The sequence below is a fragment of the Microcoleus sp. B4-D4 genome (genome assembly GCF_036705185.1).
In the GTDB taxonomy this organism is placed as follows: domain Bacteria; phylum Cyanobacteriota; class Cyanobacteriia; order Cyanobacteriales; family Microcoleaceae; genus Microcoleus.
In genome coordinates this window covers 115344-159257 of the sequence record NZ_JAUBTX010000009.1, presented here as the reverse complement: position 1 = coordinate 159257, position 43914 = coordinate 115344, and the positions used below count along the sequence as shown (strand labels likewise).

The following is a 43914-nucleotide window of genomic DNA, read 5'->3' as shown; positions in this document are numbered from 1 at the left end:
CAATAACCAATAACCAATAACCAATAACCAATAACCAATAACCAATAACCAATAACCAATAACCAATAACTAATGACCAATAAGCAATAACCAATAACCAATAACTAATAACTAATTTGTTCCATCGGCATTTCTATGATAAATTCGGCTCCTTGACCGAGTGCAGACACGCAACTCAGCGTGCCTCCGTGTTCTCGGACAACTTTATAGGAAATTGACAGGCCCAAACCAGTGCCTTTATCGGCGGGTTTGGTGGTAAAAAAGGCCTCGAATAACTGCTGGCAAACTTCTTCCGGCATCCCTGGGCCGTTGTCAGAAATCCGAATTACAGCGTTGGAGTTTTGGACTTCTGTCCTAATTTTAATTTTGCTGCGGGTAGCTTGGGCTTCCTCTACCGATCGCCCTGCGTTGTATTCCTCGATCGCGTCGATCGCATTTCCGATCAAATTCATAAACACTTGATTTATTTTACCCGAATAGCACTCAACTAAAGGCAAATTTCCATAGTCCTTAATTACCGTAATTTCGGGATAGTTGCCGTGCGCCCTCAACCGGCTTTGTAGGATTAGTAGCGTCCCTTCAATGCCTTCGTGCAGGTTGACTTTGCTCATTTGAGAATCGTCTTTGCGAGAAAAATTTCTAAGCGATCGCACGATTTCCCGAATGCGATCGGCCCCAATCTGCATCGAGGACATCGCTTTTGGCAAATCTTCTAACAGAAACTCTAACTCGACTTCCTCAATTTTATTTTGAATTAATGCGGGGGGCTGCGGGCAGTGCCGCTGGTACATATCGATCAAATTCAACAAATCTTCGGTGTAGTGACCGACGTGGACGAGATTGCCGCAGACGCTGTTAACGGGATTGTTAATTTCGTGAGCGACACCTGCTACCATTTGACCGAGTGTAGACATTTTTTCGGTGTGAATCAATACCGCTTGAGTTTGCTGTAATTCGTGCAAAGTATCTTCTAACTGAAGTTTTTGTTGAGTTAATTCTGTTTGCGACTGCCGCAAAGCTTCTTCACTGCGTTTCTGTTCGGAAATATCAGTAATCAACCCTTCTAAAGCTATCAATTCTCCAGAGTCGGAATACACTCCCAAACCTTGCTCCCAAACCCATTTTAATTCGCCGTTTTTAGAAGTTATGCGATAATTTAGCTGATAGGGGCGATTTTCTTGCAAGGCAACTTCTACGGCATTACAGAAGATTTCGCGATCGTCCGGGTGTGTCAATTCCGAGAGAGAAATTTGCCTGGTGCCGATAAATTCTTCAGGAGAATAGCCGGATAATTGATAGCAACCTTCGCTGACAAACTCCATACTGCGATCGGCATCATTGCGAAAACGATAGGCCATCCCCGGCAAATTGCTCATCAGCGTCGCCAAAGCCCGCTGGCTTTCCCGCAGGGCTTCTTCTGCACGTTTGCGATCGGTAATATCCGTCATCACCCCCAGCATACAAAGTTCGCCCTCCAAATTAATCAACTCTGCTGAGAGCAAACACACCACCACCGATCCCGACTTCACCCGAAATTCGCATTCCTGGTTACGAACAACATATTTTTCTTGCACTATTCTCCTAAAATTAACTCGGTCTTCTGGCTTCACCCAAATATTTAAGTCATCTACTGTATGGGAAATAGTTTCTGCTAAACTGTAGCCAGTCATCGATAAAAAACTATCATTAACTTCAATAAAATTGCCTGTCAAAGTAGTAATAGTCATCGGATCGGGACTCGATCGAAAAGCCTTAGAAAACTTTTCCTCCGACAAACTTAATTTTTTAATAGCTGCTTCCAACTGACTTGTCCGCTCTTTAACCCTGCCTTCCAACACCTCGTTAGCCTGCTTCAAAGTTTCCTGAGCCTGTACCCGATAAGTGATATCCCGCACCACAGCTTGCAGCCCCATTTTGCCGCCGATATCCATAGAAGTTAGCAGCACTTCCGCCGGAAACTCGGAACCGTCCAAACGGCGGTGCAGCCAATCAAAACGGCAATTTCCTGTTGCCATAGCCGTATTGATTTGCTCTTGAAACAGACTCATAGAATCTTCCAATTCCGGTTGTAGCGGTGGGCTAAATTCTAAAGGATGCTTGCCGCAAAACTCCGATTCAGTGCTGCAGCCAAACAACTTTAAAGTAGCCGGATTGCAATCCAAAAACCCCTGTTCGTCTAGCAACATTACCGCATCGGTTGTCGATTCGTAGAGAGTGCGAAACTTCTTTTCCGATTCTTGCAAAGAAGCAATCAACTGCATTTTTTCTTCTGCAGCCCGCTTTTGTTCGGTAATGTCCTGCATGATTTGAGAAAAGCCCTGCAACTCTCCGCTTTCATCCCGCAAAGGAGTCACAATAATCTTCGCCCAAAATCGAGAGCCATCTTTGCGGAACCGCCAGCTTTCACTTTCATATCTACCTGCTGCGGTAGCTGTGGCTAATTTTTCTTGCTGTTTGCCAATTTTAATATCTTCAGGCGTATAAAAGCACTCCGAGTTTTTGCCTACTATTTCGCTGGCTTCATACCCAAAAATCCGTTTAGCGCCGGAATTCCAGCTAGCTACATATCCCTTAGTATCTAACATGAATATAGCATAATCTTTAACACCTTCTATTACCATTCGCAGGCGTTCTTCACTCTCTCGCAGTGCAGCTTCTGCATTTTTGCGCTGAGTAACATCTTCGACAAACCCTTCGTAATAAAGCAATTTGCCGTCGGAATCGCGGACTGCTCGCGCATTTTCCGAAATCCAAATTACTGCGCCATCTCGGCGATAAATCTGCGATTCAAAATCCGATACGATGCCGCGCGCTTGTAAAGCCGAAACAAACTCGCTGCGGCGATCGGGATTGACGTAAAGCTGATCGCTGATATCGGTCAGGTTCCCCATCAATTCTGCTGGCGAATTGTACCCGTAAATCCGAGCCAAAGCGGGATTAGCGCTGAGGTAACGCCCTTCGGGTGTGGTCTGGAAAATGCCGGAAACAGCATTTTCAAACATACTGTAATATTTTGCTTCCATTTGCTGCAGCGCCTCCTGGACATTCAGGCATTCTATTGCTTTATTTTGTAATTGTTGATTTGCCACTTTTGAATACCCTGCTCTTGTATTGGAGTTGAATATTTTTAGTATGTTCCTGTTAAGTATGAACTGTTAACTAGGCAGGAAAATACTGTGCCGCCCGATCGCGAAAAACAAGCGATCGCCCACAAATCTTGGCGATTGGTTTGTGTCCGGGGCGGCAATTATACAAGTATGTTGATTCATTTTTCCTGCTGGGCTGTTAGATGTTAGATGTTAGATGTTATTGAGGCAAGTTTAGTTGATTGGGTTTGTCTTTTTTTAAGATTTGGCTGGTTTTCAGACGGGCGAGTTGCTCGATTCCCAACCTGCTCCTTAAAATCTGTGTAAATATATTAGCAGTTAAGTACCCTGAAATAAGTTAGTGGCGATGCTGTTTTACTATAATCAGAGGCAGCTACTTCTACAACCGCAAGAGTTTATTTTTAAGGTTTGGGTCAAAGTTCGATCGACTCTCTGTCTCCTGTGACTAACCTGCGGATATCAACTGAACGGCTGTGGGTGCTGTGCTGTCGATTGGGAGATTGAAGATTTTGGATCGAATCATGGACTTGCGGCGCAGTGAATCTGTGACTGTCGCTCTGGCCTAAAATTTTGGGGTATCCACAACTTTTGTCGGAAACTTGTATCCGTTGGTGCTCTCGGTTACTGTTAATTATTTTTAGTCAAATATAATACAGCGGACTGCTGGTAGTTGCACGATCGCGCGTTTCCCTTTAAAGTTGCCATAACAAGAGGGCAATTGTTGTATCAAAAACTTCATATTCGGCTGCTGCGGGCGGACAAATGATGTAACGCTGCTAATATCAGGGGCCAAAATCTGATCCCTGGGCTCAAAATAGGGTGAGATTTGGGCAGTTTCCCAAACAAGATGCAATTTTAAGGACGCTCTAAACCATTGTGCAGTAAGTCATTGCCAATTCTAAAATCTCCCACGCAAAAATTGAACATGGTGTAAGTCTGGTAAAATGCCGATCGATTCTCGGTTTGGCCGCTAAGCTCGATCGGGCTAAATTTGACTAACACGATAAATGACAGATTCTCCCGTACTCGCAACACTAGATATAGCAGCAGCTTCAACTTTGACAGCGGATTCTCCTCTGTGGCCAGCCCTGCTACAACAACTGTTAGACAGACAATCTCTCTCGCGCGCCCAAGCCACCGACTTAATGCAGGGATGGCTAGCAGAAGCTATACCCCCGGCACTTTCCGGCGCAATTTTAGCTGCTCTCCAAGCTAAAGGCATTTCTGCTCAAGAATTGGCGGGAATGGCTCAGGTATTGCAGTTTGAGTCCCTCGCAGGCGAGTCAGAAAGTGTTTTCGATCGCCAATCTCGGAGTTCAAATCTTAAATTAATTGATACTTGCGGCACCGGCGGTGACGGTGCTTCCACATTTAACATTTCCACGGCTGTAGCTTTTGTTGCCGCCGCAGGCGGAGTGCGAGTCGCCAAACACGGAAATCGATCGGCATCGAGCAAAGTCGGTTCTGCTGACGTGCTAGAAGCACTCGGAGTCAACCTCAACGCCGATATGGAGAAGGTAAAAGCTGCTTTAGACTCGGTAGGGATCACTTTTTTATTTGCGCCGGGGTGGCATCCAGCACTCAAGGCTGTAGCATCGCTCCGGCGCACTTTGAAGGTGCGGACTGTTTTTAACCTTTTAGGGCCTCTCGTCAATCCTCTGCGCCCGGATGGGCAGGTAATCGGGGTGTTCGATCCCAGGATGGTATCAACTGTGGCGCAAGCTTTGGGCGAGTTGGGGACTGAGTTGGCGATAGTGGTGCACGGCCGAGAAAAGTTGGATGAGGCGGGTTTGGGTGATGTGACTGATTTGGCGATTTTGTCGGGCGGCAAGGTGGAACTTACTACTTTAAACCCGGAACAGGTAGGATTGACACCAAGTGCGATCGGCTCGTTGAAAGGCGGAAATGTTGAGGAAAACGCCGAGATTTTGCGGAATGTTTTGCAAGGCAAAGGTACAGCAGCGCAAATGGATGTTGTAGCTTTGAATGCGTCTTTAGCTTTTCAAGTGGGAGGTGCAATTCCTATGGGTTCCCACGCTGCAGGAGTTGATTTGGCTAAGGAGATTTTATCGAGTGGCGAATCTTGGTCGAAGTTGCAGCAGTTAGTTGAGTTTTTGCGGTGAAGCAAGAAGTTCGGCATCTGATGCAATTGGCTGATTTAACAGATGTTAAAAAAAGAGGTTAGAGGCCAGAGGAGGGAAGAATGAGATGCACAATTTGCGATCGTCTCTCGCTTCTGGCGATCGAGCAAACTCGAACCATTACGCAGGGATCAACTGTTTGCAAAACCCAGCGAACTCTTAAGGTATTCGCACGCTCGGACTAATGACTAATGACCAATGACCAATGACCAATGACCAATGACCAATGCCCAATGACCAATGACCAATGACTCCACTTTAAGAGCGCGATCGAAATTCAATCACATCTTGCTTAATAGTCACATCTTTATTACCAAAAAAATCGTGACCCAGCAGCCCGATGTCTAATGCGGGCGAGATCGGTACAACTACATTTGTAATCGCCAAACCGCCAGCTTCGATCGAAGTAAGATTGCCCAGAGGAAAAGTAGCCACTCCGTTGGGAGTTTTGGCTTGCACGCTTCCTTGAGGAACTATCTTCAAAGCAGTAGCCATTGCTGGCGTAATTACTGTGCGGCTTGCTCCAGAATCCACCATCATTTCAAACTTTTGCGTGCCGTTAAACGTGACTTCTATGACTGGGATATTAGCTTCTCGGCGTTTAATTTTGACCAGAAATACTCCCGATTTAGTATTAGCCTTAGTATCAGACGAACCTGCAGGAGCCAATTCTTGGGGCATAAAACCGCAGACAGAGCGGCTCAAGCTAATTGTTTGGCCGCGGTCGTTACGCATGAAGCATCCCTCGCTCTCTTGAGCAGTCGCTGGCGACGAGTTGACTGCAGTGTCAAGTAAAATTGAACTGCTCAGAGAAATAACTGCTGTTAAAAGCAGTAAAGGTTTGCGGAGTTTTTCGCTCAGCAGAGGCTTTTTTGAGTTGGAGAGTAAAGGCAAGGGAGATTTGCTGACCATAGTTTGTTTAAACGCTTGTTTGTCGATCGTAACAACGACAACCACCTTTGAGTATAGATTTAGCGCTGACAGTTTGGGGATTTCAGCTTGTATTTTTGTCTGATGAGGGCGGTATGTCACAAAATGCTTGACAATTGACAAACAATTTGTTTCAGTAATTGAGACTGGAAGGTTCCTAAGTCAAAAGTACCAAAGCACGTAATATAAATTTTTACGAGATTGAGCTATAAACCGTAAAAAAAAATACAGCAGGAAATTACTGTATGAAAATAAAATGAGATTTTTATGAGACATCTGCCAAAAAGACTGTTTTGAACGTGCAGGATGCCTGTTCCACAATCATTGTGGGAGAGGTCTATTTGGTCGATCGGCCAAAAGCCCCCAGTCGGGATAAAAATGAAATGAAACTAAACGTAAAGTAATTAAGGATGCCATGTCACTTTCAACAGCAAAACCCGCTCTCCTAGTCCTGGCTGACGGTACTGCTTACCGCGGCTGGTCGTTTGGCGCTGACACCACCGTCGTCGGCGAGGTAGTTTTCAATACGGGAATGACAGGCTACCAAGAAGTCTTGACCGATCCTAGCTATTGCGGTCAAATTGTCACTTTTACTTATCCAGAATTGGGTAATACCGGGGTAAATCTCGAAGACGAAGAATCCTCGCGGCCGCAAATTCGAGGTGCGATCGCCCGTAACGTATGCAGCCGCCCCAGCAACTGGCGCTGCTCGCAATCCCTGCAAGACTACCTAAAACAGCACAATATCCCCGGCCTTTACGGCATCGACACCCGCGCCCTCACCCGCAAAATTCGCACTGTGGGAGCGATTAACGGCGGCATCTCGACAGTGATTCTCGACCAGGCGGAGCTGTTGGAGCAAGTCCAAAACGCTCCCAGTATGGCCGGGCTGAATCTGGTACGCGAAGTGACCACCCGCAAGGTTTACGAGTGGTCGGAAGCCACGGACTCAGTGTGGGAGTTCAGTCCGACAGTCCAACCGGCCAGCGGCGAAATGTGGACGGTGGTGGCGATCGACTTTGGGATCAAGCGCAATATTCTGCGGCGTTTGGCGAGTTACGGCTGTCGGGTAATTGTTGTACCCGCTGACACGTCGGCGGAGGAAATTCTCAAATACAACCCGGACGGCATTTTTCTGTCCAACGGGCCGGGAGATCCCTCGGCGGTAACTGAAGGAATCGCGACGGCTAGAGCTTTGTTGAAGTCAGACAAACCCGTGTTCGGCATTTGCATGGGACACCAAGTGCTGGGACTTTCCTTGGGTGCGGAAACTTTTAAACTCAAGTTCGGCCACCGGGGCTTGAATCATCCTGCGGGTTTAACGGAGCAAATAGAAATTACTAGCCAAAATCACGGTTTTGCGATCGACCCGGATTCCCTAGTCCCGGAAGTAGAAATTACTCACCTCAACTTGAACGATCGCACCGTAGCCGGATTGAAGCACAAAACCTTGCCGATGTTCTCAGTCCAGTACCACCCGGAAGCCAGTCCGGGCCCGCACGACGCTGACTATTTGTTCGATCGATTCGTGCAGTCCATGCGAGACCATCAGAAAGTAGCTGCTTAGTCATCTTTGGGGAGTCATTAGTCATTAGTCATTGGTCATTAGTCATTAGTCATTGAGCATTGGGCATTAGTGCTGTCCCCCTCGCTTTCGGTTATTGGTCATCAGTCCGCAGTCATCGGGCTGGAATTGCCTCAGTTGTTTTGATCGAATTTTCCAGCAGGCGGGACGGCGCACCCTACTCCCCACAAGAAAAAATCATTTTTGTGGGACGATCCTCCTCGCCCGTCACAGCTATTTTTGCAATTGCTGGTCTCTCAGAGGCTCTTGGTGTAGAGAGCCTCTGACTAATGACTAACGACTCCTGACCGATCGCTGACGACCAAAAAACTGTAGACAAAAAACCAAAAAACTCCTATAATGAAGCCTCGACTTTTAGTCATATTTAGCTAGGAGGGTGTCATTTCTGAGCCATTGACCCTGACCGTTAGCCTCAGAGGCACTCGCGAAGTCAAGAATAACTATCAGTTATTTCGCCTGACTGGCCTGCTCGACGCTTTTTCTGAGGCCACTTTTCGGAAGGTAATAAGCAAATGTATAGACGATGGCCCAAAACACGTAATTTTGGACTTGTCTAAAATAGACTTTGTGGACAGTTCCGGCTTGGGCGCACTTGTACAACTTGTCAAGAAAGCCCAAACCTTGGAAGGAACATTGCAAATTGTCTCAAATCCCCGTGTAACTCAGACTGTTAAACTGGTTCGCTTAGAGAAATTTTTGTCTTTGCAGCCAACGGTTGATGATGCGGTAAAAAACGTCAAGGATACTTGATGCAAAGGTGGATTTAATTAGCTATCCGGTTCTCAACGCTGGATAGCAAATTTTTATAGTTTTGCGGGCAAAAAAATACTAATTTTCCGAGAAGCTGCGACACGCGCAAGCTGCAAATTCCCTTGATACTTTGAGATCCGGTGGAGGAACAGCAAAATATGTGTGGCAAACAGACGGAAAAATGGTATAAGAAGGGGAGCGTTGCGATAAGTGTAAAAAGTGTTTTTGAGTCGGTGCGATCGCGATCGGCAAATTAGAGAGCTTTTTCGCGATCGAGATGCTCGCAATCCTGTGAAAGCTATAATTGCCTAGCGCGATCGAAGACAAAAATGTCAAAGGACTAGAACAACCAAGCTGTGCGGAAGTTTTATTTAAAAAAGTATGTCGCCTACCGCAGATGATGGACTCAAATTGAGCCTGACTGATATCAGTTTAAATCGACAGTATGCGGAGAGGGCGACACCAGCAGAAATAGAAAGGATATCGCCCTCCGCCTGGGCATATTTGGGAGATGCAGTATACGAACTCTACATTAGGAGCTCGTACTTAGTACCGCCGAAAAGATTGCAAGCTTATCACGAATTGGTGGTGGGACAAGTACGAGCCGAAACTCAAGCGCGTCACTTGCGATCGATCTCTCCTTATTTGAACAGTACAGAATTAGCAATTGTCAAGCGCGGGCGCAATGCCGTATCCGGCCGTTCCAAGCGAGCCGATCCAGAGATTTACCAACAAGCCAGCAGCTTAGAAACTTTGGTCGGATATTTGTACCTCACCGATTCCGAAAGATTGACGGAAATTTTGGGACTTTTAGAGCTAGAAACTGAAAGTATCTAGCAGTTAATAGTTGCGAAGGACAGCGGATTAATCAATCATTAATTCCACCGCAAACCTACCTAAAAAAGCCCAAAAATCGATGGCGCAAACAGGATCGACCGGCGATCGATACGTAGCGACAGTTTCAGGGATTACGATCGAGCGGGGGCTAGAAACCCGGTTGTCGAGAAAATTTAGTGGCGCTTGACAATAAATATCGGAAGAAACCGGGTGTCTGAGGTCACGAATCGGCTTAGGACTTGCGTTTTGTGACTACCACCTAAAAACTGTCGCTACCGATGGAGTGATTAGACTTCAGTTGCACTGTGCATCGCAGACTCCAATGAATTATCTGCGTCCCTCTGTGTGTATCCGCTTGCAATCTGCGCTTAACAGATCGATCGAATATATATGCAGATCAAACTTATCAACTAGCAACTTTCACCAGAAAAATCTTTGATCCCAAACCTGCCAATCTCAAATCCCAAATTCCTAAGATTGGTTTCTCAAGCCAAAATCTCAAATCTCAAATCGCTCTAACTGCAATCATAAACCCATGAGAAAATTTACCAAACCAAACTCCTCGCGATCGAATTCCGACAGCAAGCCATTCAGAAGCGAAGGCCGCCGTCAAGACTCGCAATCCTCCTCTCCCCGCTTTGAACGCAAGCCCTCTCCCGACACTCGCGGAGTAGAAGCGCCTCAAAAGCGATCGACTTTCTCTCCCCAATCCCGAGAAATGCCCGTGCGAGCAATTTTCAAACGGAATGTCGATGGCGACGGCCAACCCTCCGCGCGCCGACAGTTCAAAGACAGAGACGCAGACAGCAGCCCGCAGGAATCCCGCGGCAATTTTTACAGAGACAGGGACAGAGACAGAGACGGAGAGAGAGACGGATACAGCAGCCCGCAGCCAGCCCGCAATAATTTCCGAGACAGAGACAGCAGCCCGCAGCCAGCCCGCAATAATTTCCGAGACAGAGACAGCAGCCCGCAGCCAGCCCGCAACAATTTCCGAGACAGAGACAGCAGCCCGCAGCCAGCCCGCAACAATTTCCGAGACAGAGACAGAGACGGATACAGCAGCCCGCAGCCAGCCCGCAACAATTTCCGAGACAGAGACAGAGACAAAAACAGAGACAGCAGCCCGCAGGACTCCCGGGGCAATTTTTACAAAGACAGAGACAAAGACAAAAACAGAGACGGAGATAGCAGCCCGCGGGAATTCCGGGGCTATCATTTCAGAGACAGAGACAAAGAGACAGACACTCGCCCTGTGGACACTGCCTCAAATACTGTCGTGCAACCAGACGCAAACACAGACGACATGATTTACGGCCGCCATGCAGTGCAAGCGGCTTTAGAAAGCAACCAAGTGCTCAACCGGATCTGGGTTGTCCCGCACCTGCGCTACGATCCGCGCTTTCACAGCTTGCTAACCGAAGCCAAGGCCAACGGCAGCATCATTGATGAAGTTGACGATTTGCGCCTCGACTACATCACGCGGAAGGCAAACCATCAAGGTGTAGCCGCGCAAGTGTCAGCTTACGAATACTTGGATTTGAGCGAACTGATCGCCAACGCTAAGGCCGCTTGCCAAGATCCAGTGATTGTGGTAGCAGAAGGACTTAACGATCCCCACAATTTAGGGGCGATCGTTCGCACCGCAGAAGCGTTAGGAACTCAGGGCATTGTGATTCCGCAGCGGCGGGCCGTCGGGATTACCTCGGCAGTGAGAAAAGTCGCAGCAGGGGCATTGGAAAACCTGCCAGTGGCGAGGGTTGTCAATCTTAACCGGGCGCTGGAAGAATTGAAAGAGGCTGGATTCTGGATTTACGGCACTGCAGCAGGGGTAGGTGACTCGGTAGAGACAATCAAGTTCTCCGGGCCGACTGTTTTAGTTGTGGGCGGTGAAGCTGATGGTTTGAGCCTTTTGATACAGCGCGGCTGCGACGGATTAGTTTCAATTCCTTTAAGGGGAAAGACTCCTAGCCTGAATGTGTCGGTAGCAACGGGGATGGCTTTATACGAAATTTACCGCCAGCGGGGGCCCAAAAAGTTTCACGTACACGGATCTTGAAGGTCGTTGAAAAAAAGTGTACAACAGAGTAATTGATGTAAGCAGCTCAATCCGGGCGATCGGTCTCAGCAGCTACTTACAGATTACTAGCATAATGCCGGTAGAATGTCATCTGGGAAAACACCATGTCTGGAATTCAATTAGAATTAAAGCTGAATAAACAACAGATAAATCTGATTGCAACCCACTTTTGTTGTTCCCAGTCGATCGGCAGTTAAGGCGATAAAATAATAGGTGAATGCAGCCTCTCATTTTGGGGCTGCATACCCTGAACAAGTAAGGATAGCAGATCGGCTTTCGTTACTTGTTCCGGCGAAATTAGAAGGGGCCTTTCCCCTAGGTGCAAATCTATTTAGATATCGGCTTTAAATAGGTTTAAATGAGTTGTTGGTAGGAGTGGCACAGCCGAGTAAATAACAAAAGCGCAGGTGTTGCCCGCAGCACCGTGAAAACACCGTCAAATAAATTTAAAAAGCAGATGAAAGAATTCTTGATTAGCTTGCTCAATGTTTTCGGATTGGCTTGGTGGGTTGAAGTTAAAACTTCAACGCCGCGGTGCATTTACTATTTTGGCCCCTTCTTGACCGATGGAGAGGCGGAAGCTGCAAAAGCAGGTTATGTAGAAGACATAGAAAATGAAGGTGCAGAAGGTGTTGGTGTTTCGATTCAACGCTGCAAACCTATTAATTTGACTGTTGCAGATGATTTGGGAAAGTTTGGTGATGGAGGGTTGTTACCTGCTTTGATCAGTCAGTAGAAGCAGGGAAATTTTGAGTGCGCCAGTTGTAAATTAAGTTCCGGTAACATCGGAATTATACCACAGTACGATTCGGCGATCGCACTTTTTAATTCGGATGCAAACGCAAACGATAGACATAATATCGTGTCAGATCAAATCCTCTCTTCATCGGAATAGTAAATTCAGGCGTTGACTGTTGACTGTTGACTGTTGACTGTTGACTGTTGACTGTTGACTGTTAACAGTTAACACTCAACATCATGTATGAGTGCAACCGGAATTGATATCATGTTGATTGACAACGATAAAATTGGTTCGTAGTGTTTTTGTGATGGTAATCGACTGGACATGATATTAAGTTCAGAACTTTAGCTAACTGCTTGGGGGTTACTCTCAATCCAGCGATCGATGTCTGCGATTACCCGATCGGGAATTTCCCAAGGAAACAAATGGGCTGTATTCCGATAACACTCCCACTGACAATCGCGGAGGTGGCGGGCTGTTTCTAAACTGGATGCGGAGGTGATGTGCCGATCGCCCTCAGCAGCCAGCACCAAGCAGGGACATTGAATGTCGCCGAGATGCTGCAGTCGATCGTATCCGGCTCTGAGAGCGGTATTTAAAGCCTTTGTAGCCGCGCCGGAAGTCTGGAGATAGGCGGGAGTACCTGCCCGTGCCAAGTAGCGGTAAGGCGTGGCTGTATGCTGCTGGATCAAGTAGCGAAAGAGCGATCGCCTGCCAAAAGTATCAATATTCCACTGCCAACCGGGAATCACCCAATTGATGATTCCGGCTAAACCAGTGTAAAGGTTATCTTGCCAAGAGATCGGAGGGTGACTCCCTCGCGGTTTGGCTGCGGATGCCAGCACAATCAAACCCGTGACTCGCTGGGGATATTTCATAGCTAATTCCAGGGCTAAAATCCCTCCCAAAGACCATCCGACAACCAAACACCGATCGACTCCCAATCGGTCTAAAAGTGCTTCTAAATCGAGGAGGTGGTCAGTCATTTCAAAGGGATTGGAGGTGCGGCTGTTGCCGTAGCCGCGCAAGTCTGGGGCGATCGTCCGAAAGCGCTTTGAGAGGTGTTCTGTAAACACGGACATACAATCGCCGGAACCGGGATGTCCGTGCAAGCAAAGAATAGGAAATCCTTCGCCTTTGACAGAAACACTGAGTTTTTGATGCGGCATTTTTAAGAGAAGGAAGAGGGAAGAAGGAAGAAGGAAGAGGGAAGAGGGAAGAGGGAAGAAGGAAGAAGGAAGAAGTCATTAGTCATTAGTCATCAGTCATTAGTCATTAGTGCTGTCCCCCCGGAACTTTCCGTCCAACGTCATCAGGAAGAAGTCATTAGTCATTAGTCATTAGTGCTGTCCCCCCGGAGCTTTCCGTCCAACGTCATCAGGAAGAGGGAACTTCTCGATCGTCTTGGCGGTTGCTATAGCAATCAAAAGCAGGATTTGTGGGATGAGGAGCGAAAACTTAATAACTTAAACACCTCCTACAGTCTTCTCTCCTGTAAGTTGCCTTCCTCAAAGGAGGCAGAGCCTCCGCACCTGCATTACCAGGCAGAGCCTGGTAACGATCAAAAATTGCCTTTTCCCTGTTTTAAAAACTGGGATTCTTACTAATATAATCGGCAATTTTAGAAATAGAGTTGCGGATTTGTAAATCGCCGCTGCTGCGACTGTCTATCACAGTCATCACGTAGGCTTCGCCGTCAATGTTCATCGCTAAAGTTGTGCCTAGCACCAGGGAATTTTCGCCAGTTTTTTCGCCCAACCACTGAACTTTAGTTCCTTCCAAGGCGGCAAATCCCAAAGCGCGATCGTACTGGCGGTTGAGAGTTTCTACTAACAGTTTAGCGCCCGGTGTTTCGCCGTTGTAAATTTGCACCATCATTTCGGTTAGTTCGTTAACAGTCAAGCGGTTGGGGCCGGAACCTGGGTTGGAGGGCATAATTTTTTCGCCCATTAATTTGAAGTTGACGCGGGTGACTTGGTAGCCGCGATTTTCCAAGAATTGATTGATATAATCGGAACCTACATAATCGATCAGTTGATTGGTGGCAGTATTGCTGCTGCGATCGATCATTTCTTCTAACAGTGTCTTCAGCGGGTAATTTTTAGCGGACACAATCTTCGTCGCTGAGTCTTCGGTGAAGTTGCCCCGATTGACGAATACTTCCTGGTTTAGACTAATTTTTTCTTGTTCTACTTTTTGCATCAAGGCGACAGCAATCGGCAGTTTAATTAAGCTGGCCGGGCTGGCAGGAGGCACATCGCCCCGCAGGTTCACGCACTCTCTCGACAGGTGGCAAATGCCGATCGAAGCTCGATCGGACAAACCGCTTTCGCGAGCCACCTCAGCCAAAAAATCTGATTTTGCTTGCCGCACTTGAGAGGTGGCTGCTGTAAAGTTTTCCCGGTATTCTTGAGTTTTTGATGTTTTGAAAGGAGCTAAAAAGGAATTTTGGGGAACTTCCTGCAAGTTGTTGAGGGCCTGGTGCCACAAAAATTGAGTTTGTTGCGAAGATTCGATCGACTGATTTTGCTGTTTTCCAGTTTCTACGGCTCGGTTGGCTAAGCGGACTGCTTGCTGCAAATTGTCGTTAGCTCTCTGTTCTACTAATATTTGAACATCTACTGCTTGCAACTGTTGTATCAGTTTTTCTTGGGGATTGCCGCCGAGGGGAATTAAGCCGGAAAGCAGGGTTGGTTCTGGGGAGGGAGAGGCTGGTTGTTCTAATTCGGTGACGAGCCGATCGCGAATTTTGTAGAGTTCGTCTAGGGAACGCGGGTTAGATGATTGAGAGAATGAACTGGCGATGGTTAACACCTGAACCAGTCCGATGCCAGCGACTACTGCCGCCATCTTGTTTGCGATCGACAAAAAACGCCCGATTCCTCGCATATATTCGACATCCTCAACACAACCAAATTCAATCTAAGCAGCTATTGTTACAAGAGTCAAACGATTTTAGATTTTAGATTTGGGATTGGGGATTGGGGATTTTAGCCGTAGGGTGCGGATACATCGACAATCCTCAACAAAGAGCAACAATCGATCGAGCGGCGCACCTGTTCTTTTGACCAATGCCCAATCCCTCCGCTTCGCTCCTCCCAATGACCGATGCCCAATGCCCAATGCCCAACGCCCGATGCCCAATGCCCAATCCCTCCGCTTCGCTCCGCCCAATGCCCAATGCAAAAATAAAGGGAATCGATCGCACTCAATGGCGATCGACTCCCTCTAAAATATTGCGAACAATCTACTTTTTGCGCCGCCGCCAGTCAACACCCAACCGCTTGAGGTAATCCCAGCCGCGTTGGGGCCATACACGATCGATACCGATCTTTTCGGCAATCCAGAGAGCTACTTTAGGCCCTGTCCAGTCTCCGCCGTCGGGGGCAGGGCCTTGCAGCGCTTGTCGCAGTTCTTCTTGCTGTTCTGGACTCAGCAAGGATTTTGCAGGAGGGGGCTTGCGGTCTCCGCTGCGGTTTCTCACAGAGGTAGGCCCTTCTCGGTTGTAGCGCTGGACAATTTCTTTGGCGTAGTCGTAGTTGAGACCTACGACTTGGGCTGCTTCTTTGATAGTCCAATTTCGGGAAACTAAGAGCAGCAAGTGCCAGCGGCGGGACTCTGTGGTGTTTTGTGCCTGCCGGTAGCGAAGTTTGAGTTCCTCTGCCGTCAGGTGGGATTCTAAGTGAGCTTTAGGTGGCATTCCTCCAACGGGGCATCGGGAACTTCTTAGCATATATCTCTGGTTTTGGGGACAATTCCGGATGAATTTTTTTTCCTGGGGATCGTGGTGGCAAATTAGGTGGCTGTTTTTGACTGCAGATGCGCGCAGATAGACGCTGTTGAGGAAGGGCTGTAACCAGGTGCAATTGCCAGCTATATTGACTAAGTGGCCGAAAGTAGAAATGATAAAGGTACGAGCATGGCATCCATCCGCGAGTTGCACCGACAACTGGTCAATAAAGAACGCTCTGCTGTGGAAATTACTCAAGAAACATTAGACCGAATTACCCAGCTAGAGCCGAAGTTGAAAAGCTTTCTGTGCGTGACGGCAGACAGCGCAATGGCCCAGGCCCACAAAGTGGATGCCCAAATCGCCGCCGGTGAGGAAATTGGGCTGTTGGCCGGCATCCCGATCGCCGTTAAAGACAATATGTGTACCGATGGCGTTCCCACAACCTGCGCCTCTCGGATTTTGGAGAATTTTGTGCCTCCCTACGATGCAACCGTCGTCTCCAAACTCAAAGCCGCCGGTGCGGTGATTGTGGGTAAGGCGAATATGGACGAGTTTGCAATGGGGAGCTCGACTGAAACTTCTGCCTATCAAGTTACCGCGAATCCTTGGGACTTGGAGCGCGTACCCGGAGGGTCTTCTGGCGGTTCTGCCGCAGCGGTAGCCGCCGGAGAATGCGTCGCGAGCTTGGGTTCGGATACTGGGGGTTCGATCCGCCAACCTGCTGCTTTTTGTGGCTTGGTGGGGCTGAAACCGACCTATGGGTTGGTTTCTCGTTACGGTTTGGTGGCCTATGCTTCTTCTCTGGATCAAATCGGGCCCTTTGGTCGGACTGTTGAGGATGCGGCGATTTTGTTGGGGGCCGTGGCTGGTTACGATCCGAGAGATTCCACGAGTCTTAATGTCCCAATTCCTGACTACGCTCAAGCTTTAAGACCCAGTTTGCGACCCAAGGGTCAGATTAGAATTGGTGTAATTAAAGAAACTTTTGGTGTAGGGCTGGACTCTGGGGTTAAAGACGCTGTTACTAAGGCGATCGAGCAATTTCAACAATTGGGCGCAGAAATCCAAGTCATTTCTTGTCCCCGCTTCCGCTACGGTTTGCCCACTTACTACATTATTGCTCCCTCGGAAGCTTCGGCAAATTTGGCGCGGTATGATGGAGTAAAATACGGTTTCCGATCGCCCGATGCCGACAATCTTTTGGATATGTATGCCAAAACTCGCTCTCAAGGGTTCGGTGCGGAAGTTAAACGCCGGATTGCGATCGGCACTTACGTGCTGTCGGCTGGATATTACGACGCCTATTATCTCAAAGCTCAAAAAGTTCGGACTTTGATTAAAGAAGACTTTGAAAAAGCTTTTTCTCAAGTTGATGTTTTGGTCTGTCCCACTGCTCCGACTACGGCCTTTAAGGCCGGGGAAAAATTCAACGATCCGCTGAGTATGTATTTGTCAGATTTGATGACTATTCCGGTGAATCTAGCTGGTTTGCCAGCTTTGAGTTTGCCCTGCGGATTTGATGATAAAGGACTGCCGGTGGGCATACAACTGATTGGTAATGTTTTGCAAGAATCTAGGTTGTTTCAAGTAGCTCATGCTTACGAACAGTCTACGAATTGGCACTTGCACCGCCCTGACTTGGATTAATTTTTCAAACTTGGCGGAACTGGACGGTGGAAGTTAGTAATCGATCTTGGCTAATTGTTTGAATTAATCATTCGCCCTTAGCTGTTGACCGATCTCTAATTTCCAGCGTGCCCTATTTTCTATGAACAATTTTCTGGTATTGCTATTGTCTAAATCGCTAATAACTTTTGGGACAGTTTTGGCGATCGCTTATTCAGCAGCTTGTCTATTTCTATTTGCCACGCAAGGTAAGTTTATCTTTGTTCCGGGGCGGGCGATCGAAACTACGCCAGATGATTGGCAGTTGAAATATCAAGATGTTTTGCTGCCAATTCCTACTAAAACAGGCGCGGTGGAAACCGTGCATGGGTGGTGGATTCCTGCCTCGGAAAACTCCCGCAAGGTTCCGGGGGAAGTAAGAGAAGCCGCTCGGGTTAACCCATCGGAACCCCCCCCCAGCCCCCCCTTGTTAAGGGGGGGGGTAAGAGAAGCCGTTCCGGTTCCCCCCCTTAACAAGGGAGGGTTTGGGGGGGTAGTTTTGTACCTGCACGGTAATGGTTCAACTTTAGGATCAACTGTCGAACACGCTAATCGATTTCATCAGTTGGGTGTGTCGGTATTTGCGATCGATTATCGCGGTTACGGAAAAAGCCAGGGCGATTTTCCCAGCGAATCTGGGGTGTATGAGGATGCTGAACTTGCTTGGGATTATTTGGTGAAACAGCGCGGGATTCACCCGAATCAAATTTATATCTACGGGCATTCTTTGGGAGGGGCAATTGCGATCGATCTGGCAGTGCGCCACCCGGAGGCGGCGGGGTTAATTGTGGAGGGTTCTTTTACTTCGGTGCGGGAAATGGTGGATTTTCGACAAGGGCTGTTTTGGATGTTTCCGATCGATTTTTTGCTGACTCAGCGGTTTGATTCTCTATCAAAAGTCGATCGCCTGCAAATGCCGGTGCTATTTATTCACGGGACTGCCGATACTGTAGTTCCATCCCCAATGAGCAAAAAACTGTTTGATGCAGCACCAGAACCCAAACAGCTTTACATGGTTCCAGATGGAGGGCACAATAATGTTGCAGAAATCGGCGGCCCAGAATATCTGCAAAGATTAAGCCAATTTTGGGATATTCTAAAATAGATAAAAGCTGTTGGCGCTAACAGTGATTCTAGTTATTGTAGGGTATGCACGGCGCACCAGTTGAGTTGGTAATAGTTAGCGGCGCATGGGGGGCGAAAAACCGGGTGTCTTATAATTTTAGGTTTTGTAACAATAAATATAGCAAGAAACCCGGTTTCTGGGTTTTCAAGCGCGATCGCCAATCAGGAAAAAGGAATATCTAGAGATTTTACCGCTTAATTCAACCTTAAAATATTCAGCCACCAATCCTTGATAGGATAGCAGTAATTGCAGTAATTGTTCGTAATTATCGGTTGTTGTTTGTTAATTTCGCAACCTCGTCGAGAGGTTTTTCGGTTCGGCATCTTTGCGCCGCAAAGATTGGCATCTGTGAGATTAGTTTTGTTCAATCTCGCATCGGTCAAATCGGCCGCTCTGAGGTCTGCACCGCTGAGATTTGCACCGCTTAAATCAGCTTCTTGGAGGTCTGCACCGCTGAGATTCGCACCAGTTAAATCGGCATTTCTCAGATCGGTTCGACTTAGTTTAGCGGCGCTCAAATTACTGCATTTTAAGTTAGCCAGCTTGAGGGATGCTTCTTGAAGAGAACTCTCGCTGAGGTTGGCATTTTCTAAGTTTGCTTCCCTAATGTCGGCCCTGCTCATGTCGGCTTTGCTGAGGTCGGCGTAGGCCAAAAAGGCATTTCTCATGTTGGCGTTGTTTAAATTAGCTTCAATTAAATCAGCCGCAGTTAAGTCGGCATCAACTAAGTCAGCCCTGCTGAGAGTGGCGCGGCTCAAGGAAGCGCCGAACAAATCTGCACGGCTCAAAGAAGCGCCAAATAAGTCGCATCCGGGACATCCTCTGGTTGCTAGCAGCCGCTTGACTAAAGACAGATTTTGAGCTTGTAAGGGAACTGCTGCACAAAATGGGAGTAGCAGTATGGCTGCTGCTAGAATTGTCAGTTTGATTTTGGTCATAAGGTGTAGCGCATTTAAATTGTATATTTCAATTCCCTATCAAACTTTGTCAAATCCTTTCTCTTTTTCCCTTTCTCCCCTTCTATCTCTTTCCCCCTCGAACATAACAGACTATCTTTCGCTTGGGCAAAGTCTGGTAAGTCCTGGAAACGCCCGATCGCACGCCGAGTCGTCTGCTAGAATGACGCGCGGGCTAAAAACAGGGTTTTTCGATTGATTTTATGCTGTCAAACCCAATATTTTTAGCAGAAACCGGGTTGTTGGCGCAAGTCCTCGTCTAGTGCGCTGACGGTGTAAGATTGGTCGGGGCGATCGCACTTGCGGATATTACTTAGGCTTTTAGGATGAGTTCGCGCACATCTACGCTCCCTTGCAGCTTCCTGGGAGCGGTCGGAATCGGGCGCTGAATGCCTTGCATTTTCGAGCTGGCGACGGCTGGGACAAATGGTTGGCGGGGGCATTGCATAAATATTTGTACTCGTTGCAGCGGGATTTTGCTCAGGGGGACGATCGTTCTCCGTACAGGCGATCGGTAAATAAGCCAATTGGCTTAGACTCTTAAGACATATTGCTGATGCCTTACGTTCTATAAAAAAGATAGCATTCTGGTGTGAGCGCGAAATAATACTGAGCAAGCAAGTATAAAATACAACAACTTGGCTCGATCGGTCTGAAAATCGCTAAAAATTAATACTTTTACACAGGGAAAATAAATGTTGAACAACATAGACGAACTGGCCGAAAGTGGCAGAGGCATCAAACTGATGTGGCAGATTGCAGACGAGTTAAGCTACACCCGGACTCTCGACGGTCAAAATTGTTTGTCACTCAGCAAAAGTTACGAAGTAGAAGGTCGCAATAAAGAGCCAAATAAAAAAAATTCTAAAGCTTTAGATGGATTAATGAATTTATTAAATAGATGGGATTGGCAGAATGAAACAGACCAGGAAGCAGAGATTTACAAAACTTCTGTTCAACACATGAGCCTGCAAGTCAACACAGAGGTCAATGCTTTAACTATAGTTATGGATTGGTTTGAGCAATTAAAAGATTTATCGCTACCCAATGAAGTTTGGTTCCAGTTTCAGTTAGCTTTAGCTGAAGGTTTTATTAATGCAGTTCGCCACGCTCACAAAAATCTGCCAGTAGAAACTCCCGTTCAACTAGAAATTACCGTGTTTGACGGACACTTGGAACTGAAAATTTGGGATTGCGGCCCGAGTTTTGATTTTGATGCTAAGCTTAAGGAAATTATTGCAACAGATAGAAAACCAAGCTTAGATTTAGAATTTTTAAACGATCCTTGCTTGATGCCTAGCAAAACGAAAAGTTTGGATATGTATCGAATTTTAATTGCTGGGTAGTGGGGTAGAGGGACAATTAAAAGATTGGAACAATTGAAGATGTGTTATGCTAAAAACGGTGTCAGGGGAAGAGTTACGGGTTTTGTCTTCGCGTAGGTGAAGGGTTTTGAATACTGACGACCTGCTGCAACTTTCGTTTTCAGCTATGAGCTTGGGTGAGTCTGTAGCAGTTCTAGAGCAACGGGTCGATATGTCAGTTTATTTTAGATTAAAGAATTGAAGAATGAGAGATTTATTTGCAGCGCCGCGAATCACCGGATCGGGAATTTTACTCTAAAATTTGGGAAGATTCACGACGGTCGTATGCAGCAGGGTGTGTGTTTTTTGGCGGGTAAATTTAAATATGAAAACTTAAAAATTAAAACTTATTGTGAATAATTTTCAATTCGATCGCAATATCTGGCTCATGACAAAAAAGAATTGATTGAAAGCCTCTCCCTTTTAGGGATAAATTTAAAAAACACTATTGATTGCGACCATTCTCTGCATTGCAGGTAAGTCGCCCTCATCTGTCATATCATGTCCGGTTGATTGCGATCGATCGACGGTACATAATATAAACTATCCATTGTCAACTGAACGAACAATTACTAATGATTTCCAAAGAAACTTTATTTGTGCTGTCTCTATTTCCATACTTGGGATTTCTCTGGTTTTTGACTCGCTCGGGAAAAACACCTCGCTTAGCTTTGATAGGGTTTTACGGGACTCTGGTGTTTGTGGCTGTGACTATTCCCGCCGCAATTTATGCAAAAGTTGCCTACAACGAGTCGCTAGCAAATGTCGATTGGCTGCACGGTTCTGCGGAATTATTCTTGACACTTGCCAATATTTTACTGGTTTTAGGCTTTCGGGAAGCGGTGATTAAAGCAAAAGCATCTTCACAGAATGAGAGCGAAAAGCAAGAGTCTATTGTAGAGGGAGAAAATAGTTGCGGTTAATACCATTTTAGATACTTCGACTTCGCGATGGGACAAGTTTGAGATTGAAGAATTGCGAATGGCTGATGAATTAAGGGTTAGGAAGTTATTCTGCCGCTGCATTCTTTGGGGAAACTTCTATAGCACTTATCACTCTCTCAATTCCTCAATTCCTCAATCTAAAATCTAAAATCTAAAACTTGTTCGCTTGCGAAGTCGAAGTATCTAAAATCTCAACCTGTACCTCATCGAGAGTGAAAAAGGCTATATATAGTGCTGTCTCTCAGAGCGAGTTGTACAATACGCGAGCTATTGAGGTGCTCGCTCAAATGCAAAACACAAATGCTCGCGTTGGCGATCGGTTTGCCCTACAAAATTTTAGGAAAGTATTAGAATATATAAAAACTCACCTCAAGCACTTCTAGTCACTGACTCAATCTGAGATGCTAGATTTTGGGTCGATTAACCCGATTTATCAGGTACGATTGACTTTAATCTCGCGGCATGAGTTGAAACAGACTACCATATTTGCTAAGTTTAGCCGTGGTGGGACTCTCCAGGCAGGAAAAAAGATGAGCTATTGCCTCAATCCCCATTGCCAGAAGCCGCAAAATCCTGACTCAAGCAAGTTTTGTCTGGCGTGCGGCTCAAAATTGCTGCTGAAAGAGCGTTACCGCGCCCTTCAACCTATCGGTGAAGGAACATTTGGCAGAACTTTTTTAGCTGTCGATGAAGATAGGTTAAAAACTCGCTGCGCCATCAAACAATTTTTTCCGCAGGTTCAAGAAAAGGCAGAATTAGAAAAGGCAACTGCACTGTTTAAACAAGAAGCTCAGCGGCTGTACGAACTCGGAGAACACCCACAAATTCCAAGTTTGTTGGCTTCTCTTGAACAAGGAACACATCTGTATCTTGTGGAAGAGTTAATTGAGGGAAATAATTTGTTTCAGGAGTTGCAGCAGCGGGGAGCTTTTAGTGAGGAACAGATTTGGGAATTGTTGATTAATTTGTTGCCTGTTTTGCAGTTTGTTCACGAGCAGCAGGTGATTCATCGGGATATTAAGCCGGAAAATATTCTGCGGAGAAATCCCCAAAATCTCAGGGCTGCCCGATATTGCGGCTCGACTGCCGCGAAAGGCAAAAAAGGGATAATTATGCCTGAATCTGCTGCTGTACAGGGTGCGGCGAGGGGCGGTCAGTTTGTGCTGGTAGATTTTGGGGTGGCTAAGCAGATTAGCGTCATTTCTGAGGCGAAAACTGGTACGATAACTGGAACTGCTGGCTATGCGCCGATCGAACAAATTCGCAGCGGCAAGGCTTATCCGGCGAGCGACCTTTACAGTTTGGGCGTTACCTGCATTCACCTGCTGACTGGGGCGGTGCTGAATGATTTGTTCGATGCTTTGGAATGCAAATGGATTTGGCGATCGCACTTAGCGCAAAAAGGCATCAAAGTCAGCAAAAAATTAACAAGTATTTTAAACAAATTGCTCAAAGATTCAGTAAGAGAGCGATATCAATCCGCTGCTGAAGTGCTGCAAGACTTAGTACATTTCGGGCAATATCCCCGCTCTCAAATCGCTTATAATTATCGACCCAAAATAGCTATCAATTCGGCAGTAACTAACTTGCAGCAAAATAGAGCAACCGCCGTCTCTGTAGCGCCGCCCCACAATATTCAGGTTGCAACTGCTGCCGCTAGCAACCCGAAATTATTGTCTCGTAACTGGCGGTGCGCCTGCATTCTTCGCGGTCATTCAGGCTCGGTTAATGCTGTTGTAATTAATCCTCAAGGCAATATTATTGCTAGCGCCAGCGACGATAAAACAATTAAGCTGTGGAACCTGCACACAGGTGAATTGATTCATACTTTTTTCGGCCATTCCGCAACAGTTGATGCTGTGGCTATCAGCCCCGACGGGAGAATGCTGGTTAGCGGTAGTTTTGACAGAAAAGTTATTGAGTGGAAGCTGGATAAAAAGGCGATGATTCGCGAGTTTTACAGCGATTACGGTTCGCCCTACAGTCACCGGTACGGCTCTGTGTATTCGGTGGCTTTTAGTTGCGACTCTGGGGCGATAGCCAGTGCTAGCGGCGACAAGAGTATTAAACTGTGGAACCAGTGCAACGGAGCCTTGGTGCAAAAACTTTCGGGACATTCAGACAAGGTTTTATCTGTGAGTTTTCGCCCTCAAAGTATGATGCTGGCGAGCGGCAGTGCGGACAAAACTATTAAGATTTGGCGTGTAGGTATTGCGGAGAGTGTACGGACTTTTGTGGGTCATTCGGATTGGGTTTATGCGATCGCCTTTAGTCAAGATGGCAAGACGATTGTCAGCGGTAGTGCGGACGCTACGCTAAAATTGTGGAATGTCGATACAGGGGAATTGATTAATACTTTGAACGGGCATTCTGACGCAATTATTTCGGTGGGGATTAGTCCCGATCGCTCTATTGTCGCTAGCGGCAGCCGAGATGGTACGGTTAAACTGTGGAACTTGCAAACAGGGGTATGTTTGTGCAGTCTGGTTGGGTGTAATCCGGTGGCTTTTAGTCCTGACGGTCAAACTTTAGTCACCGGTGGGGATGGCGGCGAGGTGTTAGTTTGGCGGGCGTTTGTTTAGTTGGGCGAGATAGTTGAGATACTGGGAAATGCGATCGGCATCCGCGTCAAGTAAACGACTGGCCCAAGAATGTATGTTAACTTGCGATCGCACTTCTCGAAACACCGCAGCATCCCCGCGATTGTCGAGAGGAAAAACCCAAGCATCAAATCCCGCAGACTTGAGGCGGCTAACAGCACCATCGCCATCTTGTACCCACAACTTAGGGTTAATCCGAAGCGGCTGACAGCAATATTTACCCACAACAATTCCGCCCACAGAAGCCCTAGCATCCTCTCGGCGATCGGAAAGTTCTTCCAAAAGAGCTTTGAGAGAATTGAGTTTTTCTGCATCTTGTACTTGCTGCGGTGTAAACTTGACAATCACCATTTCTATAACTTCCACAGGTTTTGTCGATCGGGCAAAGTTAACAGGTTCCGTCGCCAAATAATTTTGTCTTTCCGGTTGCGCCGCCCAAGAACTTTGTGTTTCCGATTCCCTCGCCCAAGAATTTTGTATTTCCGGTTGGGCTACCTCGATTTCCTCTGCAACTTGTGAATTTTCTACAGGCTTTGCAGTGTCTACAATTATCTGAATTTCTTCGCCGTCTTTCTCTATTTTTCCACCAATTAGCAAAATCGCATTATCTACAATGTAAGGTTTCAGTTGTTCGTAAGCCTTGGGAAATACCACAGCTTTGATTTGATTAGTCAAATCTTCTAATTGCAAAATTGCCATCGCATCGCCCTTTTTTGTCACTACAAGTTTGATAGCGCTGATCATGACAATAACCGAAACTTTCCCTTTTTTCTCCGCCAACTGTGCCAGAGTCACAACATCTGGATCTTGATTAGATTCAAGCAGAAACTTGAGGGGATGTTCTGATACATAAAAACCCAGTAATTCTTTTTCTAAACGCAATTTTTCCTGTGTATCAAAATTTTTGACAGTCTTTGATTTTGGTGCAGACTCAAATTTATTCGCCGAGTTCCCAAAGCTATTCCCACCCAACAAGTCAAACAGATTACCTTGACCACTTTCTCGATCTTTCTTGCGGTCTTGAGCCCATTTCATCACCCCTTCGAGGTCGTTTACCAATTGCTGGCGGTTGGGATCGATTTTGTCAAAAGCACCACACTGAATCAAGGCTTCTAGGGCGCGGCGGTTGACAGAATGTAGATTTACGCGATCGCACAAATCCGGCAGCGACTTAAACTTACCCCCTTCTTGGCGCGCCTCCAAAATATTTTCAATAGCCCCCTCACCCACATTTTTAACCGCCGAAATTCCAAACAAAATTTTATGTCTTTCGGCCTTTGTCATCTCTATAGGAAGCGGCGTAAAAATAAGTTCAGAGCCATTAATATCAGGTGGCTCAACGTCAATCTTCAGCTTGAGACAATTAGCAATATATCTCTGTACCTTCTCCTGGTCGCCTCTGTTAGCAGTCAGCAGTGCAGCCATGTATTCTACAGGAAAATTTGCCTTTAAATAAGCAGTTTGGTAAGTGATATAGGCATAGGCCATTGAATGGGATTTATTAAAACAATATTCGGCGAATTGTAGCATTTGTCCGAACAACTCTTCGGCAACTCTTTGAGTGACACCATTTTTAGTTGCCCCATCAATAAATGTTTCCTTTTGCTTCTGCATTTCATCAGCCTTCTTCTTGCCCATTGCGCGGCGCAGCAAGTCAGCTTGACCTAAAGAATAGCCCGCCAAATCTTGAGCCATCCGCATAATTTGCTCTTGAAAACAAAGCGTTCCATAGGTTTCTTTTAAAATTGGTTCTAACAACGGATGGTCATATTTAACCACCTCTCTACCGTGTTTGCGATCGATAAATTGTGGAATCAAACCAGCATCCAGCGGGCCGGGACGATAAAGCGCCAGAATAGAAGAAATATCATCCAGACAGGAAGGTTTAATTTTTTTTACTACATCCAGCATCCCAGAAGATTCTAGCTGAAAAATACCTTCCAAATCTCCTTTTTCTAAGAGTTGATAAGTTTTTGCTACATCACCTGGTAACTTGTTGTTCCTAGTAAATGTCTCTTGAGCTCTGCGTTCAATATCAGAAGGTAAGGCTTCGGCATCGATAATTATATCTTGCGTTTGCTTAACATACTCGACTGTTTTTTGGAGAGTTGTTAAATTTTTAAGTCCCAGAAAATCCATCTTCAGCAACCCCAAAAATTCCAAGTCTTCCATGAAATATTGGGTAATCACAGCACCATTGTCATTTTTTTGCAATGGTACAATTTCATCAAGGGGTTGGGAAGAAATGACCACACCGGCCGCGTGAACGCCATAGGTTTTGTTAGTTCCTTCAATGCGAATTGCCATGTCAATCCACTGACGCACTGGAACTTCGGTGCCAGTTTCTGCATTTATGCAAATTGTATTTTCGTAGTTGTCTTTAAAATCCTGTGCCGGTGTTCCCTCGGAAATCATCACTTTTAGTTTTTCCGGTTTCCCCCGCGACACGGGAATCATTTTTGCCATTTCGTCGGCTTTTTTGTAGGGAATTCCTAGCACTCTAGCAACATCTTTCAAGACAGCTTTTGATGTCATTCTGTTGAAAGTAATAATTTGTGCTACGCGGTCTGTACCATATTTTTCCGTAACATATTTAATCATATCGTCGCGTCTTTCTATGCAAAAATCGCTATCGATATCTGGCATAGATTTACGTTCGGGATTGAGAAATCTCTCGAACAGCAATCCGTGGTGTACGGGGTCTATGTTGGTAATGTTGAGGACGTAAGCAACTAAAGAACCTGCCGCAGAACCACGTCCTGGGCCGACGGGAATATTGTTATCTCTAGCATATTTCATGTAGTCCCAAACTACTAAAAAATATTCAGAAAAACCCATCTGCTGAATCATTTTTAGCTCATATTCTAGTCTTTGTTTGTAGACTGGGGGGATTTCGTTTTTGGTGCGGCTTTTGAGGCGTTCTAATAGTCCTAGCCAAGATATTTCTTCTACATAGGTATCGGCGGTATGTTCTGGGGGAATTGGAATTGTGGGAATCCGAGCTTCTCCTGTTAGCTCGTATCTTGATACTTTGTTTGCTACTTCTAGGGTAGTTTCGATCGCCTCTTTGATGGTTTCGTCGTCCAAATGGTCTCGAAACAGTTGCGCCATCTCGTCAGCGGACTTAAGATATTCTGTACCGCTGTAGCGCATCCGCTTGTCTTCTTCAATCAGTTTGTTGGTGTTGATGCAAAGCAAAGCATCGTGGGCTTCTACGTCGTTGCAAGAAATATAGTGAGAATCGTTAGTGGCGATTATTTTTATATTGAATTCGCGGGCAATTTTGACGATTTCCACATTCACCATGCGGTCTTCTTGGGAACCGTGGTCTTGAATTTCTATATAGTAGTCATCCCCAAATACTTCTTTATACCATTTGGCAACTTCGCGGGCAGTATCTAGCTTGTTTTGGAGAATCATTTGGGGAACTTCGCCTCCCAAACAAGCACTGGTAACAATTAAACCTTCTGAGTATTGTTTAAGCAGTTCTTTGTTGATGCAAGGGCGGGCAAAAATACCTCGTTCTGGCATTCCCTTTAAGTGGGAAATTGTGGTGAGTTTGACGAGGTTTTTATAGCCTTGGGTATTTTTGGCTAAGACAACTTGATGGTATTTTCTTCTACCTCTAACTTTGACTTCGATGTCGCCGTTGACGACGTACATTTCGTTGCCAATTATGGGCTTGATGTTTTTATTTCGGCAAACTTTGATGAGTTCGATCGCGCCGTACATCACTCCGTGGTCTGTAAGGGCGATCGCGGGCATCCCTAATTCCACCGCCCGTTCGGCGAGCTGCTGTAGCTGAGAAGCGCCATCTAGGAGGCTGTAATCGCTGTGAATGTGCAAACCAACGAAGGACATGGCGATTTGAGATTTTAGCTTTTAGTTTTTAGACTTTCGATTGTACACTATTGCCGTTGAGAAAGATAAATTGATTTTTTATTTTACAGCATCGGTAACGTACAAAAACTGGTTTTTTGAACGAAATATATAGGTTTGAATGCTATATTTTAGATCGAAAAACCGATTTTTACCACAGGTGCAACATCTCACAGAAGAAGTCGGTAATTTAATAGCTAATTCGGTAGATTTGCTTACAAATTTGCTTGTTTCAAATAATCTTCTAAATCTTTAACGCGCTGCTGTGTAACTTTTGCTCTGCAAGAAATGTATACAGGAGCCGCCAAAGTACCGCCTTCAAAGTGTCCGGCTTCATAGCTGCAAGTTTCATCGCGAAACTTGAGCCAACTACGCTGTGCAACCGTCAATCTTTGCTGCTGTTTGCTGTTGAGTTTAGGCCGAAGTTGCTGATATAATTGATTGAGCTTGGTGTCTGCTGCTTTGAACTCTTGACTAGAACACATATTCATGTCTAGCGTGGTTTGAGGACTTTTACAGTTAGGCTGTTGGGCGATTTTAGGGAAATTATTGCTGGCTTTGCTCTCCTGCAATAATCCGCCTGCTAACACGAGGGAAATTGTTGTAAATGTTGCCCAAAAAGTGCTATTTTTCATTGACTTGATACCTCTTTTAATCTTGAATTTTCTCTGCTGCTTGAGCCGATCGCCAAATCCACCAAGCCGCCGCCCACAGAGTAAAATTGCCGATGAGAGTCATCGCCGCTTGCAGGGTAACGATCCATTCTAGGGCTGGGGAGTTGTCAAAATAGTGCCAAGTGCAAGCACACATGGCGCTGACTAGGGCGGGCAGCATTCCGGCGGAAAGGGCCCACCAAGCTCGGTTTTGAGTGACTTCGCCGTAAGTCCAAATTAACCAGATGGCCGCAATCCACTCGACGACGCTAGAGATGTGAATAATCCAGGTGGGAATTGACAAAACGTGCATTTTTTGTATTCTAAAATAACAGAGAACGGGGAAGATAAAATATGTATTTATTTGTTTAAGATTGTTAACTGTTGACTGTTAACTGTTAAAATATTTTACGGATCGACCGCAACAATTAGATATTGTAATACTTAGATTCCCCATTATAAACCAAGAGTAGAAATGCGAGCAATTTTGTGCGGCTATTACGGTAAAGGCAACGGTGGCGACGAGGCGCTGTTGGCATCGCTACTGCAAATGTTACCAGATGGCGTGACGCCGATCGTCCTGTCTGGCAATCCTGTCGAGACAAATCAGCGGTACGGGGTAGCTGCGCGCGATCGGATGAATGCGTTTCAAGTTCTCGAAGCACTCCGCACCTCCGACGCGCTAATCTGGGGAGGCGGCAGTTTAATGCAAGACGCTACCAGCACGATCAGCCCTTTCTATTATGGGGGTTTAATGGGACTAGCGCAACAAATGGGCTTAAAAACAGTTGCTTGGGCCCAGGGAATTGGGCCTTTAAATCGAGAGATTACCCGCAAATTATCTCAGCGTTGTTTTGCTGGATGCACCGCCGTCAGCGTGCGGGATAAAGGCTCAGCTACCTTACTTGCAGATTGGCAAATTCCGTTCACTTTAGCACCCGATCCCGTGTGGGCTTTAGAGAATTCCCCCGTCTCCGGTTTGTGGAATTTACCAGCGCCCAGAGTTGCAGTTTGTTTGCGTTCCCATCCTACATTAACTCCCGCCAGATTGTCAATTCTAACTCAAGCTTTAGTTGACTTTCAAAAAGCAACCAGAACCTTAATTTTACTGCTACCTTTTCAAGCATCTCGCGACTTAGAAATTGCCAAGCATTTGCACGAAGCTCTGCCGAAACGAAGTGAGATACTTAGTTTAGACGATCCGAGAAAATTGAAAGGACTATTCCGGGGAGTCGAAATGGCGATCGGGATGCGCTACCACAGTTTAATTATGGCAGCATCGGAAGAATGCCGCTGTTTTGCCCTCAGCTACGATCCCAAAGTCACTCAATTGATGGATGAGTTAGAAATGCCGGGATATGTATTATCAGAATTGCCAGAAGATCCCTATTTAATCAGCAAAACCTGGATCGAACACTACGCCAGCGGCGATGCACTATCGCCAGAAAGGATAAAATTTATTGTAGGGCGATCGCTCTTTCATAAAGAAGTATTGCAAACCGCACTCCAGCAGTCTTAGCAAGAGGTAAAATACCGTGACAGTCAGTACAGCCGACTTAAAAATTACCTGGGAAAAATTGCCAGACGATTTCATTTTAGACGAGGAACCTGTGGAAAATATCGACCAACCGCTACTCGCCGCAGGCTTGCGCGAAATCTTAGAAATCGCAGGGCTAATTGTAACAGGAATATTAGTTGCCCCCAACATGGGAATTTGTGCGACAGTAGATAGCAAGCTAGTTATCAAAGCTCCAGATTGGTTTTATGCCCGCAACGTACAAACGCTTGAGAGTAAAGAAATTCGCCGCAGTTACACTCCCAACTTAGAAGGAGACATTCCGGCGATCGTGATGGAGTTTTTGTCAGCTACTCCCTGCGACGAATACTCTAGCAAACCAACTTATCCCCCCGGCAAATGGTATTTTTACGAACAAGTATTGCGAGTACCAATCTATGCAATTTTTGAACCTGCTACTGGATTGCTAGAAATCTACCAGTTGGATTCATCAGGAAAGTATCAAGTACAGCAACCCGATCTAAACAATCATTATTGGATTGCCGGAGTTGGGTTATTTCTAGGTGTTTGGCAAGGAACAAAAGCCGAAAGAACCGGATATTGGTTGCGGTGGTGGGATGAAAGCGGACAGATGTTATTGTGGGGAGCAGAAATGGTAGAAAGAGAAAGGCAGGAAAAAGCAAATGTTCAACAGCGGGCCGATCGACTAGCCGCGCAATTAAGAGCAGCAGGAATAGAACCAGAATCATAATACAATAATTTAGAAATAAAAAATCGTAGTGTTAGGATTTTTTATTTCTAAATTCATCTGCGTTAATCCGCGTTAATCTGCCTCGATCGGCAATTAAAAATCACATTCAGGAGACAGCAAAATTGGCAAGAGTTAGAGTTCGGGAACACGTCAATCCCCTATCAATTAGATATCAAGCATCCGCAAGTCCCCCAGATTGGACTAAAATCTATGCCGACTTAAATTTACCGCTGCATCTAGATATCGGCTGCGGTAGAGGAAGGTTTTTGTGGCATATGGCGCAAATCCAAACAGATTGGAATTTTCTCGGATTAGAAATTCGGGAACCTCTGGTAGATGAGGCGAATCTGTGGCGCGATGAAAAAGGCTTGACAAATTTGCACTATTTATTTTGCAATGCGAATAGTTCCCTGAAGCCAATTTTAGAAACTTTGTCCGCTGGTATTTTGCAGCGAGTCAGCATTCAATTTCCCGATCCGTGGTTCAAGAAAAAGCACCACAAACGGCGGGTAGTACAGCAGGAATTAGTCAGCGAGTTGGCTACTTATCTGGCTGTTGGCGGTGAAGTGTTTATTCAATCGGATATTGAGGAAGTAGAAGTCGAAATGTGCGATCGCTTTTCATCTCATCCCAGTTTTCAGCGTCAAAATGGCGGGGAATGGCTAGCAGAAAATCCCCTACCCGTTGCTACGGAAAGAGAAATTGCTACTCAAAAACGAGGCGAACCAGTTTATCGAGCACTGTATCAAAAATAATGCTCGCTTTTGCAAACTCACCTTTGTTATATAGCCTTTCTCAGTAACATGAGGTGCTCTCGTGGGGATAGGGGATAGGGGATAGGGGATAGGGCATAGGCAGGAGTGCAAAAATGCCGCATACCTCACCAAGCTTGAGAACCGTTATAAATGTTATAACTTAGATCTTAGACCTTTGTTAGGAACAGGCTTTCCGGCCTGTTCCACACAACTTAATTTTCTTGTGGAACGGGCAGGAAAGCCTGTTCTTAAATGAATTATTTCTAACTTAAACCCAAGAACGAAGCCACATCCGAAGATTCCATTCCCACTGCGACAAAGGTAGTCCCAAATAGATAGGCCTCCAGAAAATAAAAGCAGCCAAAACCAGAAAAATAATTGTTACCCCCATCCCTCGGAGTCGAGTTTGAGGGCTGTGCAGCCACCTGTCAACCCACCAAGCAAGTGTTAAGGATCCAAACACAGAACAGCCCATATAATGATACAAAAATACGCAGCGACTCACCTTCATCCAAGGCAGCAAATTAGCAGCCCAATTAACTATCAAATATAACACCATCCACATTTGGGCCGTCGGCGGAAACAAAATCGGCTGCTGCTGTTCGAGGCTGTCAACAGAAGCCACTTGGCGCGTTTGAAACCACACTACAATCCGGTGAATTAAAACTCCTGCTACTAATATTAAAGCTAAAGTGGAAAACCACCAAAGGAAAGGATTTCCCATCGCGTGAACGTCAAAAATTGTCTCAGTTGCACCGCTGGGTAAAGGTGGCAAAACCGGATCGGGTTGTCCATTGTTGCTAGCAGTTTTGTAGAAGTAAACTATGGGGCGGAGCATCAAAGGCCAACTGTACCACGCGGAACAGTAAGGATGCACGTCAGGGCCGCTTTTAATGCGTTCGTGATAAGTTAAAATTTCCGTTTGCATCTGCCAGAAATTGGGAGTTGGATTGAGATGCAGGTGAGGAATCCAGCAGATGCTGTAAACTAAAATAGGAATTACAGCTAGACTCCAGCATACTTCCACAAAAGTTAGCTCAGTCAATTTTTGTACTGGACTTTCGGGCGGAAGCAGAGCGGAATTTATATCGCGAATTGGTTCTTCATTTCCTCTGTTTCCCTGAATTAAACGCACGGCCCAAGCGCAGATTAAAATGAGATAAGCCCCAAACAAGAACCACAATCCGTTCCATTTGACAGCGGCAGATGCACCGAATCCTATCCCAGCTAACACTAGCCAAAGCCAGCGCTTTTTGCCTGCATTTTCTACGGATTTGAGAATAAATACCTGACCCAATATTCCGAATAAAACTAGATAAATGTTATTGAGTGCGTAGCGAGATTCTACTAAAAATAAACCGTCGCAGGCGATAAATAAAGCAGCAAGAAAAGCAAAGGTGCGGCGGCGAAGGAGCTGATAGGCGAGGGCTCCGACAACTAGGGGAATAAAGGAACCTGTGAGAGCATTTAGCCAGCGGTAATCCCAAGGGGAAAGCATTGAGCCTGTTAGGCCGTTGACGGCGGTTTTTCCGAAGGGTAGGTGAGTGCCGATCGCAATTCCGATCGCAATTATATACTGGCTTAGGGGCGGGTGAGCGTTGAAAAAAGGAGTTCGGGTGAGATAATCGTTGGCAAATTTGGCGTAATAAACCTCGTCAAATACTAAAGTGTTAAATCGCTCTAATTCCCAAAATCGCAGAGTTAATGACAGGATAAAAACAGCGAGCATTCCCAGATAAAAAACCGCAGTTGATTTTTTTAATTGTTTTTTGTTCTCTTGCATAAAACTGCACCAAAAAAATACTAAATACTAGAAGAGCGCTAATTTACAAATACATTTCTAGACGCATCAAAACCTTCCTTAGTTTTTCAGCGAAATTCAGGCTGCGCTCCCATATTTTCGTTAAAAACCTGGTTTCTGCGTAAGTCCAAGCCACGGGGCCTGAGAAACTCGGTTTCTTTGACACAAGCTGCGATCGACTATGATAGCAGTTAATCAGGTGTTTTTTGGACGACTGTATTATGAATCTCACTTTTTTGGCTTGGGGGCGTTGGGGGTTAGCTGTAGGTGCGAGTATGCTGCTAGGATCTGCCGCCGGGTCAAATCCCAAGACATTTGAAAGCTTTGGTGATTGGTGCAGCAACAAAGACAATTTGACCCCAGAAGCCAGACATACGGTGGAGGTGTTGCTATCGGAAGCAAAAACACAAGAGTGCTCGCGCGCAGCGCAAACCCTGGCTAATCTGACACAACTTTCCCTTAAATCAAATCAAATCGTCAATCTCGAACCCTTAGCAAGCTTAACCAATCTGACAATTCTTGAACTCAATGAAAATCAAATCGTCAATCTCGAACCCTTAGCAAATTTAACCAATCTGAGAATTCTTGAACTCAATGAAAATCAAATCGTCAATCTCAAACCGTTAGCAAATTTAACCAATCTGACACGGCTTTACCTGATTCGCAATCAAATAGTCGATATCAAACCATTGTCAAAATTAACTAAACTTAAAAAACTGAATCTTAGTTTCAATCAAATCACAGATGTGCAACCATTATCGGAACTGACATCTCTAAAATTTTTGGTACTGAATTTTAATCAAATTCCCGATGTGAAAGCATTATCGGGACTGACTAATTTGATCGACTTTTTCCTGGAATCAAATCAAATCGTAGATGCGACACCGTTATCGGGATTGACGAATCTGGAAGGACTTTCCCTCGCCTCAAATCAAATTGTAGATGTGACACCATTATCGAGACTGACTAATTTAGTTTTTCTGTATCTTGGAAACAATAAAATCCAGGATGTAAAACCATTATCTGGATTGACCAATCTGCAATTGCTAAGCGTAGAATCCAATCAAGTCGCCGATGTGACACCTTTATCGGGACTGACTAATCTGAGAGGTCTCGACCTCAAGAAAAATCAGATCGCAAATGTGACACCTTTATCGGGACTGACTAATCTGCTGAATCTTGAGATGAGTGGAAACAAAATCCCGGCTGGTGAAGCCGAGCGACTAATTAATCAAAACAGACAACTATTAAATCAATTAAATCAAAAAAAAAATGAAGCAGATAAATTGATTCAGGAAGCGAGGCAATTATTCGACCGACAAACAGCATTATCTTACCGGGAGGCTTTGCAAAAATTTGATGCAGCCCGTTTAATTTATCAAAAGCTTGGAGATGCAAAAAATGAAGCTTACGCGCTGAATCAAATGGGCTTTATTGCTAATTTATTAGCAGACAGACAGCAAGCCCTCGACTATTACAATCAAGCTTTTTCCAGAAACCGGGATTTAGCCGATCGCCTGTCGCAAGCAGTCATTCTCAACAACATCGGTGCTGTGTACTATGCTGTGGGAGAGAAACAGCAAGCCATCGACTACTACAACCAAGCTCTTTTCCTAATTCGGGAAATGGGCGATCGCCCTGTGGAAGCCACCACCCTCAATAACATCGGCTTAGCCTACAATGACTTGGGAGAAAAACAGAAAGCCAAAGAATATTTCGATGGAGCCCTGCGGCTGTTTCGCGCTGTGGGCGATCGCGCCAAGGAAGCCACTGCTCTCACCAACATCGGCTTAGTCTACAATGATTTGGGAAACCAACAACAAGCCCTCGACTATTACAACCAAGCCCTCAATCTGAGACGAGAAACGGGCGATCGGCGATCGGAAGCCCTTACCCTCAACAATATAGGTGTTTCCTACTCAGAATTAGGACAAAAGCAGAAAGCAGCAGAATATTTCGCTCGATCCCTGCCGCTTTTTCGCGCTGTAGGCGACGAAAAAGGAGAAGCCCTCACCCTCTACAATAGCGCTAAAATAAAAGGCGATCGAGGCAATTTAATTGCAGCCCTCACAGACATCCAAGCCTCCATCAAAATCATCGAAAACCTCCGCACCAAAATTAGCAACCACGAACTCCGCATCTCATACTTTGCCACAGTACAAGACTATTACCAGTTCTACATTCAACTGTTAATGGAACTGCACAAAACCAGTCCCAAATCTGGATATGATACCAAAGCCTTTGAAATCAGCGAACATTCCCGCGCCCGCAGCCTTCTCGAACTCCTGCAAGAAGCAAACGCAAATATTCGCCAAGGAGTCGCCCCAGAATTATTGCAACAAGAACGCGATTTACAACAGCAACTCCACGCATTAGAAACACAGCGCATCAAAATTCTCAACACCAAAAATTCGACTTCCCAACCAACAGCAGATTTAGAAAAACAGCGCCAAAACCTGCTATCTAAATATCAAAATATTCAAGCAAAAATTCGTACCACCAGCCCTCGTTATGCCGCCCTCACCCAACCGCAACCTTTAACCCTCGGGCAAATTCAACAACAAATCCTTGACGACAATACAATTTTACTTCAATATGCTTTAGGAGAACAGCGTAGCTATCTCTGGGCCGTCACGAAAACCAGCATCAGCAGTTATGAATTACCTCCTCGGGCTGACATCGAAACAGCCGCCCGCAATTTCCGCAATGCTGTGACTAATCCGCGCCTCCGAAACATCCCCGATCGAGTTACCGAAGCTAGCAAAGCACTCAGTCAAATCATCTTAAAGCCTGTAGCAGCACAACTCGATCAAAAACGCCTGCTGATAGTTGGCGATGGCGTTCTCAATTACCTCCCCTTTGCCGCCCTCTCCCTTCCCGAAACATCCGTTAAAAACCCGAATCAGCCTTTAATTGTAGATCATGAAATCGTGCTGTTGCCTTCAGCTTCCACCTTGGGAATATTAAGACAAAATTATCGCGATCGACAAACCCCAACTCGGACTTTAGCAATGTTTGCCGATCCAGTTTTTGGCGCTGACGATGAACGAGTCAATAACCAAGCTACTACCACCAATCGCCAAGCAATAGAATCAGTAAATCTTGGTTTAAGTCGCTCCAGCCGCGACAATAACGTACAATGGAGCCGTTTAAAATTCACTCGCCAAGAAGCTCAAATCATTCAATCGTTAGTTGCGGGCAATTCTAGCACCCAATCCTTAGATTTTGCAGCAAACCGTGACACAGCAACCAGCTCAAATTTAAGCCAATATAAAATCATTCATTTTGCCACTCACGGTTTCGCGAATAGCAATCACCCAGAATTATCGGGAATCATCATGTCCTTAGTCGATAAAAATGGCAAACCTTTAAATGGATTCCTGCGACTAACCGATATTTTCAATCTCAAATTAGCAGCAGAATTAGTAGTGTTAAGTGCCTGCCAAACAGGATTGGGGCAGAACATTCAAGGGGAAGGAATGGTAGGACTGACGCGAGGATTTATGTACGCTGGGGCGAAGCGAGTAATTGTGAGTTTGTGGAATGTAGACGATGAAGGAACAGCTAAATTTATGGCTAATTTATATCAGGGAATGCTGCAAAAAGGGTTAACGCCAGCGGCGGCATTGAGGGCGGCGCAACTGGAAATGTTGAAGCAGGAAGAGTGGCGTTCTCCTTATTATTGGGCGGCTTTTAACCTTCAGGGAGAATGGCGATAGATTTTAGGGAAAAAACCAGCATTAATTCCAATTCCGGGCGAGTGTAAGTCTGGCGAGAACTTTTTGCGGTAAATCTGGATACCAAAAAAAAGCGGCTCCGCTTCCTGCAGAACCGCCCTAACAGAGGATGAAAAATCAAAACCTAACGCACTGCACCTTGAACAGAAGGCGATTCTATCGTCTTCATCAAATACAGTTTCAACAACTGCCAGCCGTTCGACAAATACAGAGGCAATTTTTGGAATAATTGGATGAATTTAGGAGTTTCAGAAGCTACAATCGCGGTTAATTGCTGGTTGTTTTTGAGGCAAACATCCAGCCGTTCGTAAAACTCAGGATTGTTCACGTCTAGCATGACGGGGAATACGCGGCCTGCTGTTTCGTTAGTTTTTTTGATGACTTCAATGTCGTATTCGCGAGCATCGAGTCCGAGCGATCGATAAAAACCACCGCGCTGGATATCATTGAGATACATTGTCGCGAATACCGACAGCAAGAAGAAACGGCACCACAGCTTAGCGCGCCAATCGTTCAACATTTGAGGCTGAGCTCTCATCACCGCATCGAAGAAATCTCCGTGGCGGTTTTCATCCTGGCACCAATTTTCAAAGAATCGGAAAATTGGATAAATCTGGTCTTCAGGATGCGCTTTCAAGTGTTGGTAAATCGTGATGTAGCGCCAATAACCGATTTTTTCGGATAAGTAAGTGGCGTAGAAAATAAACTTCGGCTTAAAGAATGTGTAACTGCGGCTCTTTGTCAAGAAACCCAAATCTAGGGACAAACCAAAGTCCGACAGCGCTTTATTTAGGAATCCGGCGTGCCGCGCTTCATCGCGGGACATCAGCAAGAAACCTTCGGCGAGTACCGGGTTTTTGTCTTTGAGCTTGCGTGCTAATTCTTTGTAGAGCAAGAAGCCAGAAAACTCAGCGGTGCAAGAGCGTTCGAGGAATTCAATGAACAACTTGCGCTTTTCGCCGTCGATGTGTTCCCAAGATTGATCGAACTCGGCATCCCGCACGAAGTGGGTTTTGTTGTAGTCAACGCGGAACTCTTTGATAATTGCTTCGAGTTCGGCTTCATTTACCGAGATGTCCATTTTGGCCATCTCATCAAAGTCTGTTGTGTAAAATCTCGGCGTGAGAATAGTTTCTTTGGCTGGGGTTTTCCCTTCTTGCTGTTGAGCAAAAGCGGGTTTTTTGAGAGAATCTACCATATGTTTATTGGATTTTTTGCTTATAACAACTTGCTTGTTTCGGGTGTCGGGCGGGTGAGGTCGATCGCTCTCGGTTAGTCCGGCCAGCACCGGTAGCCCGAACCGCGTGGAATCCAACTCAAAGCTGGTGTAATTTCCACGCCCTCCAGTGTACCAAGTTCTCGACCCCGAAAATATGTTGTTGGCGTTAAGAATTGCTACGCACAATTACTTACGGGCATGGGGCCTGGGGCATGGAGCATGGGGCCTGGGGCCTGGGGAATTGGTAGTAAATAACCAATAACTTCGGACAATGCACAAATATCTGCTGGTGTCAAACTGTTCAAACACCAGATAGAAAGTACAAAATGTATAAAGGGACTCCAATTATTAGAATAACCAGACAGGACGGTCATAAAATGAGCAATTTAGGTGTTAGTTACCTGTTATGGGCTGCTTGTTTTTTCGGCCCCTTCGGACTCCACCGTCTCTACAACGGCAAGATTGGCACGGGTTTGCTGTGGCTGTGTACCTTTGGCTTGTTTGGGTTCGGGCAATTGTTTGACTTGCTGCTGCTACCGAACATGGTGGACGAACACAATGCCAGTCTCAGGGGCAAACTCGGCGTATCTCCCCAAGGTATACCGCTATCTTCCACCAGCGGGGCGATCGCCTCGACATACACCAAGCAAACCCCCGAACAGTTAGGGATTAAACTGCTGAGGGCTGCTTATAGCAGGAACAGCAGATTATCTGTAACCCAAGGCGTGATGGCAACCGGCGCTACTTTTGCCGAAGTGGAAGAAGCTTTCACCGCCATGCTCAAAACGGGTTATGTCAGCATTGAGAACGACCCAGTAACTGGCGTCGTGCTCTACCACTTTCACGAACTCTAAGCAGCAAACAAGCGGAGATTTAAATGTAGGGTGCGTCAGCAGGGGGATTTGGCGTGTTGTTGGAGAAGCTAACGGCTGACGCACCCTACGGGAATTTGGCTGCTGCGAGTGCGCCAGCCGGGGGATTTGGCGTGTTGTTGGAGAAGCTAGCGGCTGACGCACCCTACTAATGAAACATTTGTTCTCACAGAGTCGAGCAAGCGAGCAAGGCAAAATCGGCTAGAATGTTTGTTTGTCTATACAATCTCAAAGTATTTAGCGTCATGGCAGTCCCTAAGAAGAAAACCTCCAAATCCAAAAAGAATATGCGTAAGGCCACATGGAAGCGCAAAGCTACTGTGGCAGCTCAGAAAGCTCTGTCCCTGGGCAAATCGGTTCTGACTGGACGTTCCAACAGCTTCGTGTATCCCGGCAATGAAGAGGAGGAGGAAGAGTAAAGCGACTAAAAATTAACAACTGGCATTTCTGATATTTTGCACCATTCTCGGTTAACAGGCCCGATGGCTGTCCCACAACACATAAATTGGGTTGTGGGGTAGCCGCGGATGGCCCGCCCCTCAAGGAAAAGTTGAGAATGGTGCCAGATATAAGTTAATCCTTCTTTGCAGCCGGTAAGATCAGCATGGCATCGCCAAAGGAATAAAAGCGGTACTGATGCTCGATCGCACAGAGGTACAAATCCAACAGCCGAGGCCTTCCAATCATCGCGCTTACCATCATCATCAAAGTAGAGCGCGGCAAATGAAAATTAGTAATCATCCCATCTACAACCCGCCACTTGTAGCCCGGATAAATATACAGACTTGTCGGGCCGCAAAAAGGCTGCAAGGAAAAATCGCCACTCGCTGCGGCCGCTCCCTCTAAAGCTCGCACTGCTGTTGTACCTACGGCAAAAATCCGCCCGCCTCTAGCTTTAGTTTCGCGGATTTTCTCGACGGTAGCGGCGGATACTTCCACCCATTCGTTGTGCATTTGGTGAGTCGTCACGTCTTCCACCTCAACTGGGCGAAATGTCCCTACCCCGACGTGGAGGGTAACAAAAGTTTTTTCGATGCCCCGCTGCTGCAAGCGGCTGAACAATTCTTCGGTGAAGTGCAAGCCCGCTGTGGGGGCTGCCACTGCCCCCGGCCGATCGGCATACACAGTCTGATACTGTTCCGGCGCAGCTTGGGAGTTGTCGATGTAGGGCGGCAGGGGTACGTAGCCGTATTCGTCGAAAAACTTCGCCAGAGTCGCATCTGTGGGGATGTCAAACTCCAACAGCCGTCCCCCGGTTGCCTCGTCCCTCTCTATAACTGTCGCAGTCAATCGCCTCGCGAGGTCATCCCCGTGGGGAAGGCAACAACAAGGGCCTGCTGCTGCGGAGTCATTACAGTGCGGATCGAACTCAATTTTTGCTCCCAACTTTAAGCGTTTCCCCGGTTTAACCAAAGCCAGCCAGCAGTTGTGCTGCCGTTCTTCCATCAACAATATCTCCACAGCCGGGCCGTTGGGTTTGTGCCCGTAGAGCCTCGCCGGCAACACGCGGGTGTTATTCAGTACCAGCAAGTCTCCCGGTTCCAACAAGTCGGGCAAATCCCGGAAAATCCGGTGTTGGTAGCTGCTGGGAGAATCTACAGCCAGCAAGCGAGAACTATCCCTCGGTACTGCGGGATTTTGGGCAATGTACTCGGGCGGAAGTTCGTAGTCGTAGCCGTCCAAAGACCAGTCAATCTCTGTCATCGGGTAAATTCCTGTACGATCGATCTGTCAACTGGGTAACAAATTGGGTAAAAACCCCCATCCAAAGTCGGGTGCTTTTCCCCTTGTGGTCGCGGGTAAAGCCCGCGAGGATAGAGGTGTAGCATCAGCTTTGCTCGAAGGATAGTTATGGAATACCTCTACTACATCGCCAATACTAGCCTCACTCTGAGAGTGGTGGATTACCTGCGCGCGGCTAGTCATCTTCCCTTGCAATTTATCACTGTTATTCACCAAATTGACGGCTGGGTGGTGAAGGTAAAAATGAGCCAATATCTAACTCCCCAAATGCACGGGGATTTTCGGGCTTTTATGAACGAACTCGGGATTCCTTACGATCCAGAAATTCGCTTGCAAATGGCACTGTGGAGTTTGGAAACAGGACAGTCGCCACTAGGCGTGATGCGCCGCTACCAGGTGGCGGTGGTTTGTCACGGCAGCCCCGACCGTAAAGAAATTGAAGCGTTTCGCCAGCAATTTGTCAAGGGTCTGGGATATTGCCCGGAAACTCTCGCCTAGACTTCTGTGCCGATCGATATAACCGTGACGAGACAGCCGGGGGGAGGAGATGGGGAGATGGGGAAAAGATTTAACCCTGTTTCCATGTCCATCAAAGATCGAAACCGAGATGCGGGACAGTAGAGATAAGTTAACAATTTAAAATTACCAACAGCCATGAATTTTTAATTTTCAGTGGTAATTTTTAAGTGAATAAAATTGAATAACTTAAACATATCCTACAGTCCTATAAGTGGTGAGGTAAAAGGAGGCATAGCCTCTGGATATGTGTTACCAGGCAGAGCATGGTAACAAGCTAATTTTTAATTGTAATGTAATTTTTAAGGATATTTCTAGTTACTAAAAGCCGCTCGAATGTATTCTTGTAGGGTAAGCCGGTAGTTTCCTGTCAGGGCGGATTTAGAATTTGCTGCGGTTAATGGTAGTAATATTTGCTTAATATTTTCCCGTGAAGGTTCGGATCTGACGAGGGCGACATCAAAGCGACAAGAATTATTTGCTAAATCTGGACGAGTGCTTAAAAATATTTCGGCGGTTTGCCAAAGTTTGGCTTGTTTTGCAGCACTAACAGCCAGCATTCCACCGAGATCCCAATTTCCCCGGCGGCGAGTTTTGACCTCGACAAATGCTAATGTTGGGAATTCGTGATGGGGAATGCCTCGGTTTTGATAGCTGGCTTCATCTCTTCCAAGGGCGATGATGTCAATCTCTCCCCAGCGACAGTGATACTGTCGGTGCAAGATTTCCCAACCTTGCTGCTGCAGCCACTCGGCGACTAAGTTTTCTCCCAATGTGCCCAGATCCCGAGAGTTGGGGGATTGGGAAGAATTGGGGTCAGCAGGCGCGCGCTTTCTGCTAGAATTCAATTGTGAACTGTCATCGCTGCCCATTAGCTTTAACTTGTATGACTTCTACAATTCGCCAACATATTTATACTTTCTTGCTGAGTTTTGTTATTTTAGCAGTAATTGCTGCTGGGGCGATCGCGATCGCGCCCGCACCTGCTTTCGCCTTGGATCGTGACAAAGAAATCCTCATTGGCGCTGATTTTGCAGGACAAGTTTTGACTAACGACAGTTTTAATAAAGCCAATCTTCGCAACAGCAATTTTACAAAAGCAGATTTGCGCGGCGTGAGCTTTTTTGCAGCCAATCTGGAAGATGCAAATTTAGAAGGTGCTAATTTCAGCGGTGCAACTTTGGATTTGGCTCGCATGATGAACGCAAATTTAACAAATGCTATCCTTGAGGGTGCTTTTGCTTACAATACCAGACTGGAAGGAGCGATTATTGACGGTGCTGATTTTACTGAGACACTGCTGCGAGACGATATGATCAAAAAACTTTGTGAAGTTGCAAAAGGTACTAATTCAGTAACGGGTAGAGATACTCGCGAAACTCTGTTTTGCGATTACTAAAAGTTTGTGGTAGAAAAAACTGAAGTCCTGACTGCGAACTTGGTTTGTAGTCAGAACTTTAGTCCTTCACCTCAAGCCCAAGGTACGGAGGTTAAATCGTAAAAATTAACTTGACGCAGCCTCTCTAATTCTTCTATCCATTCTTGTTCGGCGCAGAGTTGTTGATAATATTCGATAGCAGCATCGGTTTTTTTCCACATATCTAGTGCAATTTTCCGCCGCTTGATGCTGATAATTTGCTCGATACAAGCTATGGTAGATCTAATTACTAAAGGTGCGCGATAAACATTTTTTTCCGAAAACTCGTTTAAGTGAAATAAATGGGAGATTTGATCGAGTTGAGTGGGATATTCTATCAAAATATCTTGCAATTTTAAAACTAATTCTGACGGCGCTATTTGTAAATAAGCTTTGTGCAATATTTCTGTATTCACAATCTGATGCCACAAAAATCTGTGGTGAGAAAGACTAAACTGCACGTCTCTAGCTTCTATTGCTTCTCTGACTTCTTGG

At 46.1% G+C, this 43914-nt stretch carries 36 protein-coding genes (1 of these 36 cut by a window edge); 19 read left to right on the top strand and 17 right to left on the bottom strand.

Translation table 11 applies throughout. The annotated features are described in order from the left end of the window. Nucleotides 1–104: 104 nt before the first annotated feature. Together QUB13_RS10880 and QUB13_RS10875 are read right to left on the bottom strand one after the other, a co-directional pair. Nucleotides 105–3089: a PAS domain-containing sensor histidine kinase gene (locus tag QUB13_RS10880; protein WP_333380526.1), complete on the bottom strand. Its 2985-nt coding sequence runs from the start codon at nucleotides 3087–3089 to the stop codon at nucleotides 105–107. Between the two features lie 873 nt (nucleotides 3090–3962). Continuing rightward, nucleotides 3963–4109, bottom strand: a complete 147-nt coding sequence (locus QUB13_RS10875) for a hypothetical protein (protein WP_333092940.1) — start codon at nucleotides 4107–4109, stop codon at nucleotides 3963–3965. 5 nt (nucleotides 4110–4114) lie between these two features. On the opposite strand from QUB13_RS10875, the gene trpD reads away from it, so the two are divergent. Beyond that, nucleotides 4115–5230, top strand: a complete 1116-nt coding sequence (gene trpD / locus QUB13_RS10870; protein ID WP_333380524.1) for an anthranilate phosphoribosyltransferase — start codon at nucleotides 4115–4117, stop codon at nucleotides 5228–5230. Between the two features lie 276 nt (nucleotides 5231–5506). Here trpD and QUB13_RS10865 read toward each other — a convergent pair whose 3' ends face one another. After that, nucleotides 5507–6301, bottom strand: a complete 795-nt coding sequence (locus QUB13_RS10865) for a retropepsin-like aspartic protease family protein (protein WP_333380522.1) — start codon at nucleotides 6299–6301, stop codon at nucleotides 5507–5509. A 292-nt stretch (nucleotides 6302–6593) separates the two neighbouring features. On the opposite strand from QUB13_RS10865, the gene carA reads away from it, so the two are divergent. From carA to QUB13_RS10840, 5 genes are all read left to right on the top strand, one after another. Next, nucleotides 6594–7745 carry a glutamine-hydrolyzing carbamoyl-phosphate synthase small subunit gene (gene carA, locus QUB13_RS10860; protein WP_333380520.1) on the top strand — a complete coding sequence of 384 codons (1152 nt, stop codon included), beginning with the start codon at nucleotides 6594–6596 and terminating at the stop codon, nucleotides 7743–7745. Nucleotides 7746–8156: 411 nt separating this feature from the next. Beyond that, a complete protein-coding gene (locus QUB13_RS10855) occupies nucleotides 8157–8513 on the top strand; it encodes an STAS domain-containing protein (protein WP_194010594.1) in 357 nt (118 codons plus the stop codon). 381 nt (nucleotides 8514–8894) lie between these two features. Further along, nucleotides 8895–9350, top strand: a complete 456-nt coding sequence (locus QUB13_RS10850; protein WP_194010595.1) for a Mini-ribonuclease 3 — start codon at nucleotides 8895–8897, stop codon at nucleotides 9348–9350. Nucleotides 9351–9885: 535 nt separating this feature from the next. Next, a complete protein-coding gene (gene rlmB / locus QUB13_RS10845) occupies nucleotides 9886–11409 on the top strand; it encodes a 23S rRNA (guanosine(2251)-2'-O)-methyltransferase RlmB (protein WP_333380519.1) in 1524 nt (507 codons plus the stop codon). 478 nt (nucleotides 11410–11887) lie between these two features. Further along, the gene (locus QUB13_RS10840) at nucleotides 11888–12166 is read left to right on the top strand and encodes a DUF1816 domain-containing protein (protein WP_194066835.1); all 279 of its coding nucleotides are present in this window, start codon (nucleotides 11888–11890) and stop codon (nucleotides 12164–12166) included. Between the two features lie 350 nt (nucleotides 12167–12516). On the opposite strand, the gene QUB13_RS10835 is transcribed toward QUB13_RS10840, so the two are convergent. The 4 genes from QUB13_RS10835 to QUB13_RS10820 form a co-directional block, all read right to left on the bottom strand. Continuing rightward, complete coding sequence (locus QUB13_RS10835; protein ID WP_194066873.1) at nucleotides 12517–13341, bottom strand: alpha/beta fold hydrolase; 825 nt, start codon at nucleotides 13339–13341, stop codon at nucleotides 12517–12519. A 415-nt stretch (nucleotides 13342–13756) separates the two neighbouring features. Continuing rightward, the gene (locus QUB13_RS10830) at nucleotides 13757–15022 is read right to left on the bottom strand and encodes a serine hydrolase (protein ID WP_333380517.1); all 1266 of its coding nucleotides are present in this window, start codon (nucleotides 15020–15022) and stop codon (nucleotides 13757–13759) included. Nucleotides 15023–15162: 140 nt separating this feature from the next. Further along, nucleotides 15163–15384, bottom strand: a complete 222-nt coding sequence (locus tag QUB13_RS10825) for a hypothetical protein (RefSeq protein WP_333380514.1) — start codon at nucleotides 15382–15384, stop codon at nucleotides 15163–15165. 35 nt (nucleotides 15385–15419) lie between these two features. Then, nucleotides 15420–15872 carry a helix-turn-helix domain-containing protein gene (locus QUB13_RS10820; protein WP_194010600.1) on the bottom strand — a complete coding sequence of 151 codons (453 nt, stop codon included), beginning with the start codon at nucleotides 15870–15872 and terminating at the stop codon, nucleotides 15420–15422. Between the two features lie 219 nt (nucleotides 15873–16091). Here QUB13_RS10820 and gatA point away from each other — a divergent pair, with 219 nt between their 5' ends. Both gatA and QUB13_RS10810 read left to right on the top strand, forming a co-directional pair. Further along, nucleotides 16092–17552, top strand: coding sequence for an Asp-tRNA(Asn)/Glu-tRNA(Gln) amidotransferase subunit GatA (gene gatA / locus QUB13_RS10815; RefSeq protein ID WP_333380513.1), 1461 nt, complete (start codon nucleotides 16092–16094; stop codon nucleotides 17550–17552). A 121-nt stretch (nucleotides 17553–17673) separates the two neighbouring features. Continuing rightward, nucleotides 17674–18675 carry an alpha/beta hydrolase gene (locus tag QUB13_RS10810; protein ID WP_333380511.1) on the top strand — a complete coding sequence of 334 codons (1002 nt, stop codon included), beginning with the start codon at nucleotides 17674–17676 and terminating at the stop codon, nucleotides 18673–18675. A gap of 215 nt (nucleotides 18676–18890) precedes the next feature. Here the strand turns inward: QUB13_RS10810 and QUB13_RS10805 are convergent, their stop codons facing one another. Together QUB13_RS10805 and QUB13_RS10800 are read right to left on the bottom strand one after the other, a co-directional pair. Next, a complete protein-coding gene (locus tag QUB13_RS10805; protein WP_333380510.1) occupies nucleotides 18891–19634 on the bottom strand; it encodes a pentapeptide repeat-containing protein in 744 nt (247 codons plus the stop codon). A gap of 242 nt (nucleotides 19635–19876) precedes the next feature. After that, nucleotides 19877–20179 carry a hypothetical protein gene (locus tag QUB13_RS10800; protein WP_333380509.1) on the bottom strand — a complete coding sequence of 101 codons (303 nt, stop codon included), beginning with the start codon at nucleotides 20177–20179 and terminating at the stop codon, nucleotides 19877–19879. A gap of 168 nt (nucleotides 20180–20347) precedes the next feature. Here QUB13_RS10800 and QUB13_RS10795 point away from each other — a divergent pair, with 168 nt between their 5' ends. The 3 genes from QUB13_RS10795 to QUB13_RS10785 all read left to right on the top strand — a co-directional run bounded on the left by QUB13_RS10795 (nucleotide 20348) and on the right by QUB13_RS10785 (nucleotide 24542). Next, nucleotides 20348–20998, top strand: coding sequence for an ATP-binding protein (locus tag QUB13_RS10795; protein ID WP_333380507.1), 651 nt, complete (start codon nucleotides 20348–20350; stop codon nucleotides 20996–20998). A 593-nt stretch (nucleotides 20999–21591) separates the two neighbouring features. After that, nucleotides 21592–21939: a DUF3593 domain-containing protein gene (locus QUB13_RS10790; RefSeq protein WP_194011872.1), complete on the top strand. Its 348-nt coding sequence runs from the start codon at nucleotides 21592–21594 to the stop codon at nucleotides 21937–21939. 551 nt (nucleotides 21940–22490) lie between these two features. Beyond that, nucleotides 22491–24542, top strand: a complete 2052-nt coding sequence (locus QUB13_RS10785; protein WP_333380505.1) for a WD40 repeat domain-containing serine/threonine-protein kinase — start codon at nucleotides 22491–22493, stop codon at nucleotides 24540–24542. Here QUB13_RS10785 and QUB13_RS10780 read toward each other — a convergent pair. The 3 genes from QUB13_RS10780 to QUB13_RS10770 form a co-directional block, all read right to left on the bottom strand. Further along, on the bottom strand, nucleotides 24519–28421 hold the full coding sequence (locus QUB13_RS10780; protein WP_333380502.1) for a DNA polymerase III subunit alpha: 3903 nt from the start codon (nucleotides 28419–28421) through the stop codon (nucleotides 24519–24521). The two genes, QUB13_RS10785 and QUB13_RS10780, sit on opposite strands and share 24 nt — an antisense overlap. A 233-nt stretch (nucleotides 28422–28654) precedes the next feature. Beyond that, entirely contained in the window at nucleotides 28655–29074 is a 420-nt protein-coding gene (locus QUB13_RS10775) for a lysozyme inhibitor LprI family protein (protein ID WP_333380499.1), read from the bottom strand. A 16-nt stretch (nucleotides 29075–29090) separates the two neighbouring features. Next, complete coding sequence (locus QUB13_RS10770) at nucleotides 29091–29405, bottom strand: DUF2499 domain-containing protein (protein WP_333380497.1); 315 nt, start codon at nucleotides 29403–29405, stop codon at nucleotides 29091–29093. Between the two features lie 162 nt (nucleotides 29406–29567). On the opposite strand from QUB13_RS10770, the gene csaB reads away from it, so the two are divergent. From csaB to trmB, 3 genes are all read left to right on the top strand, one after another. Further along, on the top strand, nucleotides 29568–30611 hold the full coding sequence (gene csaB / locus QUB13_RS10765; protein WP_333380495.1) for a polysaccharide pyruvyl transferase CsaB: 1044 nt from the start codon (nucleotides 29568–29570) through the stop codon (nucleotides 30609–30611). Between the two features lie 16 nt (nucleotides 30612–30627). Then, complete coding sequence (locus QUB13_RS10760) at nucleotides 30628–31359, top strand: Uma2 family endonuclease (RefSeq protein WP_333380493.1); 732 nt, start codon at nucleotides 30628–30630, stop codon at nucleotides 31357–31359. A 122-nt stretch (nucleotides 31360–31481) separates the two neighbouring features. Beyond that, a complete protein-coding gene (trmB, locus tag QUB13_RS10755) occupies nucleotides 31482–32114 on the top strand; it encodes a tRNA (guanosine(46)-N7)-methyltransferase TrmB (protein WP_333194853.1) in 633 nt (210 codons plus the stop codon). Nucleotides 32115–32382: 268 nt separating this feature from the next. On the opposite strand, the gene QUB13_RS10750 is transcribed toward trmB, so the two are convergent. Beyond that, nucleotides 32383–33897 (bottom strand): dolichyl-phosphate-mannose--protein mannosyltransferase, encoded by a 1515-nt coding sequence (locus QUB13_RS10750; RefSeq protein WP_333380491.1) that lies wholly within the window; start codon nucleotides 33895–33897, stop codon nucleotides 32383–32385. Between the two features lie 239 nt (nucleotides 33898–34136). On the opposite strand from QUB13_RS10750, the gene QUB13_RS10745 reads away from it, so the two are divergent. Continuing rightward, complete coding sequence (locus QUB13_RS10745) at nucleotides 34137–37634, top strand: CHAT domain-containing protein (protein ID WP_333380489.1); 3498 nt, start codon at nucleotides 34137–34139, stop codon at nucleotides 37632–37634. Between the two features lie 142 nt (nucleotides 37635–37776). Here the strand turns inward: QUB13_RS10745 and acsF are convergent, their stop codons facing one another. Further along, nucleotides 37777–38850, bottom strand: coding sequence for a magnesium-protoporphyrin IX monomethyl ester (oxidative) cyclase (acsF, locus tag QUB13_RS10740; RefSeq protein WP_333380487.1), 1074 nt, complete (start codon nucleotides 38848–38850; stop codon nucleotides 37777–37779). Between the two features lie 398 nt (nucleotides 38851–39248). Here acsF and QUB13_RS10735 point away from each other — a divergent pair, with 398 nt between their 5' ends. Together QUB13_RS10735 and rpmF are read left to right on the top strand one after the other, a co-directional pair. Further along, on the top strand, nucleotides 39249–39725 hold the full coding sequence (locus QUB13_RS10735; protein WP_333380532.1) for a TM2 domain-containing protein: 477 nt from the start codon (nucleotides 39249–39251) through the stop codon (nucleotides 39723–39725). 263 nt (nucleotides 39726–39988) lie between these two features. Beyond that, the gene (gene rpmF, locus QUB13_RS10730) at nucleotides 39989–40162 is read left to right on the top strand and encodes a 50S ribosomal protein L32 (protein ID WP_194011875.1); all 174 of its coding nucleotides are present in this window, start codon (nucleotides 39989–39991) and stop codon (nucleotides 40160–40162) included. A gap of 154 nt (nucleotides 40163–40316) precedes the next feature. Here rpmF and queA read toward each other — a convergent pair whose 3' ends face one another. Beyond that, nucleotides 40317–41447, bottom strand: coding sequence for a tRNA preQ1(34) S-adenosylmethionine ribosyltransferase-isomerase QueA (gene queA, locus QUB13_RS10725; RefSeq protein ID WP_333380485.1), 1131 nt, complete (start codon nucleotides 41445–41447; stop codon nucleotides 40317–40319). 147 nt (nucleotides 41448–41594) lie between these two features. Here queA and QUB13_RS10720 point away from each other — a divergent pair, with 147 nt between their 5' ends. Then, nucleotides 41595–41984: a hypothetical protein gene (locus QUB13_RS10720; protein ID WP_194012871.1), complete on the top strand. Its 390-nt coding sequence runs from the start codon at nucleotides 41595–41597 to the stop codon at nucleotides 41982–41984. A 332-nt stretch (nucleotides 41985–42316) separates the two neighbouring features. Here QUB13_RS10720 and QUB13_RS10715 read toward each other — a convergent pair whose 3' ends face one another. Beyond that, nucleotides 42317–42850, bottom strand: a complete 534-nt coding sequence (locus QUB13_RS10715) for a YraN family protein (protein ID WP_442922153.1) — start codon at nucleotides 42848–42850, stop codon at nucleotides 42317–42319. A 38-nt stretch (nucleotides 42851–42888) separates the two neighbouring features. On the opposite strand from QUB13_RS10715, the gene QUB13_RS10710 reads away from it, so the two are divergent. Beyond that, complete coding sequence (locus QUB13_RS10710) at nucleotides 42889–43401, top strand: pentapeptide repeat-containing protein (protein WP_333380481.1); 513 nt, start codon at nucleotides 42889–42891, stop codon at nucleotides 43399–43401. A gap of 71 nt (nucleotides 43402–43472) precedes the next feature. Here the strand turns inward: QUB13_RS10710 and dnaG are convergent, their stop codons facing one another. Beyond that, nucleotides 43473–43914, bottom strand: partial view of a DNA primase gene (gene dnaG / locus QUB13_RS10705; protein ID WP_194066857.1) — the 3' portion only. It continues 1559 nt past the right edge of the window; only the last 442 of its 2001 coding nucleotides appear in the window; its start codon lies off the right edge, out of view; the stop codon is at nucleotides 43473–43475.

What these genes read in the sequence shown, in the direction of transcription:
- QUB13_RS10830 (WP_333380517.1), bottom strand. Translation starts at nt 15,022, where the DNA reads ATGGCGGCAGTAGTCGCTGGCATCGGACTGGTTCAGGTGTTAACCATC.
- queA (WP_333380485.1), bottom strand. Translation starts at nt 41,447, where the DNA reads ATGACAGAGATTGACTGGTCTTTGGACGGCTACGACTACGAACTTCCG.
- QUB13_RS10720 (WP_194012871.1), top strand. Translation starts at nt 41,595, where the DNA reads ATGGAATACCTCTACTACATCGCCAATACTAGCCTCACTCTGAGAGTG.
- QUB13_RS10810 (WP_333380511.1), top strand. Translation starts at nt 17,674, where the DNA reads ATGAACAATTTTCTGGTATTGCTATTGTCTAAATCGCTAATAACTTTT.
- QUB13_RS10750 (WP_333380491.1), bottom strand. Translation starts at nt 33,897, where the DNA reads ATGCAAGAGAACAAAAAACAATTAAAAAAATCAACTGCGGTTTTTTAT.
- rlmB (WP_333380519.1), top strand. Translation starts at nt 9,886, where the DNA reads ATGAGAAAATTTACCAAACCAAACTCCTCGCGATCGAATTCCGACAGC.
- QUB13_RS10780 (WP_333380502.1), bottom strand. Translation starts at nt 28,421, where the DNA reads ATGTCCTTCGTTGGTTTGCACATTCACAGCGATTACAGCCTCCTAGAT.
- QUB13_RS10840 (WP_194066835.1), top strand. Translation starts at nt 11,888, where the DNA reads ATGAAAGAATTCTTGATTAGCTTGCTCAATGTTTTCGGATTGGCTTGG.
- carA (WP_333380520.1), top strand. Translation starts at nt 6,594, where the DNA reads ATGTCACTTTCAACAGCAAAACCCGCTCTCCTAGTCCTGGCTGACGGT.
- QUB13_RS10710 (WP_333380481.1), top strand. Translation starts at nt 42,889, where the DNA reads ATGACTTCTACAATTCGCCAACATATTTATACTTTCTTGCTGAGTTTT.
- QUB13_RS10835 (WP_194066873.1), bottom strand. Translation starts at nt 13,341, where the DNA reads ATGCCGCATCAAAAACTCAGTGTTTCTGTCAAAGGCGAAGGATTTCCT.
- QUB13_RS10795 (WP_333380507.1), top strand. Translation starts at nt 20,348, where the DNA reads ATGTTGAACAACATAGACGAACTGGCCGAAAGTGGCAGAGGCATCAAA.
- QUB13_RS10770 (WP_333380497.1), bottom strand. Translation starts at nt 29,405, where the DNA reads ATGCACGTTTTGTCAATTCCCACCTGGATTATTCACATCTCTAGCGTC.
- rpmF (WP_194011875.1), top strand. Translation starts at nt 39,989, where the DNA reads ATGGCAGTCCCTAAGAAGAAAACCTCCAAATCCAAAAAGAATATGCGT.
- acsF (WP_333380487.1), bottom strand. Translation starts at nt 38,850, where the DNA reads ATGGTAGATTCTCTCAAAAAACCCGCTTTTGCTCAACAGCAAGAAGGG.
- QUB13_RS10785 (WP_333380505.1), top strand. Translation starts at nt 22,491, where the DNA reads ATGAGCTATTGCCTCAATCCCCATTGCCAGAAGCCGCAAAATCCTGAC.
- QUB13_RS10805 (WP_333380510.1), bottom strand. Translation starts at nt 19,634, where the DNA reads ATGACCAAAATCAAACTGACAATTCTAGCAGCAGCCATACTGCTACTC.
- trpD (WP_333380524.1), top strand. Translation starts at nt 4,115, where the DNA reads ATGACAGATTCTCCCGTACTCGCAACACTAGATATAGCAGCAGCTTCA.
- QUB13_RS10735 (WP_333380532.1), top strand. Translation starts at nt 39,249, where the DNA reads ATGAGCAATTTAGGTGTTAGTTACCTGTTATGGGCTGCTTGTTTTTTC.
- QUB13_RS10790 (WP_194011872.1), top strand. Translation starts at nt 21,592, where the DNA reads ATGATTTCCAAAGAAACTTTATTTGTGCTGTCTCTATTTCCATACTTG.
- QUB13_RS10745 (WP_333380489.1), top strand. Translation starts at nt 34,137, where the DNA reads ATGAATCTCACTTTTTTGGCTTGGGGGCGTTGGGGGTTAGCTGTAGGT.
- csaB (WP_333380495.1), top strand. Translation starts at nt 29,568, where the DNA reads ATGCGAGCAATTTTGTGCGGCTATTACGGTAAAGGCAACGGTGGCGAC.
- gatA (WP_333380513.1), top strand. Translation starts at nt 16,092, where the DNA reads ATGGCATCCATCCGCGAGTTGCACCGACAACTGGTCAATAAAGAACGC.
- QUB13_RS10775 (WP_333380499.1), bottom strand. Translation starts at nt 29,074, where the DNA reads ATGAAAAATAGCACTTTTTGGGCAACATTTACAACAATTTCCCTCGTG.
- QUB13_RS10820 (WP_194010600.1), bottom strand. Translation starts at nt 15,872, where the DNA reads ATGCCACCTAAAGCTCACTTAGAATCCCACCTGACGGCAGAGGAACTC.
- QUB13_RS10850 (WP_194010595.1), top strand. Translation starts at nt 8,895, where the DNA reads ATGTCGCCTACCGCAGATGATGGACTCAAATTGAGCCTGACTGATATC.